Source organism: Gottfriedia acidiceleris, from assembly GCF_023115465.1.
Taxonomy (GTDB): Bacteria; Bacillota; Bacilli; order Bacillales; family Bacillaceae_G; genus Gottfriedia; species Gottfriedia acidiceleris_B.
Map to the genome: position 1 here is coordinate 1,614,070 of NZ_CP096034.1, position 57,671 is coordinate 1,671,740.

Here is a 57,671-nt window from a genome sequence, read left to right on the forward strand (position 1 = left end):
TAATGACGTAATAGCAAAAATGATAGGAGCTACTGAAAAAGAGGTAGCAGATATATTAACAAAATTTGAAAACGATCGCATAATTCTTCAATATATTACGCTTATTGATTGGGGGAAAGTGCCAGTTCAAGAAAGTATAACTGCAATGATTGATGTAAAAGTAGCTCCAAAACGTGGCGTAGGGTTTGATGAGATTGCTGAAAAAATCTATTTATACCCAGAAGTTAAATCAGTTTATTTGATGTCCGGAACATATGACTTATCAGTTGTAGTTGAAGGAAAAACAATGACATCAATTGCTTCATTTGTATCCCAAAAACTATCGACTTTAGAATCTATTTTATCAACGACTACCCATTTTATTTTAAAACGTTATAAACATGATAGTATCGTATACGGTCAAAAACAAAGTGATAAGCGTATGGTGATTACGCCATGAGTAAATTTAACTTATCAAATACAGTAACTACACTACAACCATCAGGGATTCGAAAGTTTTTTGATTTAGCGGCTAGTATGGATAATGTCATTTCACTTGGGGTAGGTGAACCCGATTTTGTCACGCCTTGGAACGTGAGAGAAGCAAGTATTTATTCATTAGAAACAGGACATACGGCATATACTTCAAATGCTGGACTCCTAGAATTACGTCAAGAAGTAAGCCGATATTTTGCTAAGAAGTTTGATGTGCATTATAGTCCAGAAGATGAATTAATTATAACTGTAGGGGCAAGTCAAGGGATTGATATTGCTTTAAGAACAATTTTAAATCCAGGAGACGAAGTAATCGTTATTGATCCATGCTTTGTTTCGTATGCTCCTCTAGTTTCACTAGCAGGCGGTGTTCCAGTTCATTTATCAACGACAGGAGAAGAAGAATTTAAAATCAATCTTCAAGCGTTGAAAAAGAAACTTACACCGAAAACAAAGGCGATTTTACTTTGTAATCCTAATAATCCAACTGGTACTCTACTAGAAAAAGAATTATTAGAAGATTTAGCCGTATTTGTTAAAAAACATAATTTAATAGTCATTTCAGATGAAATTTATGCTGAGCTTGTTTATGATGGTGAATATACAAGCTTTGCAAATATCGATGGTATGCGAGACCATACAATTTTAATTTCTGGATTCTCTAAGACATTTGCAATGACAGGCTGGCGACTTGGAATTGTTGCAGCACCTTCGGACATTATTTCTCATATGCTTAAAGTTCATCAATATGCAATTATGTGTGCACCAACTATGTCACAGCATGCTGCAGTTGAAGCACTTCGAAATGGAGATCATGATGTAGAAGCAATGCGACGTAGTTATATGCAACGTCGTAATTTCCTTGTGCAATCTCTTCAAGAAATTGGATTATCATGTCATCTCCCAGGTGGAGCTTTTTATGTATTCCCATCAATACAGAATACTGGCTTAACATCAGAGGAGTTCGCTGAACAATTATTATTAAAAGAGAGAGTAGCGGTCGTCCCGGGAAATGTTTTTGGAGATTGTGGTGAAGGGTATATTCGATGTTCTTACGCAACTTCATTAAATCAATTAATCGAAGCTACAAAAAGGATTAATCGATTCTTACAGACTCTTCCAACTTACCAACCAACAAATTTTATTAAAGTTGAAAGTAAATAAACGAAAAAAAGCTCTTGTTCTCTATTTAAGGAAACAAGAGCTTTTATTTTATTACAGTGTATAATTCATTTGTTTGAGCTTCAATTATTCTTTCAGTAAAAATTGATGTAATTAAGCAATCGTACCCTAAGGTTTCACATAATATCCAGTTATTTTGCATTTCTAGAGGTAACGATTTTATTCTATCTTTTAATTCATTCATAAGAGTTCCTGAAAAAAATAAATACGGAACGATTATTACTTGATGATTTTTTTCAGTCAATAGTTGATTCCATGCTTCGTTTATCGACGGCTTTGAAACTGCCATAAAAGCGGGGAGTACAGGATGCTTTAAATTTGTTTCAAGATGTTTAACGATTGAATTGAAATCATCTATCGTTAATGGATCACTACTTCCTCGTCCAACTAGCAATATTTTAGTTGGCTTTATTAAATACTTAACCTTTTCATTAATTCGCTTTTGGATTAAATTGATCATATTTTTGTGTATTCCGATTGGAGAGGCAATTTTTATTTTTATATGCGGATATACCTTTTGAAATTTAGCGATTTCAAGAGGTATATCCACCTTTGCATGATTTGCAGAAAGGAGTAAAACCGGCAATACTGTTACCGATTTAGCTCCTTTACGCAAACAATTCTCTAATCCTACTGAAATTGATGGTTCTGCGAGTTCAATAAAACTAATTTCTTGAATAGGGCAATCGATTTGTTTTTGTACTTTTTTAACAAATTGTATGGCTGAATGGACAGCCGATTTTACACGGCTGCCATGACATACATATAAGATTGCATCCATTCTAAAGCACCTCGTTCCATTTTAAGGGAGAATTTATAGACTTGAGTAATTAATGTTTGTATGTTCAGTGATCGCGTTATAGTTTGTCTCAAACCATTGTAATTGATGGTGTAAATTTACTACTTCTCCTACGATAATCATACTAGGATTGGCTATTTTTTCTTTTTCAATGTCAGTTATTACATTTTTTAGTGTACTAATGACAGTTCGCTGTTGTTCAGTCGTACCATAGTGAATCAGGGCAACGGGTGTGTCTTGATGTTTTCCATTTGAAATTAGTTGATGCCGAATATATGGTAAATTATTAACCCCCATATAAATTGCTAGTGTGTCAATGCCTTTTGCTAAAGAGGCCCATTTAACCGTATCCTCTTCTTTGCAATGACCTGTTACAAAAGCAAAGGAACTACTATAATCACGATGGGTGACAGGGATACCAGCATAAGCTGGAGCTGCTATACCTGATGTAATGCCAGGAACGATTTCAAAAGAGACACCACGTTCTACAAGATAAGTTGCTTCTTCACCACCACGACCAAAAATGAAAGGATCTCCACCTTTTAATCGAACTACGTTTTTTCCTTTTTTTGCATACTTCACTAAGAAAGCATTTATTGTTTCTTGTTTTAATGCATGGTAGTTTGGGAGTTTACCAGCGTATATTAACTCGACGGATTCTTTTGCATACTCTAATAGTTCCTTATTAACTAGTCGGTCATAAATAATGACATCTGCATTTTGAATGCACTTTAGTCCTTTTACTGTAATTAGATCAACGTCCCCTGGTCCAGCACCAACTAAATAAACTTTTCCAATCATTCCACACACCTCATCATCATCGTTTACTTAAAACTTCTAAATCTAAAACAAATCCACCACTTTGGCTAACTTTCTTTTTTTCATACATTAGTAATTCTTTAACGTCCGGTTTCTTAACATAAAACTTTTCAAGTTCTGTATCAACTAGTTTAAATGCTTTTTCATCATCATTTGCTAATATAACAATAGGAACGATACGACTTTCGATTGATGCTTCAAATCGATATAAAAACATATGTCACCGACTTTCTTTAAGATGCATTGACAGTTTCAAGAATGGAAGTTAAATAGGTTTGTAATTCTTCAATTCCAACTCTTGATACATAATCTAAAAAGGTTTCTGAAGGTAGTTTATTTTCGCTAAAGTGCTGCAAGAATTTTTCTAATACTAGGTGGAGGGCAGGGGATTCAACCTTCCCTTTTAATTTTTCATTTAATTTACCACCATTGGCTAATGTACCACCTACATAAATTTCAAAAGCCTCTACTAATTCTTTTTTCTCATTACGAGCCTTGATGCCTTGAAGTCCTATATCAGCGATTGCTCTTTGACCACAAGAGTTAGGGCAACCAACCATGTGAATTCTAACTGGTACATCTAAAGTAATTTTTTCATCTAAATAAGATGCTGTATCCTTCATACGAGCCTTCGTTTCAACTAATGCTAAATTGCAGTATTCATTTCCTGTACAAGCAACAGAGTAACCAATAAATTTTGGAGGTATTGGAGTGAATTTTTCAAGTATTGGTTCTTTCAATAATTCCTCAATATTTTCAGCTGGAATATTTGGTAAAATTAAATTTTGTGAATTACAATTACGTATTTCACCATTACCGTATTTTTTAACAATTCTAGCTAATTCAAAAACATCCTTAGAATGCAATCTTCCAACAGGTATACTTAATCCAACATAATTTAATCCTTCTTGCTTTTGTGGATGAACTCCATAAAAATATCCTGCATTCCATGACTCTTCAAAGCCAGTTCCTTTTGGTAATAGCTTACCTGTATATCCTTCTAAAACTTCTTTAAACTTTTCAACGCCCCAATCAGCGACTAAAAACTTTAAACGAGAGTGATGGCGTTTCTCACGGTAGCCATAATCTCTAAAGATTGTAGTAACGGCGATCGCAACTTCTTTCACTTGATGTGGTAACAAGAATACATCAAGTTCTTGAGCTAAATGTGGAGCGGAAGATAGCCCACCACCAACTTTTAAATGGAAACCACAAGTTTCTTTGCCGTCAATTTCTTTAATAGCCGGAATAAATGAAATGCAGTTAATTTCTGCATTTGACGCATTATTTTTATTTGTACTGATCGACATTTTATATTTTCTAGGTAGATTGGAGAACTCTTCATTAAACTGAAAGAATTCATAAACTTCCTTTACGATAGGTGTAGTATCAAATAATTCATTAGGATCAATTCCTGCAAGTGGATTTCCAACGATATTACGTGTAATATCACCGCATGCCCCAGCACTAGATAGACCAACTTTTTCTAAACGTGTGAAAATATCTGGAATTTGATCAATTGTTAACCAATGAAATTGGATCGCTTGACGGGTTGTAATATCATACACATCTCGACCATAATCGCGAGCGATTTCTGCTAATGTTATAAGCTGTTCATGTGTTAGTATGCCAGACGGAACATTAACTCGCATCATAAAATATCCGGCTTCTTTTGGTTTTTGTAAATAGCATCCAGCCCACTTGAATAAATCCCATTGATCTTTTGGAATTGATTCAAACCCATTTTTTGCATAGTAGGGGATGTCATCATAGATTTTAAGTCCATCCTTAACGAGTTTCTTTTTCTCAGTTTCATTTAGCTTAAGATTGTCTTTCCAAATTTTTTCAAATGCCATCGAAAATCACCTTACCCAATATAATTTTTACTCTTTAAAAATTGAAGTATTGTTTCAACACAATCTTGTACAGATTGTTTATCAGTATTTAATATAATTTCTGGATTGATTGGTGCCTCATACGGAGAGCTGATGCCCGTAAAGTTTTGAATTTCACCATTTTTTGCTTTTTTATAAAGTCCTTTCGGATCTCTACTCTCACAAGTTTCAACGGAGCATTCTACGTAAACTTCAATAAACTCGTCTTGTTCGACTAATGACCGAACGATATTTCGATCAGCAATAAAAGGGGAGATAAAAGCCGTTAAGACAATTTGCCCGTTATCTACAAAGAGTTTTGCTACTTCACCAATTCGTCTGATGTTTTCAGTTCTGTCAAAATCAGTGAAACCTAGATCTTTGTTTAAGCCATGACGAATATTATCACCATCTAATACGTATTGTTGAACATTAAGATGGTATAAAGCTTTTGCAATCTCGTTAGCAATCGTCGATTTACCTGAAGCGGATAAACCAGTAAACCATAAAATACAGCTGTGGTGATTGTTTTTTTGTCGGCGATCTTCTTTTGAAATACTAGCTTGATGCCAAACGATATTTTCAGACATTCAACTTTTCTCCTATTCTACAGAAATTGATTCAGGTTCTTTTAAACCTTCAATTAGTACTTCTACAACTTCTTTTCTACTAAAAGCAGAAGGAGGAAGTTCACCTTTTTTTAGCATTTCACGAACCTTCGTACCTGATAAAGTTACGTGATGCTCGCTACCATGCGGGCATGTTTTGGTTGATGCCATATTCTCGCACTTTGTGCAATAGAAACTATTTTCAAAGAATAGTAGAGAGATTCCTAATTCATCTTGTGAAAACTTTTGAAATATTTTTTGTGCATCATAAGTTCCATAGTAGTTGCCGACACCAGCATGATCACGTCCAACAATAAAATGTGTACAGCCATAATTTTTTCGAACAATTGAATGGAAAATAGCTTCTCTTGGTCCCGCATAACGCATTGCGGCAGGGAATACGGCTAAAAATACACGATCTGAAGGATAATAGTTTTGGAGTAAGACCTTATAGCTTTTCATTCGAACTTCTGCAGGAATATCGTCCGATTTTGTCTCACCAACTAATGGGTTTAAGAATAATCCATCTACAATTTCAAGTGCGGTTTTCTGAATATATTCATGGGCACGATGAACAGGATTACGAGTTTGGAACCCAACTATTTTTTTCCAATTTAATGATGCGAATTTTTCTCTCGTTTCTTTTGGACTTAAATAATGTTCAGAGAATTGAGAACGATTAATTTGTCTAATAACAGTTACTTCGCCACCTAAATAAACATCACCACGGGAATACATTTTTGCTACTCCAGGGTGGTTTGTGTCAGTAGTACCAAAAACAAACTGTGCCTCTAGTAATTTGTTAGGTGTATAAATATCATCAATCCTTAACAAGCCATACACATTATTTTCCCAAGTTAGTTTAACTTGTTCGCCTAGTTTTAGATTACTAGCTATCTTTCCACTTACAGGAAGGGTAATTGGAATACTCCATACAGTCCCATCTTTTAATCGCATTGTGCTTACGACTTGCTCATAATCATCTTTTCCTAAATAACCAGTTAGGGGACTATAAGCTCCATTTCCAATTAACTCTAGATCACTTAACGCAATTAAATCTAAAGGAATTTCCTTTATACCATCCTTAACAGTAACTTCTGGATTAAATCGATTAATTAAGACTCCGCCATGTGGAGGTAAACTCATTTCTAAACACTCCTTAAATTTTCCTATTTTAATAGTTAGTAAGAATAAACTTTCATTTTTTGCATTTAATAAAGACAACTAATCATGTAATCCACATTCAGTTTTTTGTGAACCAGACCAACGACCAGAGCGACTATCTGAAGAGTTTGAAGCAGGTAATGTACATACCTCACAACCAATGCTTGGGTACCCTATATCGTGTAATGGATTGTATGGGAGATTTTTGTAATATACATATCGCCAAACTTCCTTCCAAGTCCAGTGGATTAAGGGACAAACTTTAATTGAGCTGAACTTATTATCTAGATTAAGAAATTCTGTTTTTTGTCTTGACGGAGATTGTTCCCTTCTTAAGCCTGACACCCAGGCTGGAGCACTATTTAGAGCTTCTTGAAGTGGTAAGATTTTGCGTATATTACAGCACTTATTTGGTTCACGCTTCCATAACTCATCTCCATGAATACGAGCTTGCTCTTCTAAAGTCAGACTTGGTGTTTTCTTTTCTATTTGTAAGCTTGGATAGTTAGCTTGTACGCGATCTATTAATTCATAAGTTTCCTTAAAATGTAGGCCGGTCTCTAAAAAAACAACCTTTGCATCAGGTTTTACTTTTGAAATTAAATCAATTAGTAAGATTCCCTCAACTCCAAAGCTACAAGCATAAACTAGATCATCACCATAGGTTTTGTAAGCCCACTCGAGTACTTCAAGTGCACCTTTTGTTTCATTATCAATCGAAAAGTCTGGAATACTTTTCTCGTTCCAATTTTCAAATCTCATATTACTTTCCTCCAATTGACTAAAGAAGCCAAGTTATCCTAAAAAGAAAAAGCAGCTCAAATCTACACTCTTCAAACGTAGACTTGAGCTGCCTCTAGTTTTTCTAGTCAGCAGGAACCTATTTACTTTAATCGTATTTTTTCTTGTTTTTCTACTTGAATAATTCTCCCATCTTGAACGACTAATGTGATTGTTCCAAATCTTAAACCATTTAGTAATGATTCCACGACCTCAATGATGGGTGTTAAGTCGTTGGTTTGGCTCATGAGCTTCCTCCTAGAATTTAATTACAACTAAGTCTATCAGAATTATATGGATTGTCAATTTCAAAAATGATAATTTATTTAAAATTTATATATTTCTTAATTTTGAATTATGTCATTAAAGCTCTCCAATATATGTCATAATAATAATTAAAAGTAAAAAACATTATGATAAATAATTCATTGAATTAATAATATTGGTACAATAGTTACAATTTGTTTTTGCATTTTAATATTTAACAAAAATTATTTTGTTCTTATAAGTTATTAATGAATATACAATTATTTAAGAAAGATAATAATGGAATAACAATTAGTTGCATCTAAAGGAGGATCTTTTTGACGATACTTCATAACGAACCATTAATTTCAGCCGTTATAGCGTGGTTTATTGCGCAGTTTTTAAAGGTCATTATCCATTTATTTAAAGAAAAAGAATTTGATATATCTAAGTTTTTTGCTTCTGGTGGTATGCCAAGTTCACATTCCTCAACAGTGACTGGGTTAGCACTAAGTGTTGGATTAACAGAAGGTTTTGAAAGTGTTACCTTCGCAATCTCAGCAATTTTTGCGACGATTATTATGTATGATGCTTCAGGTGTAAGATTGGCAGTTAGTAAACATGCAAAGTTATTAAATGATTTTTTTCATGGAAGAATTAAAAATTATAAAGCTTTAAATGAACTAGTAGGTCATACTTCATATGAAGTTGTTGTTGGAGCATTAATTGGAATCATCATTGCCATCATAGTTTCAAAATTTTAACGCTCTAATATAAATCAATTGATTTATATTATGAGCGTTTTTTTACACATTGAGAAATGATTAATCAATCGTCATTGAGGTAGACTTTACGACAAGGTGACACCTACCTCTGTGTCTTTGCTTTAAGATTTCAATCGGAGAGTTTTCTTTCTCTATTTTCTGACTCAAGATATAAATCAATAGTCGAATTTACATCAGTTTGATAAGATATTGGTAGGATATGTAAGTAAGGAGTGGAAAAATGAAAAGTACAGTAAGTGAAAATAGTGCTTGGAAAAAGGTGGGTCGAACGATTTATCAATTCCGATTTATTGTTATTGCAATTTTAGCTATATTTTCAATTATTCTAGGTATTTATTCGAAGCATTTACCTGGCATTTTAGATGGAGATGGTTTTAGGACACCTGGAGAGTACGAAAAAGCTAAGAATGTACTAGAAAAAGAATTTGAACAATCGCCAGATTCACTCATCATTATTCTCGAGCGGAAAAAGGGTGCCACAAGCGTCGAATTCCAATCTGATATTGAACGGATTGTGAAGGAAGTTCAAAAGGAAAAGAATGTAAAACAATTTCATCACCCTCTAATGAATCCGGGTATGAAAAAAGATAATATTGCCTACTTATCTCTTTTATACAATGAAAAGGATCACGATAAGCTTGTTGATCTAAACAATAAATTTGCAAAAAAATTAGAGTCTTTATCAAATGATACTGTAAAGGTAGGAACAACTGGTTTTACAATCATTAGTGATGTAATGAATAAAACTAGTCAAGAAGACTTAAAGAAAGCAGAAATGATTGGTGTACCGATTGCGTTTATTGTTCTATTTTTTGCATTTGGAAGTTTAGTTGCATCTGCTATTCCAATTATAATCGGTATGATTAGTATTTTAAGTACATTTGGAATATTATTCTTCATAGGTAAACATGTTGATTTATCAATCTTTGTCTTAAATGTTGCACCGATGATTGGATTAGCTTTATCAATCGATTTTGCCTTATTATTCGTAAGCCGTTATAAGACTGAATTACAGAACCATTCATCAGTGAAAGAAGCAATTAGTATAACGTTTGCAACTGCGGGTAGAGCGATTATTTTTTCTGGTATTTGCGTATTTATTGGATTATCAGCTCTGTACTTCATAAATATTGATCTTTTTAGAAGTGTCGCAATAAGTGGCGCAGTTGTTGTATTAGTTAGTTTATTTTTATCATTAACTCTATTACCAGCAGTACTATCAGCTCTTGGTAAAAATATTAATAAAGGTACGTTAAAATCGATTGCGAATCGAAGCCAAGATCAACAACAAGCAGTTTGGAGAAAATTTGCAAATTTCGTTATGAAAAGACCAATCATCATGGCACTAACGTCATTAATCATATTAGGTCTTTTCGTCATTCCAATTAGGGATGTGCACTTAAATATCCCTACAATTGATGCATTACCAAAGGATGCAACATCGAGAATTAATTATGAAAAATATCAAAAAGCTTTTCTTCCAGAAGCTCAAAAACATGGAACGATCTCAATTGTACTAGAATCTAATACGGACTTTTTAAATCAAAATAATGTAAACGCATTAGATAAAATACAGAAAAAGCTTGAAAATGACAAAAATGTTTATGAAGTTAAAAGTGTGTTGAATGCAGTTAATTTAAACGCTCAACAATTTTTACCTGCTTTAAAATCTCCAAACGCATCAAAAATTCAGCCTGCGATTGATGCCTATATTAAAAAGAATAAAACTTATATTCAAGTATTCTTGAATTCTGATCCAAAATCAGAAAAAGGGAAACAATGGGTAAGAGATTTTGAAGATAGATACAATGGTAAAATTGAAGGACTTGATTATACTATCGGTGGTCAAGTGAAATTTGAACAAGAATTATTTGATGAGATTACAGATAATATTGTATACGGTTTACTAGTGATTATGGTTAGTACTTTTATCATATTAATGATTGCATTTAGGTCCATTATCATTCCAATCAAAGCGATCTTAATGAATGTTTTATCTTTAAGTGCAACGTTTGGAATCATTACTTGGTTATTCCAAGGTGGTAATTTTGGCTTACCTCAATCTGATATTATGTTAATTTTGCCAGTGTTTGTTTTTGGATTAGTTTTCGGTTTAAGTATGGACTATGAAGTATTTTTAATGTCGAGAATGCAAGAGCTATACTATGAATCGGGAGATAATACTTATTCAACAAGAGAAGGGTTAGTATCGACGAGCCGAATTATCACATCAGCGGCATCCATTATGATTGTTATTACAGGGGCATTTGCTTTTACGGATATGGTACCTGTTAAACAGATGGGAATCGGGATTGCTATAGCCATTTTCTTAGATGCTACAATTGTTCGTTTAGTTTTAGTTCCTAGCTTAATGCAGTTATTTGGAAAATGGAATTGGTGGTTTCCATTTGCAAAAAATAAAACCGAGGAACCATCTAAACGAGTTGGGTAAATCAATTAAAAGAAACTGTTATTCATTTCATATTTGAGTAGCAGTTTTTTAAATTTAAGTGAATTAAATCGATCTGTGTAAAAATTCCCAATTTTTTGAAACTATAGAAAATGCATGGTCAAATTTGGTAAACTAAAAATGAAAGAGGGGGAGAAGGAAAAATGTTAAAAAAATCGATTAGGGCAATTTTAATAAGCTGTCTTGTGTTAACAATCAGCTTATTAGCAGCATGTGGTAACAATCATGAAAAATCTGCAAATGGTAAAAAACATGTGAAATTACCAATTGCAACAATAAAGGTAAAGGATTACGGTGTCATTAAAGCTGAATTATATCCTAATATTGCACCAAATACAGTAGATAATTTTATTTCACTAGCAAACAAAGGATTTTATAATGGATTAACATTCCATCGAGTTGTTAGAGACTTCGTTATTCAAGGTGGAGATCCTGAGGGAACTGGTGGCGGTGGTCCAGGATATGCAATTAATGGAGAATTTACATCAAATGGCTTTAAAAATAACTTAAAACATACAACAGGTGTACTATCTATGGCAAGAACTGGTGACCCAAATAGTGCTGGAAGTCAATTTTTCATAATGGCAAACGATACACCTGACCTTGATGGGCAATATGCTTCATTTGGTAAGGTGACAGAAGGAATCGATATTGTTAAGAAAATTGACGCAGTTGAAGTGGATTCAATGGAAAAACCTGTTACTCCAGTAATCATCGAGTCCATAAAGGTAGATACTAAAGGCGAGAAATACGCTAAACCAAAAACTCATAAAGAATAAAATCTTCCTGAGCTTGGTTTTAATAACTACTACATAAACCCGAAAAAACTACTTCACAAAAATGAAGTAGTTTTTTCATTTAAATTAAATATGAATTATAAACCTTTTTTAATTTTACCAGACCAAAGCTTGTAGCCGCCTTTAAGTTGGTAAAGTTCTGTTACACCTTGTTTACGTAAAATACGTGCAGCTTGTCCTGGACGAACGCCCATTTGATCATATAAATAGACAGCTTGATCTTTACGAATTTCTTTTGAACGCGTTTTTAATTGTGCGAACGGAATATTACGAGCACCTAATATATGGCCGTTCTTAAAATCTTCTTGATCACGTAAGTCAATTAGCTGAGCTTTACGGTAGCCAGCACGAAATTCTTCCTCAGTTAACGTTTTAATTAAACGTTTTTGGTAGAAATACATAACTGTTGAGTATACAATGATACCTAGTACGACAAAAATTATTGGTAAAAACTGACTCAAATTTTTCAACACCTTTCAATTACCTACTTATCTTATTATAATTCTCTAGTAGGATTGTGCAAGAAACTTTCATTAAAAAAGTAAAAATTTATCGAAAAATGAGGAGATTTTCAACATGACAAAGACAAAGTGGTATTTTATTAATAGCGGAGTAAAATCAGGAAGCTATAATATGGCTCTTGATGAATGCTTAATCAAGTGGCAAAGTGAAGAAGGTTTTCTTCCAACACTGCGTTTCTATGAATGGGAAAATCCTACTGTAACAATTGGATATTTCCAAAAAAACCAAGAAATAAGTTTAGAAGCATTAAAAAAATACAACGGTGATTTCGTAAGACGCCAAACTGGTGGAAGAAGCGTACTTCATCATGATGAATTAACTTATAGCGTAATTGTCCCAGAAAGCTACCCAAATATGCCTGTATCAGTTACAGAAGCATATAGAGTGATTTCAATGGGAATTTTAGAAGGGTACAAGCTACTTGGTTTAGATGCTTCTTTTTCTGTACCAAAAACTGCTGAAGAAAAAAATGAATTAAAAAACCCAGCAAGTGCAGTTTGCTTTGATGCGCCATCATGGTATGAAGTTGTTGTAAATGATAAAAAAATTGCTGGAAGTGCGCAAACAAGACAAAAGGGCTCAATTCTTCAGCATGGTTCAATTCCTTTAAATATTGATGTTGATATGTTATATGACTTATATATTTTCTCTTCAGACGCAGTGAGAGAAAGAATGAAAAAACGATTCTTAGATCGTGCAACTTGGATCAATGCAGAAAGTACTACTCCTAAAACAATGGCTGACTTGTATAAAGCATTTGAAAAAGGCTTCGAAATTGGATTAGATATCGAGTTGATGCCTTATGAATTAACGGAAGCTCAAGAGAAGGAAGTACAGGATTTAGCTGCAACTAAATATGGTACTGAGGAATGGAATTTACGTAAGTAGTTTTTTATTGAAAGCCTTTTTGGCTTTCTTTTTTTTGCATTGTTGGACTAAATGGTAAAAGGAGCGGTCAAATAAAAAGAGGTAAGTGTACAAAAAAACAGATCAATCATGAAAATACCTTCACAATATAGTTCAATTTTAGGCATCGACAATAAATAAAGAAGCATCAAAGAGAACTTCCTACCTTTTCCACTGTTTTAATTCTTATCGGGGTTAATACTAATCAAAAAATGTGGAGAAGGAGTAGATTATATGAAGCCTTTTATACCAAAGCTTGTTTATTTCGAGCCTCAAGCTTTAGAGTATCCGTTAGGAAAGGAACTAAAGGAGAAATTTGAGCAGATGGGTTTAGAAATAAGAGAAACAACATCTCATAATCAAATTCGAAATTTACCTGGTGAAAATGATGTGGAAAAATACCGGATTGCTAAGTCAACTTTAGTAGTGGGGTTGCGTAAGACTTTAAAGTTTGAAACATCTAAACCTTCAGCGGAATATGCAATTCCTCTTGCTACAGGCTGTATGGGGCATTGTCATTATTGCTACTTACAAACTACGCTTGGTTCCAAGCCTTATATTAGGGTGTATGTAAATTTAGAAGATATTTTTGAGCAAGCCCAAAAATATATAAAGGAACGCGAACCTGAGATTACACGGTTTGAAGCTGCGTGTACGTCTGATATAGTTGGTATAGATTATTTAACACATTCTCTTAAGAAAACGATTGAATTTATTGGTGAAACAGAATTTGGTCGTTTACGATTTGTAACGAAATTTCCACATGTAGATCATTTACTTGATGCAAAACATAATGGAAAAACAACATTTAGATTCAGTATTAATTCTAGGTATGTTATCAAAAACTTCGAACCTGGAACTGGTTCATTTGATGAGAGAATAGAAGCCGCGAAAAAAGTTGCATATGCAGGATATCCATTTGGTTTTATTGTTGCACCCATTTATATGCATGAAGATTGGGAAGAGGGCTATGAGGAGCTTTTTATTCGATTAAAGGATGCATTAGGTGAATTAGCTAATGAGAAGATGACTTTTGAACTCATACAGCATCGTTTTACTAAGCCTGCCAAAAAGGTGATTTTAGAGAGGTATCCTAATACTAAACTAGAAATGGATGAAGAGAAAAGGAAATATAAATGGGGCAAATATGGAATTGGAAAATATGTTTATCAAAAGGAAGAGGCTGCTTCAATTGAAGAGACCATTTCTGGTTATATAAAAAAGTATTTTCCTAATGGAGAAATTCAATATTTTACTTAATGAAGTGTATCTAGTTTATCAATAATCGACAGAAGACTCCTACCTAATTACGTGAAGGTGTGATAACACCAGTAATAGGTGGGAGATGAATGTCGGTTAGGCGTTCGTATGTCTAAATGCTTTTTTGTTGTCTGCTTCATAACTCAATGATATGCTCAGTCTTAGGGATAAGAAAGGCTGAAATTAAAGAGAAATTTGATAGCGATAATCATGATCAAACGTGCCTTTCCAAAGCTTTGTTCTGCTAATTTACAAAGTTGGCTCAAAGAAGTTGACAATATAGCTCTTCAATCCTCACTGAAAAACCTCGCAGATTCGTATTCACGATTCTTCAAAAAAGTTGAATAAAGCACCACACTTTAAGTCTAAAAGAATCGAGTTCAATCCTATACAACAAAAGAAACAAACGGAAATATTGCCGTTCTCGGAAACATGTCCTTTTTCCATCAACATCACGATCGAGATATAAATGCCAGTAAAAGTATTCTAGCTCAAGGCAGGCATACGAACATTGGCTTTGGCCTAAATAATCATAGAACCGTAGGGATATCTACGGAGATCGCTTGGTAAATAAGAGAAACCTCTGCTGGCAAAGCTAGCAAGTATGCTCAGCTCCCAAGAATCTCCCACTTCAAACAATCTGTAAGGGTGCTAAGTGGTGAGAAGTTCAATGGTACACTCTTATTATTTTCAACATACTCTTATACAGAATGGAAATCTATTATTATTTAAATGTGTTCATGTTAATTGCACTTTTAGTATATGTGTTGTATCATTTTATTGATGCTTATTGTAACGGAATAAAGTTTGAATGAGTGTATTGGAGGAAGAACATGCCCACACCTAGTATGGAAGATTATATTGAACAAATTTACCTTTTAATTGAAGATAAAGGGTATGCTCGTGTATCTGATATTGCTGAAGCATTATCTGTACACCCATCGTCAGTAACTAAAATGGTGCAAAAACTAGATAAAGACGATTATTTAATTTATGAAAAATATAGAGGATTAATCCTAACGCAAAAAGGTAAAAAAATGGGAAAAAGACTTGTCTACCGCCATGTATTACTTGAGCAATTCTTAAGAATTATTGGTGTAGATGAAAATTTAATTTATCAAGATGTTGAAGGAATGGAACATCATATGAGTTGGGAAGCCATTGATCGAATTGGCGAACTTGTTCAGTTCTTTGAAGAAGATAAAAATCGAATCGAAGCATTAAAAGATATTCAAAAGTCGAATGAAGCCCAATCGAATTCAAATAACTAAAAAGACCGTGCTTAGTAGGAAGCACGGTCTTTCTTTTTGCCCTTTTCACCTTCAATCACAGTTAAGTGACTTGCATCCTTTGAACGTTTTTTTAACAAAGGCGTGGAGGTACTTTTTCTTGAAGTGGGCTTTGATTTGTTAATCGATTTTTTAAACGAGCTAGATTTTTGAGTGTTATATTTTTTTATAGTTTGTTTTGCAGCCTTACGATAGGAGTCTTGATGGCTTCTTTGACTGTTTGAAGATGAAAAAACTCTATAAATAAAATAAATAATTAAAAGGATTAATCCAATAAACAAAAATCGTTGTAATAATTTTGCTGGATCGTTTATCAACTGAGCAATTAAGCCAAAAAGTGCTAATGCTATTATTCCATAAAATATTGATGTGTACACTTTTTGATTCACTTTAAGCACCTCCTATGGTGAAGAGTAAATAATGTATTAGAAAAATATTGTTTCTTATAGTTTATTACATTTTATCCAATAAGTTGATATTTTTTATAAAATTCTGTCAATTAAATGTTGTTATTTTTTTCCACTTCTAAAAGTCGGTTAAATGAAGCGATTGATACTTCAACTTGATCATCAGATGGTTCTTTAGTTGTTAATAATTGTAGCCATAAACCAGGGTAACCTACCCATCTTAAAATAGGAATATTTCGAACTTTATTTGTTAATTGAAGAACTTCGAACGAAACACCTATAACGACTGGAATTAATAAAAGTCGATCGACAATTCTAAGCCATAGTGGGCTTGTTGGAACTAAGAAGTATATGAACATACCAACTATTACAGTAAATAGGATAAAGCTACTTCCACAACGGTAATGAAGTCGAGATTGTGATTGGACTCCTTCAATCGTTAAAGGAATATTGTTTTCATATGCATTAATCACTTTATGCTCGGCACCATGATACATAAACACTCTTTTTATAAATGGAGTCAATGAAACTAAGTAGATATAGATTAATAAAAAACCTAGTTTTAAAATACTTTCTATTACGACTTGTTGAAAATCGGTTTCAAATATTGGTTTCAATGTTGCTGCCAATAGTACCGGAACAAGGGTGAAAATAACTTTTCCAACTAAAAATGATAAAACGGCTAGCAATGAAAGTCCGAGATAAGTTGCAAGCGTACCTTTTTGTTTTTCACGCTCAATTGCAATTTTCTCATCATCCTCTGGATCAATTCCGTATCTTTCAGTTGAGTAATTTAAATGCTTGGACCCATTAATACTTGCTTGTATAATCGCGACTACACCACGGACTAAAGGGATTTTCTTTAATTTTTGCATTGTCCGATTTATATGTATCGGTTCTTCATAATATTGAATTTCTTCATTTGTCCTGCGGATAGCAGAGACTGTATGTGTTTTGCCACCAAACATTACGCCCTCTACGATTGCTTGACCCCCATAAACTGCTTTATTTTTCTCTCTCATGTTGCACCAACCTAAACGTGTTTTTTATCTATTACTATCTATTGTAAATGTAAGCATAATAATGGTGCAAGTAAGAAGTAGGAAAATCTAAATAATAATCATAATATTTTTAATTTTCTAATAAAAAATCGGAATCACATTAAAAATTTCTTTGTTGGACATAATACTCAGAGATATTTAGCAATGTATGGAAAGGGAAATGTTAAATGCAGGAAAAAGATAAAGAACAAGAAAAAAAGCAAGGTCAGGATCAAGAACAAGAAAAAGATATGCAAAGTCAAGAAAATAATCAAAACCAAGATCAAAATCAAAGTAAAAGTCAAAATGAATACCTAGTCCAAGGTGGCGAAGGTGATTCAAAAGGGAATAAGAACTTTAATAAGATTGTTAGTATTGGGTTTTTTGGTGGCATATTTTGGTCTTCTGTTTTGTTAGTTCTTAGTTATTTTGACTTTACTCAAATTGGTCCAAATTTTGTTTTAGAAAGAATCAAACTTGGAAAATGGGCAAATGGTTATGTTGAAAACTTACTATCTATTGTTGGTATAGGCATTATTTCAATCATTATTGCATTTATATTTTATTTTATCGGTAGAAAATTTAACGGAGTTCTGCCAGGTATATTTTTTGGATTACTCCTGTGGGTTATTGTTTTTATTCTTCTTGGTAAAATAGCATTCGATTTAAAAGCAATTAAGGATTACTCATCTGATACGACAGTTACTACAATCTGTTTATTCATTTTATACGGAACTTTTATTGCATATTCTGTTTCTTTTGCTTTTCAAGAGCAAAAGGCATATTTGCGTGGCTATTCAAAATAGTCTGGCCTATGATAAAATAAACCTTGGGTATTCCAAGATATGTGTATTTGGGATAAATATGCCGAAATGATGGGTGGAGACTTTTAAAATGGCTAAGTTTTTATTATTGAATGGACCTAATCTAAATATGCTCGGTCAGAGAGAAGTTTCTATCTATGGTTCAACTACTTTAAAGGATATTGAGGATCATTTATCATCGCTTGCACATGAAGATGGGGATACGATTGATTGCTTTCAATCGAATCATGAAGGTGAATTAATCGATCAACTTCATGCGGCAAATAAAGTCTATGATGGGATTCTGTTTAATCCTGGCGCATTTACTCATTACAGCTATGCAATTCGTGATGCAATTGCAAGTATTACCGTACCAACTATTGAAGTACATATTTCAAATATACATAAAAGAGAAGAGTTCCGACATACTTCAGTTTTAGCTGCAGTAACTGTTGGGCAAATCGTTGGTTTAGGTGTGTATGGATATGACTTAGGTTTAAGTGCGTTAAAAAAGATTAGTAGGGGAGAGAAAAACAATGGAAAAAATTAAAAAGTTACGTGAAGCTTTAGTAGAAAAAGGATTAGACGCATTATTAGTTACTAGTACATACAACAGACGTTACATGACGAACTTCACAGGTTCTGCTGGTGTTGCATTAATTACACAGGACAAAGCTTTATTCATTACTGATTTCCGCTATATTGAACAAGCTACTAGCCAATGTGAAGGTTATGATATTGTTAAACATGAAGGGTCAATTCCAGCTGAAGTTGCAGCTTTAACAGAGAAATTTGGCTTAGCAAAACTTGGATTTGAACAAGATCATATTACGTTTACAGAATTTGGTTCTTACCGCAAAGTGGTAAAAGCAGAATTAGTTCCTGTAAGTGGATTAATTGAAAAATTACGCTTAATTAAAACGGATGCAGAGATTTCAATCATTAAGGAAGCTACTAAAATTGCAGAATCTGCTTTTGATCATATTTTAGGATTTATCCGTCCAGGTGTTACTGAATTAGAAGTATCGAATGAGTTAGAATTTTTTATGCGTAAATTAGGTGCTACTTCATCATCATTTGATACGATCGTTGCTTCTGGTACTCGTTCTGCTCTTCCTCACGGTGTAGCATCAGAAAAAGTAATTGAATCAGGTGATTTTGTAACGTTAGATTTTGGTGCATACTATAAAGGTTATGTATCAGATATGACTAGAACAGTTTCAGTAGGTGAGCCTCATTCTGATTTGAAGAAAATTTATGATATCGTTCTTGAAGCTCAATTACGTGGTGTTAATGGGATTAAAGCAGGTATTACAGGTAAAGAGGCTGATGCTTTAACTCGTGATTATATTACGGAAAAAGGTTACGGAGAGTATTATGGACATGGAACTGGCCATGGTATTGGTCTAGAAGTACATGAGGGACCTGGCGTATCATTCCGTTCTGATACAGTATTAGAGCCAAATATGATCGTGACTTGTGAACCAGGTATTTATATTCCAAATCTAGGTGGAGTTCGTATAGAAGATGATTTAATCGTTAAAACTGGTGGTAACGAAAACTTAATGTCTTCACCAAAGAATCTAATTATTTTATAAGTTTTCATTAGATTAGAAATTAGAACTACACAAAAAGCGTATTTTACTTTATGATATAAAGTTGTAAAAGAAATTCATGGTAAGAGAAATGGTTCTTTTTTTACACAATACATACTTATAGAACCATTTCATTTTTTAGGAGGATATTTAATGATTTCAGTAAACGATTTTCGTACAGGTTTAACAATTGAAACTGACGGTGGACTTTGGCAAGTAATGGATTTCCAACACGTTAAACCGGGTAAAGGTGCTGCATTCGTACGTTCAAAACTTCGTAACCTACGTACAGGTGCTGTACAAGAAAAAACATTCCGTGCTGGTGAGAAAGTAGCAAAAGCACATATTCAAAACCGTAAAATGCAATATTTATACGCTAATGGTAACCAACATGTATTCATGGACAATGAGTCTTATGAGCAAATTGAATTACCAGAAGCAAATATTGAACGTGAATTAAAATTCCTTAAAGAAAATATGGAAGTTTATATCATGACTTTTGAAAGTGAAATTTTAGGTGTTGAATTACCAAACACTGTTGAACTAAAAGTAGTTGAAACTGAGCCAGGTATTAAAGGTGATACTGCTTCTAACGTTACAAAACCAGCTACAATGGAAACTGGTTTAGTAGTACAAGTACCAATCTTCATTAATGAAGGTGAAGTATTAATTATTAACACAACTGAAGCTAGCTACGTTTCACGTGCAAAAGCTTAATTAAATGTAAAAATGGAGGCACTTATTAAAGAGTGTCTCTTTTTTCTTATTAACAAATTTAAAAATAAGTAAGGGTGATTAAATGGTTACTTCAATTGTTCTTTGGACATTGATTATCATTTGTTTTGCATTGGCGTTTATTGCGTTAATCAAACCAATAATTCCAGGTGTACCAGTATTATGGGTAGGATTTTTAATTTATTATTTTGGTATGAATAAGACGAATTTAAATCTGTCGTTTTGGATTATTATGCTGATTTTTACAGCTGTTATATTTCTAGCGGATCTTCTAGCTAATAAATATTTTCTTAAAAAATATGGTAGTACGAAAACTGGTGAAAGAGTAGGTTGTTTGGCTGTAATCGTAGGGTCGTTTGTTTTTCCTCCCTTTGGCTTAATTATTGTTCCATTCATTTCTGTCTTTATTGCTGAGAAATTACAAGGAAAGAATACGAAAGAGTCGATAAAATCTGCATGGGCGACAGTTGTCTCTTTTATTAGTAGCTCATTAGCAAAAGCAGTATTGCAAGTTATTATGGTAATAATCTTTTTTGTTTATATTATATTTTAATTTGATTGAGAATCTAATCATTAAACAAAGAGGTTCTAGTCATGTTGTTTTTCATTACAGCCTAATGTGTGTAAGTGTTAATTTTATTATTTAGTTTTAAATGTTACTTATGAACCTTTTATGTGTAAGTAAGATGTAAAATTCAGCGTTATAGTTACTCATGAACCCTTATGGGTAAGTAGTTAATTGTATATTATTGGTTTCTTGCTTACTTATAGACTAATCGAGAGAATGTTATTTACATATTTTACTAAAGAGAGAAGTCATACGACTTCTCTCTTTTTTTTGTGCCTTCGACTTAATGTTTGTCTTCTGAAATGGACATGTTCAGCATATTAGTAATAAAAAAGAATGAAAAAAGGTGTGTAGCTATGAAGGATTGGATTGATTCAATGGATCGAGCTGTTCTAAGTATGGGAATGCTTAGAGTTTTTGGTGGAAGTGTGGAATTGATTGCTGCTTTTACAATTTTATATTTAAACGATATTAAGAAAGCATTGGCAGTAAATAGTGTTTTGGCAACTGTCGGACCTATTATCCTCATTTCAACAATGGCGATTGGAATTATAGGTGTTGCATCTAAATTGGATCCTATTCGATTAGTTTTAGTTATTTGTGGTGTGTTTTTAATATTGTTGGCAGTTTTTAAATGATAGGATGTGACCTTTTATGGAAGAGGTTTTCAACGTATTGCCTACATTAATTAAAGAAAAGTTACAGCGTTCATATGGAGACTTACATCAAGTCGAGGAATTAAGGTTAAGAATCGGGCGTCCAGTTGAAGTGATTTCGAATAATCAGTCAAATTTTATTCCTTATATCCTAACCGAAGAAGAGGGCGGGCAGATTCTAGGAAAGTTAAGTCAATTTTCGATTTATACGATTGAGGAAGAATTGAAAAAAGGCTATATCACAATTAAAGGTGGGCATCGAGTCGGGTTAGCTGGTCGCGTTGTAACCGAAAACGGAATGGTTAAAATGATTCGAGATATTAGTTCATATAATTTTCGGATTGCAAAAGAAAAAGTAGGAATAGCTAGTCCGTTTGTAAAGTATGTTTATGAAGGAAGATGGAAAAACACTATGCTGATTGGCCCGCCACAAGCAGGGAAAACAACATTACTTAGGGATTTTGCTAGAGTGGTGAGTCAAGGCGATGTTAAAAGGGGAATAAGGCCTGGAAAAGTTGGCATTGTTGACGAACGATCTGAGATAGCAGGTTCAGTTAAAGGGGTTCCTCAATATACATTTGGTGAAAGGATCGATGTATTAGATGCATGTCCAAAGGCTGAAGGAATGATGATGCTTGTAAGGTCGATGAGTCCTCATGTCATTCTTGTAGACGAAATTGGAAAAAAAGAAGATGTTGATGCAATTTTAGAAGCGATCTTTGCCGGTGTTCAATTAATAGTGACCGTCCATGGCTATTCTCTAGAGGAAATTAGAAAACGCCCTTCTCTTTTGCCTTTGTTTCAAAATGGGACATTTGAACGATTTATTGAAATTTCAAATTTTCCGTCACCTGGTACTGTAGCGGATATTAAAAATAAGGATTTCACTAGTTTATTTCATCCGAGGGCGGTGCTTTAGATGAGGTGGATTGGAGCACTTATTATCATTTTTTCAACAAGCTGGCTTGGATTTTATTTTGCCGGTAGATTATCAGAACGAACAAGAGAATTAAGAGGCTGGAAGTTGGCTCTCCAATCCCTTGAGGCAGAGGTTATGTATAGTCAATTGCCACTGCAAGAAGCGTTTAGAAGAATTTCGAGTCAATTGAAAGGACCGATTAATAGTTGTTTAAAGGATTTTTCCATTCAACTTGAAACGAGTGCATTATCAGCGAAAGAAGCCTGGGAAAATTCATTAATGAAATATGCAAAAACTGTCTCGATTAAAGAGTCTGACATACAAGTGTTATTACAATTTGGTGAGACAATTGGTATGCATGATAAATATTCACAACAAAAACAAATCATTTTAGCTTTAAAACATTTGGAAAGAGAAGAGCAAGAAGCAATCGATTCACAGGGGAGTTATGAACGAATGTCTAAAATGCTAGGCGTTTTAAGTGGAATATTAATCGTTATATTACTCTTGTAGGAGGAATTTAAATTGATTACAAATTATGCACTGATGTTTCAAATAGCTGGGATTGGAGTAATTGCTGCAATTATTCATGCGGTCTTAAAAAAAGCCGGACAGGAAGAGTTTGCTACATGGACGATTATTACTGCATTCATTATCGTATTTCTCCAAGTGATCACTAAAGCTGGTGATCTTTTTAATAAAGTTAGGGATGTATTTCTATTTCATTAGATTAGGGGTGAGAGTCTTTGGAAATCATCCAAATTGTTGGCATTGGGTTAGCCGCTACATTTGTCATTCTTCTATTAAATCAATTTAAAATGAATAATTTTACGTTAGCAATAACTGTTTTTATAAGCTGTGTTTTGTTTTTATTTTTACTAGATAAGGTGCAATTCTTATTAGATCAAATTCAAAAGCTAGCAAATCAAGCGAGTATTAAAAATGTGTATGTCGAAACTTTACTAAAAATAATTGGGATCGCATACATAGCTGAATTTGGAGTTCAAATTACGAAAGATGCAGGCCAAGGGGCAATTGCCTCCAAGATTGAACTAGGGGGCAAAGTACTCATATTGGTCCTTGCAGTACCGATTTTAACAGCTTTAATTGAAACAATTTTAAGTTTTTTACCAAAAATTTCTTAGATGTAAGGGAAGGAGGACATTATGTCAAAAAGGATAAAAGTTTTTCTTCTTTTCTTTACTCTCTTTTTTTTAGTACCAAGAATTGTACAAGCTGCTCCTCCACCTGCTGAAATAGTAAATGAACAAATACAGAAGTTAGGAATCGATGAAGTTCAACAATATTGGGATGAAGTTGTTCATCAATATGGTGGTTTTTTGCCCGAAAGTCAAAAAGGGGACTTTATCCAATTTATAAAGGGAGAAAAGAAATTTTCATTGCAAGAATGGTTTATTGCATTTGCTAAATATATATTTTTTGAGTTATTAAGTAATGGAAAAATATTAGGGATCTTAATTATGTTAGTTATTTTTAGCTCTTTACTCCAATCGTTACAAAATGCATTTGAGAAGAGTACGGTTAGTAAGATTGCTGATAATGTGGTTTTTCTAGTTTTAGTAGTATTTGCATTAAATAGTTTCTATGTTGCAACGCAGGCCACCCAAGATGCAATTACAGTCATGATTGATTTTTTACGAGCACTAATACCAATTTTACTAGCATTAATCGCAACATCAGGTGGTGTCATATCTGTTGGCGTTTTCCATCCAATCTTAATTTTTTTAATGCATACAAGTGGATTACTAGTGACGTATTTTGTACTACCTTTAATTCTTGTCTCTACAATTTTAAGTATTGTAAGCATTATTAATGATGAGTTAAAGGTGACAAAACTAGCTACTTTAATAAGAAATGTTGCTGTAGGTGTACTAGGAATCTTTTTAACTATTTTTTTAGGGGTATTAAGTGTACAAGGTTTAACGACTGCAGTCTCGGATGGGGTAGCAGTAAAAACAGCAAAATTTGTAACAAGTAATTTTGTTCCGGTTGTTGGTAAAGTTTTTGCAGATGTTACAGATACAGTTATTAGTGCATCTTTATTATTAAAAAATACAGTTGGGATTGTAGGTTTAGTTACTTTATTAGCAATCGTTGTATTCCCTGCTATTAAAATATTAGTTTTAGCTTTAATTTATAAATTCTCAGCGGCGATTTTACAACCAGTTGGAAGTAAAAATATCATTAGCACGATTGATACGATCGGAAAAAGTGTAACTTATTTATTTGTTTGTTTATCAATTGTTTCATTAATGTTTTTCTTAAGTATGACTTTAATAATAGCGGCAGGAAACATTGTCGTCATGTTTAGGTAGGTGGAATAATGGAATTCTTTATACATTGGGTTTCAAATATTATCGTTTATATATTAGTTGCAACCGTCATTATGATGTTAATTCCAAATACCGGCTTAGCAAAATATGTACGATTTGTAGCCAGTCTTTTATTAATTGTCATGATGCTCCAACCAATTTTTCAATTATTCAGAGTAAATATAAAAGAGGTTCTAGCTGGATACCAGTCTAAAACGTATGAAGCAAATGGTGAAATAAAAAATGAAATAAATAATAAGAAAAATGAAATACAAGAAGCAGAACGTGCATATATATTAAAACAAATGGCTGTCCAAATGAAAAAGGACGTTGAAAAAAGCTTTACGAAAGAATTTGAACAGGTCATTACAAATGTGGATTTACAAGTAAAAGATGGAGTGAATACAGTCAAAACAGCTCAGGATCTTTCTAAAGTAATCGTTTACGTTGGCCCCAAAAAAGATGAGACAAGCAATGTAGAACCTGTTCAAGAAGTGTCAATTAATACCGATCAGCCAGTACAGACAGATGATCAAAAAATTAAACAACAAGAGTTACAAACTTTTTTAGCAAATAAATGGGAGCTTGAGGACAAGCAAATCGAAGTCAAGATGGAAGGAGGGGAGTAATGACAAATGAAGAAAAAGATTCCACCAATAAAATTAGCAGACTTTCTAAAAGGAAATGGCGATGACAAAACCTCTTCTGACAAAGAAAAAAGTCCATTTAAACTGACGAGAAAATATGTACTAGCTCTACTGGGACTCGGGATTTGTTGGATGATTGCAAGCAGTCTATTTGCTAATACAAATCAAAAAACGAATTCAATGCTATCACCTATTTCCACAGAAACGAGTGCAACACCAAAAAATAATGAACAAGCTGTTGAGACTCTTGGAAGTGGTGGTGGAAAATCATCATCGAACAAAATAGAAGAAATTGAAAAAAAATACGAGCAGCAGCTAACCGACACATTAAATAATATGGCTGGTGTAAGTAATGTAAAAGTAGAAGTAAATCTTGAAGGTAGTGAAAAGAAAGTCTATCAAACAAATAAAACAAATCGAACTCAAGAAACTGATGAAACAGATAAACAAGGTGGAACACGAAATATTGATGATCAATCTCAAGAAGAGCAAGTTGTCATTATTGATAACGGGGATAGACAAGAACCAGTAGTAGTCGAGACTGAAATGCCAAGGATTAGAGGAGTTCTAATTGTAGCCAAAGGTGCACAAAACTTAGAAATTAAACAAATGATTCGAGAAGCTGTTACACGATTACTTGATGTTCCAAGCTATCGTGTCTCTGTACAACCAAAAAAATAACAGGAAGAAGGTAAAAGTTAAATGAAAAAACAAACAATTTGGTTATTAACAATGTTAAGTTTAGTAGTTGTATTATCAGTTTATTATGTTACGACACCTGATAATTTAAAAACAACAAGTTTTATGAACATGAATAATAACACAGATACAGATTCATTAGACTCAACTCCTAAAGATACTAAGAAAACAGATTCTAAAACAGAAACTTCTAAACAAAACTCAGATACTTCTAAACAAAACGATAAAGAAACTGCTTCTAAAGAAAATTCTACTAGTGAAGTATTCTTAAAACAACGTATGGAACAAGAAGATCAAAGAAGTCAATTGATTGATGAATATAAAGCTACTGTGGACTCAGCAACTGCATCTGCACAAGAGAAAAGTGAAGCATTCACTAATATGAACGAACTTCAAAAATTAACTGCATTAGAATCTGATGTTGAAACTATGATCAAAGAAGCTGGCTATAAAGATGCACTAGTTCGTTCTGACAAAGATGAAGTAAAAGTAGATGTAACATCTGCAAAACCAAGTAGAAAAGCAGCGAATGACATCATTCAAATGACAAGAAGTGTCTTAGGTGAAAAATTAGTAGTAGTAAAATTCCAAGTTAAATAATTTGAAGAACAAAGCCAGTAGAATTCATTCTACTGGCTATTATTTTGATGAAAACAAGTTGTCAGTTTGACCAAATTTCCACAATATATGAAGCCCGCGTTGGGGGGGGGGGGCAACAAGGAACGGTAATCGAATAAGAACCAATTTAGAAGAACATTATGTACGTAATCGTTAAAATAAAGGGCTGTCCATTGTTGAAATCGCCTGTTGCCAGTGGGATTAACTACTGGCTCTTCATTTTTTTTATAAGCTTATAAATAATTAATGTGAATTTTAGGATTATTCCTAATTCCTATGCACTTTCTGTCTTTGGTTTTCCCTGTTATAATAGGTTAGATTGAATTATTTTTGGTAAGGAATAATATATAAATATTCCTTGTAAAATAGCTAAAAATAATTAGGAATCACTTTGTTTAAAATAATTTGTTGAAAAGTTTAGTATTAGGTTATAAGATTAGACTATATGTCTTAAGGGGTGAACAGAATGAAAATTCATGAAATTAGAGAATTAATTAAGTTAATCGATCAATCAACAATAAATGAATTCGAATTTGAGGATAACGGTGCTATCGTTAAAATTAAAAAAGGTGGACAAACAACTGTCGTTACATCTGCTCCAGTTGTACACCAAGAGGTAGCTCCTGTTGTTACATCTGCTCCAGTTGCAACTTTAGAAAGACCAGTTGCTGCAGAAGTTGCTGCACCTGTAGTGGAAAAAGAAGATACAAGTAACTTACATAAGATTACATCACCGATGGTAGGTACTTTCTACGCATCTCCATCTCCTGATGCAAAAGAATACGTATCAATAGGTGATCGTATTAAAAACGATTCAATCGTTTGTATCGTTGAGGCAATGAAGCTATTTAATGAAATTGAAGCTGAAATTGAAGGCGAAATTGTTGAAGTACTTGCTAAAAATGGTCAATTAGTAGAATACGGTCAACCATTATTCTTGGTAAAGGCCTAATATCTACAAAATTAACAGTACTTTACTAGAGAAGGTGAAGAAATGAAAAAGGTTTTAATAGCGAATCGAGGAGAAATCGCCATTCGTATTATTCGAGCATGTAAAGAATTAAATATTGAAACAGTTGCTATTTACTCTGAAGGAGATAAAGAAGCATTACATGTTCAAATGGCTGATGAAGCTTATTGTGTCGGTCCTAAATTATCAAAAGATAGTTATTTAAATATGACTAATATCATTAGTATTGCAAAATTAACTGGTTGTGATGGAATCCATCCTGGTTATGGTTTCTTATCAGAAAATGCTAGTTTTGCAGAATTATGTACAGAGTGCAATGTGAAATTTATTGGACCAACGGCTGATTCTATTTCTAAAATGGGTACAAAAGACGTTGCTCGTGAAACAATGAAAGAAGCAGGAGTACCAGTAGTACCTGGTTCACAAGGTATTATTCAAAGTGTTGAAGATGGTAAAAAGATTGCTGCAGAAATCGGCTATCCAGTTATTATCAAAGCTACAGCTGGTGGCGGAGGTAAAGGGATCCGTGTAGCAAAAGATGAAATCGAACTTGAAAAAGGTATACAAATTACTCAACAAGAAGCTCAAACAGCTTTCGGTAATCCGGGTGTATATCTTGAAAGATATATTACAGATTTTAGACATGTTGAAATTCAAATTTTAGCAGATGAACATGGAAATACAATTCATCTTGGAGAACGTGATTGTACAATTCAACGTCGTCTTCAAAAATTAGTAGAAGAAGCTCCATCTCCTGTTTTAGACGAAGAAACTCGTCAAAAAATGGGTCAAGCAGCTGTTCGTGCAGCTGAAGCAGTAAATTACTGGGGTGCAGGTACTGTTGAGTTTATTTATGAACCACATACTAAAAACTTCTTCTTTATGGAGATGAACACACGTATTCAAGTTGAGCATCCTGTAACTGAATATATTTCTGGTATTGACCTTATTAAGCAACAATTATTAATTGCTAAAGGTCATCCATTAAAAATAACTCAATCAGAAGTATCATTAAAAGGATGGTCAATTGAGTGTCGTATTAATGCTGAAAATCCAGATAAGAACTTTATGCCGTCTCCTGGTAAAATCATTACGTATTTACCACCAGGTGGTCCGAATGTTCGTGTTGATTCTGCTGTATATAGCGGGTACACAATTCCGCCATATTATGATTCAATGATTGCGAAAGTTATCGTGCATGGCAAGACAAGAGAAGAAGCAATTGCTATAATGATAAGAGCACTTGAAGAATTTGTGGTAGAAGGAATTTACACAACAATTCCATTCCATTTAAATTTATTGCAAAATGAAATCTTCGTAAAAGGGAAGTATAATACTAAATTCCTTGAGGAGCATGCGCTTGTTAAAGGATAAAGTGGAGGGATCTGTATGAACGAAAATCAAATTTTAGAAATGGGTACTGCGACATTAGGTCGAGTAGAAATCGCACCTGAAGTAATCGAAGTAATTGCTGGTATTGCAGCTGCTGAAGTTGAAGGTGTTTCAAGCATGCGTGGAAACCTAGCATCTGGTATTTCTGAAATTATCGGTAAGAAATATCACGGTAAAGGTGTCCGAGTTGATTTATCAGAAGATCGAATTACAATCGATGTATACATTCTAGTTAAATTTGGTAAGTCAATCCCAACTGTAGCAGGTAATGTACAAGACAATATTCGTCAAGCATTATTAACGATGACAGGTCTTGAATTATCTGAAGTAAATGTTCACGTAGTAGGAGTTCAATTCGATACGAAACCTGAGCAAGAAGCTCCAATTGAACTTTAATATTAATAAAAAGAGTCTCTATCTTATAGAGGCTCTTTTTTTTGTTTTGTTATATAAGAGTAAGGACAGTCTTTGCAGTTCTTTCATTTTAGTGAATCCTTTTGTCCGGTTTATATGTAACTGATTAACTATTTTGAAATGTGTTAAAATTTATTTAGAAATGAAATAGAAAAAGGTGATAATATGAACTTAAATTTAAGCACAAATCGAACAAACTTACGTGAATTTGTTGAAAGCGATTGGCAGCAAGTACATAAATATGCATCACAATCAGTTGTATGTCAATTTCAGCCGTGGGGACCGAATACAGAGATTGAGACAAAGGAATTCATTCAAAACATACTAAGAGACATGAAACAAATAAATAGGACTAGATTTGCATTTGCAATAATAGAAAAGAAATCCGATCAATTAATAGGATCAATCGAGTTTAATATTAGGGATGAAATTAATCAAATTGGTGAAATAGGGTATATAATTCACCCGAACTTTTGGGGCATGGGATTTGCTAGTGAAGCCACTAAAGAAGTAATTTCATTTGGGTTTAAAAATTTTAAACTTCATCGACTATTTGCGACATGTGATGTTAGAAATATTGCATCAGCAAAAGTACTTGAAAAATGCGGATTAACTTTAGAGGGTAAAATGCGTGAAGATCTATTATTAAGAGACGGCTGGAGAGACACCTATTTATACAGCATACTGGAACATGAATGGCTCGTGATTCAGGAAGGAAAGGAAAGATAATAAAATCTGGTATTAGTTGGAAATTTTTTTTATTTCTTAAAAATCTTTTGTTCCCCCTTTAATACCACATTTTCTTAATCTATCTATTCGAATGTTCGTGTTTTGGTATGTAAATATTATTTTAAAGTAAAAAAAAGGAATTTTTTTTAAAAAAACACAAACATTGTTCTGTTATTTTATTTGATTTTAAGTTAAAATGTAGAAAACAGTTTAAAGTATTGAGTTTGCTTAGAAACGTTAATAATAATAAAAATTAGAGTTAATACAGACAGTCGTTGGAACTTATTAAAAAAAATGGTAAAATAACGTGTTACTATACAAAATTAGAATTCGTTATTACCTATGCAACGAATGATGAATTTAGCTTAAAGGAGTTTATTATTTTGATGAAACGTAGAAAAGCAAGGGAACTTGCATTACAAACATTATTCCAAATGGATTTAGGTGAAGCGAATGCTTCAGATGCATTAGAGCATGTATTAGAAGAAGCTGAAGAAAAACAAGATGCATTTTTAGAGGCAATTGTAACAAATTTTGTTAGTCATAAAGAAGTGATTGACGAACAATTAGCTTCAAATATCGAAAGCTGGACGATTGATCGTTTAGGAAACGTTGATCGCAATATCCTTAGAATCGCTGTAGTAGAAATTAATTACTTAGAGGATGTTCCAAAAAGTGTAGCAATCAATGAAGCGATTGAAATTGCTAAAGTTTACGGTGATGATGATTCTAGTAAATTTATCAATGCGGTATTATCAAAATTCTAAATAGATAGATTGTTTATATGCATAGGGGGAAACTAAAATGGTAGCAACATTAATTAATGGTAAAGAAGTTTCAGTATCAATTCGTGAGGAATTAAAGAATGGTGTTTCAGAATTAAAAAATCAAGGTGTTACACCAGGTTTAGCAGTTGTTTTAGTTGGGAATAATTCTGCTTCAAGAACATATGTTAATTCGAAGCATAAAGCATGTAATGAATTAGGGATGTATTCTGAAGTAATTGAATTACCTGAAACAGTAACTGAGGATGAGTTATTATCCGTTGTAAACAAATTAAACGATGACCAGTCAATTCATGGTATTTTAGTTCAATTGCCATTACCTGCTCATATCTCAGAAAAGAAAGTAATTGAAACAATTTCTCCATTAAAAGATGTTGATGGATTTCATCCAATTAATATTGGAAGAATGATGACGAATCAAGATTCATTACTACCTTGTACTCCTTTTGGTATATTAAAATTAATAGAAAATACAAATATTCCGATTAGTGGCAAACATGTGGTTGTTATTGGACGTAGTAATATTGTTGGGAAACCAGTTGGACAACTATTCTTAAACGAAAATGCAACGGTTACTTATACACATTCACGTACAACTAATCTAAAAAATATTACAAAGCAAGCTGATATTTTAATTGTTGCTATTGGTGTAGCAAAATTAATTACAGCTGATTATGTTAAAGAGGGAGCAATTGTAATTGACGTCGGCATGAATAGAGACGAAAATGGCAAATTATGCGGAGACGTAAATTTTGAAGATGTAAAAAATGTTGCTGGTTATATTACTCCTGTACCTGGTGGAGTGGGTCCAATGACAATTACAATGCTACTTCATAATACGTTAAAAGCAGCATCTCAAATTGATAGTAAATTAATTTTGAGTACTAAACTTTAATCTTATTGCTTTGTAAGAATGAAAGAAGGGCTATGCATGACGGAAAAGCTTCCAGTTACTGTTACCGCATTAACCAAATATTTAAAAGCAAAATTTCAAGCGGATCGTAATTTGCAAAATATACTTCTCCGTGGCGAAATCTCAAATTTTAAACGTCATTCATCAAGCGGTCATTATTATTTTACGTTAAAAGATGATGGTGCTAGAATTGCAGCGGTCATGTTTCAATCCCATAATGCAAATATCGCATTTCAACCAACTGATGGTATGCAGGTTATTGTACAAGGTGAAATAAATGTATACCCAGGATCTGGTAGCTATCAAATCTACATAAGAGACATGCAACCTGATGGGGTTGGCGGTCTCTTTGTAGCTTATGAACAATTGAAGAAAAAACTATTAGAAGAAGGACTCTTTGATCAGAAATTAAAGAAAAAGATTCCTTCTTTTCCTAGTGTAATCGGGGTTGTTACTTCACCAACTGGTGCCGCAGTTCGCGATATAATTACAACGATTCAACGCAGATACCCGATTGGGAAAATAGTTGTAATTCCGACTCTTGTACAAGGTGAAGGGGCGAAAACTTCGATTGTAAAATCGATTGAAACAGCGGGTAAAATGAAAGAAATAGATGTGTTAATAGTCGGACGAGGCGGAGGGTCAATTGAGGAACTCTGGGCCTTTAACGAAGAAATAGTAGCAAGAGCGATCTTTGAATCAAAAATCCCAATCATTTCCGCAGTGGGTCATGAGACGGATACGACAATTGCTGATTATGTCGCTGATCTAAGGGCACCTACACCAACAGCTGCAGCAGAATTAGTTTCGCTAAGTCAAAGAGAAATACTAGAGCAATTTACAGTTCGAAAATCAAGACTAATCAAAGCGATGGATACGATTATAGAACGAAAACAAGCGCAATTAAAGGCTGTTCAAGATGCTTATGTTTTTAGATATCCAAATTCACTTTTCCATCCAAAACAAGAGCAATTTGATCGTATTAATGAACGTTTACATACATCAATAAATGAAATTATTAAGTCTAAAATAAACAAGCATAAAGAACTAAATTCTTCCCTACTTATTCATCATCCAAGTAATCGAGTTCAGCTTGAAAAGCAAAAGCACCAGCAATTACATATGGCTTTACAAAAAGAATTTAATCGCCTAATTACCCAGAAGAAATTTGAAATGGAAAGAGTAGTTCATACACTTGATGCACTTAGCCCATTAAAAGTTATGGCAAGAGGTTATTCATTAGCATATAAAAATGATAATGAATTAATGAAATCGGTTAAACAAGCAAAAAGCGGAGACCGATTCCAATTACAAATGACAGATGGGAAATTAAATTGTGAAGTACTTGAAGTAAAAGGAGAGTGAATCAATTGTCACAAAATGAGCGTTCTTTTGAAGAAGCAATAAAAGAAATTGAAATGATCGTACAAAAATTAGAGCAAGGTGACGTACCACTTGAAAAAGCGATCGAATACTTTCAAGAAGGTATAAAACTATCTCAAATTTGTCAAGAGAAGCTTACTAAAGTTGAAAAACAAATGACTTCTATATTAAATGAACAGGGTGAACAAACTCCTTTTACTGTTGAGGAGGAATAATATGAACACTTTCAAGGATTTTATGGAGTATTCCAGTAGACTAGTAAATGATGAAATGATTAAATCGGTTGAAAGATTAAAAGCACCAGAAAAATTAAAAGAATCTATGTCCTATTCATTACAAGGTGGAGGGAAAAGAATTAGACCTCTTTTACTTTTCGCAACTTTAGATGCTTTTGGTAATGACCCATTAATAGGGATAAAACCTGCATGTGCTTTAGAAATGATTCATACTTATTCATTAATTCATGATGATTTACCATGTATGGATGATGATGATTTTCGAAGAGGAAAACCGACAAATCATAAAGTATTTGGCGAAGATCTTGCGGTATTAGCAGGTGATGGCTTATTGACATACGCATTTAAATTAATTACGGAAATGAATGTTTTTCATGTATCTGACCAAGTGAAGCTACAATTAATTAGTGAATTGGCGATTGCTGCAGGTCCTGAAGGTATGGTTGCCGGTCAGGTAGCAGATATGGAGGGTGAAAGTAAAGAGCTTAGTGGAGAAGAATTGCAATATATCCATGAAAGAAAAACGGGTAAAATGCTAATGTATCCAGTTATTGCAGGTGCAATTATTTCAAAAGCAACAGCGGAACAATTATCCCATCTAACGCAATTTGCTTATAAACTCGGTATCGCATTTCAAATACAAGATGATATTTTAGACGTAATAGGTGATGAAGAAGTACTTGGTAAGCCAGTTGGTAGTGATGTAGAAAATGATAAAACTACTTATGTAAAGTTATATTCGGTCGAGGGTGCTAAAGAAAGGCTTCATACATTTATTACGGAAGCTAAACAACATGTTCGAGCATGTGGGATTAAAGATGACTACTTAATCTCAATTTGTGATTTTGTTGAAAATCGCAGCTTTTAAACTTTGATTATGTAATTAATTCCATGTCCATTGAATAGATTTATTCATTTATGTATAATGTAACTACTTTATAACCGTTAATGTTGTTAATAAAATATACAGAAATGTAGGCCGTTAACACATATGTGCTAGCGGCTTTCTTTTCATTTTGCAAAAAATATTTATTATTTTTGTTCTATAAAAATAAAAAACATTAAACAGATTTTAATAAAAATGGTATTATGATACATGGTGTTAAGAGTTAGTCATTTAAGAAACTAGCGTTTAACTACAAGTATGGTAAAATCATTTTATAGATAAAATTACATAATAATGAATTATTTATATAGATTTAACATCTAGGAAGGTGAGTGATCCAAGATGGATCTTACGACAATTGAAAATCCGAGCTTTTTAAAAAATAAAACGAACGGTGAATTAGAAGTATTAAGTGAAGAAATTCGTAAATTTCTTATTCAACAGCTTTCTGAAACAGGTGGTCATATTGCGCCAAATTTAGGAGTTGTTGAATTAACGATTGCATTACATAAAGTCTTTAATTCGCCTAAAGACAAATTTTTATGGGATGTAGGACATCAATCGTATGTTCATAAAATATTAACTGGTCGCGCAAAAGAATTTACAACACTAAGACAATTTAAAGGATTATGTGGCTTTCCTAAGCGAAATGAAAGTGAGCATGATGTATGGGAAACCGGACACAGTTCTACTTCTCTATCTGCGGCAATGGGGATGGCTATTGCTAGAGATATTAAAAAAACTGGTGAATACATTATTCCGATTATTGGAGATGGTGCATTAACTGGTGGGATGGCTCTTGAAGCTATGAATCATATTGGACATGAGCAAAAAGATGTCATCGTAATTTTAAATGATAATGAAATGTCTATAGCTCCGAACGTAGGTGCTTTACATAGCATTTTAGGAAGACTAAGAACAACTGGTAAATACCGATGGGCTAAAGGTGAACTTGAAGGTGTGATCAAAAAAATTCCTGGAATCGGAGACAAACTATCAAGTACATCAAAAAAATTAAAAGATAGCCTTAAATACTTAGTTACACAAGGTATGTTTTTTGAGGAAATGGGATTTACTTATTTTGGACCAGTTGATGGACATAATTTTGAAGACTTATTTGAATCACTTGAATATGCTAAGAAAACTAAAGGACCGGTATTAGTACATGTACTAACGAAAAAAGGAAAAGGATATAAGCCAGCAGAAAGTGATGATATTGGAACTTGGCATGGTACAGGTCCTTATAAAGTAGAATCTGGGAAGTTAATTAAGCCGGATAAAGCACCACCAGCATGGAGTAAACTTGTTAGTGATACTGTATTAAAATTAGCATTAAAAGATGAGCGAATCGTAGCGATTACTCCTGCAATGCCAGTCGGTTCAAAATTGGAAAATTTCCAAGCTCAATTACCTAACCGAATTTTTGATGTCGGTATTGCAGAGCAACATGCGGCTACAGTTGCAGCTGGTTTAGCAACACAAGGAATGAAACCATTTTTAGCAATTTATTCCACATTCCTTCAAAGAGCATATGACCAAGTATTACATGATATTTGCAGACAAAATTTAAATGTATTCATCGGAATCGACCGTGCAGGATTAGTAGGTGCTGATGGTGAAACTCATCAAGGTGTGTTTGATATTGCCTTTCTACGTCACATACCAAACTTAGTTTTAATGATGCCTAAAGATGAGAATGAAGGCCAACATATGGTAAACACTGCAATTCAATACGAAGATGGTCCAATTGCTCTGCGTTTCCCTAGGGGAAATGGTATCGGCGTACCAATGGATGAGCAATTAAAAGAAATTCCGATTGGATCATGGGAAGTATTAAGAGAAGGTTCTGATGCAGTTATTTTAACATTTGGTACAACAATTCAAATGGCAATGGATGCAGCGGATGATTTAGAGAAAGATAATATTTCTGTTAAAGTAGTAAACGCAAGATTTATTAAACCAATGGATACTGCAATGTTAAATGATATCTTCAAGGACGGCAAACCGATTTTAACAATTGAAGAAGCAGTATTACAAGGTGGTTTTGGAAGTGCTGTATTAGAATTTGCAAGTTCAAATAATTTTCAAAACGTCCGTGTAGAACGTATGGGTATACCGGATTTATTTGTTGAACACGGTGATGTTGATAAATTACTTGATGAAATTCATTTAACAAAAGATGAATCGGTTAAGAAAATCCGTGAAATGGTTTGTAATAAATAAGAGGATGACATTTAAATGGCAAAAAAGGAACGAGTAGACGTACTTTTAGTAGATCGTGGTTTAATCGAGACACGAGAAAAAGCTAAACGAGCAATTATGGCAGGACTTGTCTATACAAACGAACAAAGATTAGATAAGCCTGGAGAAAAAATAGATATCGAACTCCCTTTACAAATTAAAGGGGAAGTTATGCCTTATGTAAGCCGTGGAGGGTATAAATTAGAAAAAGCTATAAACACATTCGATCTATCAGTCAAAGATAAAATTATGATTGATATTGGATCTTCGACAGGTGGATTTACGGATTGTGCTCTTCAAAATGGGGCGAAAAAATCATATGCACTTGATGTTGGATACAATCAGCTTGCTTGGAAATTAAGACAAGATGAACGCGTTATTGTAATGGAACGAACAAATTTTCGTTATGTTAAACCAGAAGATTTAATTGAAGGGTTACCTCAATTTGCTTCAATTGACGTATCCTTTATTTCGTTACGTTTGATTTTACCAGTCTTAAAAACATTATTAGTACCTTCAAGTGATGTTGTCGCATTAATTAAACCACAATTTGAAGCTGGTAGACAGCAAGTTGGTAAAAAAGGTATTGTACGCGATCCAAAAGTGCATGAACAAGTTATCGAAATGATGATCGATTTTGCCCTTCGCCAAGGATATGATATAAAAGCATTAACTTTTTCTCCTATAACCGGTGGAGACGGTAATATTGAATTTTTAATTCATCTTCATTGGGAAGGTTCAAAGGAAATTGGAAATAGCGAGTTAAATCGATTACCAATGGAAATTGTAAATGAAGCACATAGTGAATTAAAGAAGGTAAAATAATAAAAAGGAAACCAAATAGGTTTCCTTTTTCTCCTTTTTTCAAATTAAGGTAAAACAGAAAAAAATTCATGCTAAAAAATGCATTTTATGAAAACGTTTAAAAAAATATATACAATAACGAGTAGATTAGATAAGATATTCTTTAAGTAAGATATTTGTCGGAATTTGCAAAGAGGTGTATTATGAATAAAGGTCAACGTCATATAAAAATACGAGAAATTATCGCAAAAAATGAAGTCGAAACACAAGATGAATTAGTACAATCACTAAGAGACTTAGGGTTTAAAGTAACCCAAGCAACGATTTCACGTGATATAAAAGAACTACATTTAGTAAAAGTTCCGTTATCTGACGGGCGATATAAATATAGCTTACCAGCAGATCAACGATTTAATCCGTTACAAAAATTAAAAAGACTTTTAATTGATTCATTCATTAAAATTGATAGTTCAAGTCATTTAATTGTAATGAAAACTTTGCCAGGTAATGCAAATGCAGTTGGTGCATTAATTGATCATTTAGATTGGTCAGAAATTATGGGTACAATCTGTGGTGATGATACAATCTTAATCATTTGTCGTACACCTGTAGATGCTGAGGATTTAAAAGAAAAATTTATTGACATGCTTCAATAGGAGAATGGTTTTAAAAAGAGGAGAGAAACTCATTGTTATCTGAAATTATCATTAAAAATTTTGCAATCATTGAGGAAGTTTCCATTTCATTTGAAAAGGGTTTAACTGTACTAAGTGGTGAAACAGGAGCTGGGAAATCGATTATTATTGACGCTATCGGTCTGTTACTTGGTGGTCGTGGTTCTGCAGAATTCGTAAGATATGATACTGAAAAAGCAGAAATTGAAGGCTTATTTCATATCGAAAATGAGAATCATCTAATTTATTCAAGATGCAGAGAATTAGGCTTTGACATTGAAGATGAAATGATTATTTTAAAAAGAGATATTACTTCATCTGGTAAAAGTGTATGCCGTATCAATGGGAAATTAGTGACAACTTCTATACTTAAGGAAATTGGTGGTTTACTTGTTGATATTCATGGGCAACATGAAAGCCAAGATTTAATGGACCAAGAACATCATTTACCGATGTTACAACAATACGATGAAAAAGCAATTGCTCCTTTGTATACTGAATATCAAAAAATATTTACTAACTATACAGACTTAAAAAAACAGTTAAAGCAATTAACTGAAAATGAACAACAAATGGCCCATAGATTGGATTTAATACAATTTCAGCTAACAGAAATACAAAATGCGAATTTGCAAGAAAATGAAGACGATCAGTTGATGGAAGAAAGACTTAAAATTTCTAATTTTGAACGCATTTATAAGTCTTTAGTTGAAGCGTATCAAAGTTTATCGCAGGATGGATCAGGTTTGGATTCGGTTAGAGCGAGTATGTATTCTTTAGAGTCAGTAACAAATATTGATAATGACATTAAAGAAATGCATGAAGGAATCAGTAGTAGCTATTACTTATTAGAGGATATATCGTATCGATTACGTGATTCCATTGAACAAATGGAATATGATCCAAATAGATTAAACGAAATTGAAACTCGTTTAAGCGAGATTTCCATGCTAAAGAAGAAATATGGGCACAGTGTTGCTGATATCTTAAAATATGCAGAAGATATTGAACAAGAGTTAGATACTATTCAACATAAAGATCTGCATATCGAGAAGTTACAAAAAGACTTAGATAATGTAACAATCAAGCTAATTAGTGCTGGTAAGACTCTTTCAAATAAAAGAAAAGAATTGGCAATCAAACTGACTGCTGATATACATAAAGAATTAAAAGAGCTCTATATGGATAAAACAACCTTTGAAATTATGTTTGATGTTGAAGAAGGACAAGAATCAGATCCAATTTTAGATGATCAACATATAAAGTTTAAAAAAGATGGCTTTGATTTTGTTGAGTTTTATATTTCAACAAATCCAGGTGAGCCTTTAAAGCCATTAGCAAAGGTGGCTTCTGGTGGAGAACTTTCAAGGATGTTCCTAGCATTAAAGAGCATTTTCACGAAGCATCAGGGGATTACATCAATCATATTTGACGAAGTTGATACAGGGGTTAGTGGAAGAGTAGCACAAGCAATAGCAGAAAAAATACACAAGGTGTCTATAGATTCTCAAGTTCTATGTATAACTCATCTACCACAAGTTGCTTCTATGGCAGATACGCATTTATTTATTGCCAAATTAATTGATGGAAATCGAACGAAAACTTCTGTTACACCATTACGAAATGATCAAAAAATTACTGAAATTGCAAGGATGATCGCTGGAGTTGAAATTACAGATGTGACGATTCAACACGCTAAAGAATTGATCGACCAGGCAGCTTCTGCAAAATACCAATCTCAATGATCTAAAAAGAGAATGTTTAATGATGGGAATTTTTTTCTATACATTAAATATTCTCTTTTTTTTATGGGAATTATTGATAAATTAGTAATTGGAAAATGCTAAATGAAACATACTAATACAACATTATACGTTAAAGAATCTATCATATTTTTACAATCATATTTTGCTTTTGCTAAGCTAACATTAACTACATAGCCACGAATTAAAAAAATGAAATTTGGCGCTAAGGAGAGTGATTCGCTTGTGAAAAATATAAATGTTCATCGAATAATAAAAATTCTTCTCCTTTTATTTATTGTTGGTATTGGCGTGTTTAATATAAATCAAAATAATGTGTTTTCATCTACCATAAAAAATAAGGATCAACAAGAAATTGTTAATGTAGCACTTGGTATGAATGAATTACCAAGTAAAAAGGTAGATGTTAAAGTATTAAACAGTTTAAGAATAATACCAGGGGGACAGTCAATAGGAGTAAAACTTAACTCAGTAGGTGTCTTAGTCGTTGGACATCATTTAGTAAATACCAGTTCAGGACAAAAGTCTCCAGGCGAAATTGCCGGTATTAAAGTAGGAGACATGATAATAAAAATGAATGGTAAACAAATTGAAAAAATGTCAGATGTATTACCTTTTATTCAAAAAGCAGGGAAATATGGAAAACCTATAAAAATCACGGTAAAACGTGAGGGTAAGTATTATACAAAAATGTTACAACCTATTCGGGACCAAGGTCATAATAGCTATCGAATTGGATTATATATTAGAGATTCAGCTTCTGGTATTGGTACGATGACATTCATTGAACCTAATTCATTAAAATATGGTGCACTAGGACATGTTATCTCTGATAGCGATACGAGAAAAGCCATAGAAGTAGAAGATGGACATATCGTCTATTCAACAGTGACTGCAATTGAAAAAGGTGCAGATGGCTCACCAGGAGAAAAAATAGCGCATTTTGCCTTAGATCGTGGAACGATTGGTAATATCACTTCAAATAGTCCATTTGGCATATTTGGTAAAGTTAACAATAAAATAGACAATGGAATCATGTCACAACCATTACCAATTGCATTATCAAATGAAGTGAAAAAAGGCCCTGCTAAAATACTTACCGTAATTCATGATAATAAAGTAGAAGCATTTGACATTGAAATAGTAAGCAGTATTCAACAAAAATTCCCTTCAACTAAAGGAATTATTTTAAAGGTTACAGATAAACGTTTACTTAAAGAAACTGGCGGAATTGTTCAAGGAATGAGCGGCTCACCAATCATTCAAAATGGAAAATTAATCGGAGCAGTTACACATGTTTTTGTAAATGATTCGACTAGTGGGTATGGGGTTCATATTGAGTGGATGCTTGATGAGGCTAAAGTCCCGATTTATGATTATCAAAATAAAAAGGCTTCTTGATTTAAAAAATACACCTATCAAATAATGTAGGTGTATTTTTTATGTTTATATATACTTCAGAATGCTCGTATTTTTTGTAAAGCGATATCTTCCTACTCGTCTCTTCTTGGAAGTGCTCAAAGGGCTACACTGCATCTTTCAAGTGTTAAGTATTCTATTAAAGTAACTCTTAATAAATGTATAACAAAAAATAAAATACCCTTTCTCTTTATGAATTATTACAATACTGAAAAATACACTTATAAAAATTTTGTAGTTAAAAATAAGTCAAAATAGGAAAAAAATGGTAATATACTAATAGCAACATCAAAAGATTAAAAAAAATTTAATGTAAAGGATGGTTGATATGACTGGTAATGTTACAGAATTGTAAATTTATATTAAAAATTATAAATTTACATACTATTTAATTTTTTATATAATGAATTATATGTATAATTCGACTTAATACATAGTAGTTTTTAATGCAATAGTCGAATGCTAGAAGAAATTGAAGAAAACTATCTATATTAATAAAAATATTCAGAATTTATAATAAAAACAGGAAATAAATTTTTATTGTCGAAATTATCGGTAATAAGTAATGAAAATTCACTATAGAGGATGTAGGGAGGAACGGGCGTGGAGAAAATTAAAGTATTATTAGTTGATGATAATAAAGAACTTGTTATTATGTTAGAAAACTACATTAACGCACAAACAGATATGGAAGTGGTTGGGGTTGCGTTTAATGGACAAGACTGCTTACCTCTAGTGAAAGATAAAAAGCCAGATGTACTAGTCCTAGATATTATTATGCCACATTTAGATGGATTAGCGGTTTTAGATCGTTTACGCACTGGCTTAGTTGAAAAAATTCCAAACGTAATTATGCTAACAGCATTTGGTCAAGAAGATGTTACTAAAAAAGCTGTTGACCTTGGTGCATCATATTTTATCTTAAAACCATTTGATATGGAGCATTTAATCTCAAATATCCGTCAAGTAGTTGGAAAAGGTAGTGCGGTAACTAAACGTAATGCACCTTCTTTAGTTTCAAATTACGAAAGCAAGCCACGTAACTTAGATGCTAGTATCACAAGTATCATCCATGAAATTGGGGTACCTGCACATATTAAAGGATATATGTACTTACGTGAAGCGATTTCGATGGTATATAACGATATTGAGCTTCTAGGTTCAATTACAAAAGTTTTATATCCAGATATCGCTAAAAAGTTTAATACTACAGCTAGCCGAGTTGAACGTGCAATTCGACATGCAATTGAAGTAGCATGGAGCCGTGGCAATATCGATAGTATTTCTACATTATTTGGTTATACAATTTCAATGTCAAAGGCAAAACCAACAAATTCAGAATTTATTGCAATGGTAGCTGATAAATTACGTTTAGAACATAAAGCTTCTTAATTTATTTTTATTATTCATTACTCAAGAAAATTCAATCCCGATTAACTTCTAATAGTGATTCCACAGACATTTCTCTTAGCGAATAACTTCTTATGAGATCTTCGGTACTTTTTCGCATTAGCAATTATATTATTTGTAAAAAGAAAACGTTGTCTATCGTAGACAACGTTTTCTTTTGCTGTTGAAGTACTACCTTGTCAATTAATTATCAAATTCTCGGAGTAGAGTGATGTTGATTTCCATTACAGAATGCTCGCTTTCCCTGGGGCGCCACCTGAGCCTCCTTGGCGAGACCTGAGAATCCTCGGCAAGCCTGCGGGGTCTTTAGCCTTCCCGCATATCCCAAAGGAGTCGAGCATCTCCATTCCAATCAACTAATTCATCTAAAAAAAGTTTGCGATATAAACTTATTTTAATATCCTTTACTTTGTGTAAAATAACAGATAGTAACCGTTGAATTTACACTTTATAAAAATTAGTTTGCGTAATAATTTTTAGTATGCTATAATAATTAATGCGCCACTGAAACATTTAGCAAATCGATATTATTACTACGAAATTTGGGAGAAAATTGGACGTACTCCATGACACGTTAGCTATTTCAACCTTATTTCAAAACTAGTAATAGTGTGTGTTAGTGAAGATTGTTGTGAAACAAGCTGCCTAATGGAACGGCCCTGGAGCCGAATTGCGAAAGAGAGGTAGGGCTTTCGCCAATAAACAACAATTTTTATATTTAAATAACTAACATATATAATATAACAAAGGCTATTCGTATACGTTGTACGAATAGCCTTTTTCCATTTATAAAATAAACCGATAAATTATATAAAGAAATAAAAAAATAGGACATACCAATATGGTTGTCCTATCTCTTTGAAGTTTTTAATTATGAATTAGAATATAAATACAATCGTGAAAACAATCGCTACAATAAAACGATAAACTGCAAAACCTGTTAGTTTTACTTTCTCTAATAATTTTAGGAAGGAAACGATCGCAAGTAATGCAACAATGAATGCAGTGATGAATCCAGTTGCGAATAATGGTAGATCTGAAGCACTTAAAATATCGATATTTTTAATAAAATCTAATCCACTTGCAGCAATCATCATTGGTACTGCTAAAATAAAAGTAAATTCTGCAGAAGTTTTTCGATCTAATCCAAATAATAATCCCCCAGCTATTGTAGAGCCTGATCGTGAAAATCCTGGCCATAAAGCTAGCATTTGGAAGCATCCAACAATAAAAGCTTGTTTATATGAGATGTGATCTAAATCAGATGATTTAGGATGTTTAGAGACTTTTTCAGCAACAATTAATAAAATACCGCCTGCTACTAATCCGATTACAACAGTTTTAGGTGAGAATAAAACATCCTTAATGAAATCATGGAATATAAGCCCTACAATCCCGGCTGGAATAGCACCGATAATAATATGAATTAAGTTAAGGTTCGTTTGTCTGTAACCATCTGATTTTACTCCTAGTACTGACCAGAGTCGTTTCCAAAAAACAACAACTACGGCTAGAATTGAACCAAGTTGAACTATTACTTCAAAAAATGAAGCCTTCTCACCTGTGAAATTTAATAAATCAGCAACTAATATCATATGACCAGTAGAAGAAACAGGTAAAAATTCTGTTAATCCTTCTACCATCCCCATGATCAAACCAATTAACCAATCAGGTAACATTTAAAAATACCTCCATAAATACTTTTCGTTATAAAATATACACAATACATTACATTTTACTTGAAAACTAATTAATATGAAAGGAAGTTTAAATTAAAATTAGCTCATAATTGTTAATTATTTGTACAATTTTACATAAAAATGAAATTTAAGGTTAGAATAAATAAAAAAAGAAGTAGAAAAACTACTTCTGCCATTTTTATTGACGCTATTTTGACTATTTAGATTCTTTATCCTCAGAAGCTTCTTCGCTTTTAGACAAATCCAATTCCATCAACTTTTTCATTAATATATGCTGTGGCATATGCATAATTTGTTCTAAAGGAACGTTTAATTTCTTAGAAAGTAAAATTGCCGTTTCAGGCGAAATTTGCAATGGTCGCATAATAATCCTCCTTAGTTTCGTAAAAATAGTATACAATAAGAAAAAGAAGAAAGTACATATTTTCTCATGTGGGGGGAATTTGAGTGGTCGATATTATAGGTCATAGAGGTGCTGCAGGAACCTACCCAGAAAATACAATGGTTTCTTTTATGGCATGCGAAGATTTAGGTGCAGACGGTATAGAATTAGATGTACACTTATCAAAAGATGGTGAAATCGTTGTTATTCATGATGAAACAATAAATCGCACAACTAACGGAAAAGGTTTCGTGAAAGATTATACTTTAGATGAATTAAAGCAATTTGATGCTAGTTATCGATTTAAACGCCAATTTAAGGGTTGCACGATCCCGACCTTAATAGAAGTATTTCAATGGGCAAAAGGAAATAACTTTAGTATCAATGTTGAATTAAAGAATGATAAAATCGAATACCATGGACTTGAGGAACGTGTAATAAATTTAATCCGTTCATATGAATATGAAAAAAGAATCGTTTTATCATCCTTTAACCATAAAAGTATGCTTAAATTTCACTTAATGGCACCGGATATTGAAACAGCAGTCCTATTTAATAGAAGAAGTAAAGAACCGTGGAAGATTGCTGAAGACTATAAAGCAAATGCAATTCATCCGAATTATCGTATTATTACTGATGAACAGATAGAAGAAACTATGGAACATCACATTGCCGTAAGACCGTATACAATCAATGAACCAGCTGTTATGAAACGATTATTTGAAGTCAATTGTACAGCGATTATTACTGACTATCCAGAGATAGCTTTCCAAGTCAGAAGTCAATTTCTTAGTAAATAAAAAAGTGCTCTCATCAGCACTTTTTTTGTTTTGTTATTTATCTTTAATGAGACCCTAAGTTATACTTTGACAAAAATTATCTTTTTAAAAATCTGCCTTGTACTTTGTTTCGTTTACGATCTCTAAATAATACAAAGCTTCCGACTAAATAAAAACCGACTCCTAATGAAACAAGTCCGATTAATAATTGCAATGGAAGATTTGGAATGCCAAAAGAATGGATTAGAAAAACCGTATCACGAAGTAATTTAATTCCGATAACTGCTAAAGCTATTGGTACAACAATCACAACGAATGCTAACATACGTGTAAATGATTCTTTCATTTTTATTAATTCCTCCGATAAAAGTAACAATAAATTTACGTAATTCTCTTTCTTCATAATCTTATACAAGGATAGTGTTGTCAAGACTTATAAAACATTTGAAATAGACGAATGAATGACTTTATATATATAATAGTCTAATGTGTTCAATAATTTGTTGAAATTAGTAGGTGAACTAAGATGAAACAAAACGTAATGATTGTTGGAATGGGAACTGGAGGTACAGCTGTATTAAAACTTCTATCACATTCTGATTTATTTCATGTTGTTGCAGTAGTAGATATGATAAAAGAGGCTAAAGGCGTAGAACTTGCTAAAAGCTTACATATTCCAATACTAAAGGATTGGAAGTCTAATTTAAACGAAGAGATTGATGTTGTCATAAATACTACTGGAGATGAAACCATATACCAGGAATTAATCGAGTATAAACCTAAGAATACTTTAGTGATCCCAGGTTCTGTTGCAAAAATGATATCTGATCTTGTTCAAGAAAAAGAATCACTTTTTAATTTAATCAATAATAAAAAAAGGCAACAGGAACTCATTTTGGACAACACTCATGATGGGATGATTGTGGTTGATAAATGGGGAAAAATTCTTTTATTTAATCGCTCAGCAGAAAGAATGTTACATACTGATAAAGATGCTGCGATTGGTAGGTATATATTGGATGTTGTCCCAACTAGTAAATTACCTCGGGTTCTTCAAACAAAAAAGAAGGAAATTAATCAAGAACATATTTTAATTAACGGAAGTAAGATTTTTACGACCCGAATTCCAATCTTTCGAGATGATGGTGAACTTGAAGGGGCAATTTCTGTTTTTAAAGATGATACTGAGGTTATCGATTTAGCAGAAGAGGTTACAAATTTAAAAGAAGTTTATAGCATGCTTGAAGCAGTCATTCAAAGTTCGGATGAAGCAATTTCAGTTGTAGATGAAAAAGGTAATGGAATTATTATTAATCCTGCATACACAAGATTGACTGGATTATCCAGTGAACAAGTTCTTGGTAAACATGCAACAATTGATATTACTGAAGGTGAAAGTGTTCATTTAAAAGTCTTGAAAACAAAACAAGCAGTTCGTGGAGTACGCATGAAAGTCGGAAAGCAAAATCGTGATGTACTAGTGAATGTAGCTCCAGTAATCGTAGACGGAAAATTAAAAGGCAGTGTTGGAGTAATCCATGATGTTTCTGAAATTTCACAGTTAACGAATGAACTACATAGAGCACGTCAAATTATTAGAACATTAGAGGCAAAATATTCTTTCGAGGATATAGCTGGTGAATCTGAAGGAATCAGTTTAGCGATCATGCAGGCTAAATTAGCAGCGAGCACTCCTGCTACCGTATTACTACGTGGGGAATCAGGAACAGGTAAAGAATTGTTTGCTCACGCGATTCATAATGAAAGCGATCGCAAATATAATAAATTCGTTCGAGTGAATTGTGCTGCTATTTCTGAGTCTTTATTGGAAAGTGAATTATTTGGTTATGAAGAAGGTGCTTTTTCTGGCGCAAAACGTGGTGGGAAAAGAGGGCTTTTTGAGGAAGCTAATAATGGTAGTATTTTCTTAGATGAAATTGGAGAATTATCACCTGCGATGCAAGCCAAACTATTAAGGGTCCTACAAGAGAAAGAAATAAGACGTGTTGGTGGAACAAAGTCTATTCCTATAAATGTGCGAGTGATTGCTGCTACGAATGTCCATCTGGAGGAAGCAATCATTGAAGGAAAGTTTCGTGAAGATCTATATTATCGATTAAATAAACTTCCTATTATTATTCCTGCGCTAAAGGATCGAATTGAAGATATTTTACCGATTGGCGAAAGATTATTAGCAAAAATCAATCAAGACTACGGTCGAAATGTTGAGGGAATCTCATTATCAGCATTAAATAAATTAAAAAGTTACAATTGGCCTGGTAATGTTAGGGAGTTGGAAAATGTGCTAGGAAGAGCTGTTATATTTATGAAATTTAATGAAAAACAAATCCTACCTGAACATTTATCAGCGATTGTACAAGTTAAGCAAGAACAATCTGTTCATCATAACGAAGTTCATACTGAAGAAATAAGCTCCCTTGATGAAATGGTTATAAATTATGAAGGTGAAATTATTGAAAAGATATTAATGAAAAATAATGGCAATAAAACAAGGTCCGCAAAAGAGCTTGGAATATCAGTAAGGAATTTGTATTATAAATTGGAAAAATACCACACTGCAAAAAATAGCACGCAATAATTTGCGTGCTATGAATATTTTTGCATACAATTACTGTCATTTTTCAAAATATTGTTGTAGAATAGATTTACTGGTGTTACTAGTACCTGGTACTAGAATGTTAGTAATGTAAGGCTTTTCAACTATTTTTGAAATAGTTTTATCCTTTTTGAAAAGTTGGCACGCAAATTGCTTTATATAGTGCAGGGGGATGAAAGGAAGGGCTTTCAATGAATTTAACAGATATAATGTTACGCGCGAAGAATTATTCTAGGCAAACTGTTGCTGTAGCTGTTGCTGAAGACTTCGAAGTAAAAGAAGCAGTTTCAATTGCGTTAGATAATGATTTAGCAAACTTTTTACTTTTCGGAAACGAGCAAGCGATCTATGAAATGTATGATGAATTATTAAAAAACGAACAATTTGCAGAAAGACTAAAAATTGTTCATTCTCATTCAAACAAAGAGGCTGCTAAAAATGCAGTTGTAGCTGTTCGCTCTGGTGAAGCTTCAATTGTAATGAAAGGTAATCTTTCATCTTCAGTTCTTCTAAAAGAAGTATTGAACAAAGAATATGGTTTAAGAGATAAAAGTGTTTTATCGCATGTTGCAATATTCGACGTACCAGGTAGAGAAAATGCAGTAATCGTAACAGATGCTGCGATGAACATAGCACCTACGTTAGATCAAAAGGTGAAAATTATTGAAAATAGTGTTGAAATTGCAAGGAAAGTAGGAATAGAAACCCCTAAAGTTGCTGTACTGGCAGCTGTTGAAGTAGTAAATCCTGCAATGCAAGTAACACTAGATGCAGCAACACTAACTGTCATGAATACAAGAGGACAAATTAAAAATTGTATTGTTGATGGACCATTAGCGCTTGATAATGCCATTTCTGTTGAAGCAGCTGAACATAAAGGATTAACAGGTGAAGTTGCTGGGCGAGCTGATATTTTATTAGTACCTACAATAGAAACTGGAAATATTTTATATAAATCATTAGTCTTTATGGCTAACTCAGAAGTGGCTGCACTTATTGCTGGAGCAAAGGCACCGATTGTTTTAACTTCGCGTTCTGACTCTGCAATGACAAAATTATATTCATTAGCGTTAGCTATATGTAATTCTAAAAACTAAACTTACACATTTTAAGGGAGCTGTTATTACATGGAAATCTTCAAATACTTAGAAACTTATGATTATGAGCAAGTTGTTTTCTGCCAAGATAAGGAATCTGGATTAAAAGCAATTATTGCGATCCACGATACAACATTAGGCCCAGCATTAGGTGGAACAAGAATGTGGACTTACGAAACAGAAGAAGCTGCAATTGAAGATGCTCTACGTTTAGCAAAAGGTATGACTTATAAAAATGCTGCTGCTGGCTTAAACTTAGGTGGAGGAAAAACTGTAATCATCGGTGATCCACGTAAAGATAAAAACGAAGCTATGTTCCGTGCATTTGGTCGATATATCCAAGGTTTAAATGGACGTTATATTACTGCTGAGGATGTAGGTACTACTGTAGCAGATATGGACTTAATTCGTGAAGAAACTGATTTCGTAACTGGTATTTCACCATCATTTGGTTCTTCAGGTAATCCATCTCCAGTAACTGCATATGGTGTATATCGTGGTATGAAAGCTGCTGCTAAAGAAGCATTCGGAACAGATAGCTTAGAAGGTAAAGTTATTGCAGTTCAAGGTGTAGGTAATGTTGCCTTTAACTTATGCAGATACTTACACGAAGAAGGTGCAAAATTAATCGTAACTGATATTAATAAAGAATCAGTTCAACGTGCTGTTGAAGAATTTGGTGCTACGGCTGTTGATCCAGACGATATCTACAGTGTTGAATGTGATATTTACGCGCCATGTGCTTTAGGTGCAACGATCAATGATAAAACGATTCCACAAATTAAAGCGAGAGTTATCGCTGGTGCGGCAAATAACCAATTAAAAGAAACACGTCACGGTGATTTAATTCACGAATTAGGTATTGTTTACGCTCCTGACTACGTAATTAATGCTGGTGGAGTTATCAACGTTGCCGACGAGTTATACGGATATAACCGTGAACGTGCAATGAAAAAAGTTGAAGGTGTATACGATAACATCGCAAAAGTTATTGAAATTTCAAAACGTGATGGAATTCCAACATATTTAGCTGCAGACCGTTTAGCAGAAGAGCGTATTGCTCGTATGGCAAAATCTCGTAGCCAATTCTTATCAAATAGTCACAGCATCATTAGTAGAAGATAATTGATCTAGTTAAAAATTATGAGTAATTCCTTTATTTTTTAGATAGAAAGAAAGAGTGAAGCTCTTTCTTTCTAGTTATAAAAGTAAGGTAAACATTTAGGAGGAGAGTGTTGACAATGCATCGTATTTTAGTAATTAATCCTGGCAGCACATCCACAAAGGTTGGTGTATTTGATGATGAAAAACCAATTTTTGAACAAACAATACGCCATGACGATGAAGAATTAAATAAATACAAAACAATAATTGATCAATATGAATTTAGAAAAAATGTTATTTTAGAGGTACTACACAAAGAAGGCATTAACATTTCTAAATTAAGTGCTGTATGTGGTCGAGGTGGACTACTTAGACCAATCGAAGGTGGAACTTATGCAGTAAATGAAATCATGTTAGAAGATTTGAAAATAGGTTATAGTGGTCAGCATGCTTCAAATCTTGGTGGAATCATTGCTAATGAGATTGCACAAGGATTAAACATCCCAGCATTTATCGTTGATCCAGTAGTTGTTGATGAATTAGATCCGGTTGCAAGAATTAGCGGACAATCACTTATGGAAAGAAGAAGTGTTTTCCATGCCTTAAATCAAAAAGCTGTAGCACGTAAAGTGTCAAAACAGTTAGATCAGTCATATAACGATTTAAACCTTATTATCGCCCATATGGGTGGAGGTGTGAGTGTTGGTGCTCATAAAAAAGGACGCGTAATTGACGTAAATAACGGTTTAGATGGTGAAGGACCTTTCAGTCCAGAGCGAGCTGGAACTGTACCAATTGGTGATTTAATAAAACTTTGTTACTCTGGTGACTACTATATTAACGAAGTTCAAAAAATGATGGTTGGTCAAGGTGGATTAGTTAGCTATCTTGGAACAGCAGATGCAATTAAAGTCGAAAGCATGATTGAAAATGGTGACGAAAAAGCTGCATTAGTATATGAAGCAATGGCTTACCAAGTCGCAAAAGAAATTGGAAGTGCGGCAGCTGTTCTTGAAGGCCATATTGATGCAATTATATTAACAGGTGGAATTGCTTATAGTGATTTTATTGTTAATGAAATAACTAAAAGAGTTAAATGGATGGCACGTGTAATTGTTTTACCAGGTGAAAATGAACTTCAAGCTCTTTGTGAAGGTGCACTTCGCGTACTTCGAGAAGAAGAAGAAGCAAAAATCTATCCTGGAGAATTTGCAGTTAAATCTTTAGTATAAATGTGAGGAGAATTTCATCATGGCAACAGAATATGATTTAGTCGTACTCGGTGGCGGTACAGGTGGCTATGTAGCTGCTATTCGTGCTTCTCAATTAGGATTAAAAGTAGCGGTAGTAGAAAAAAATAAACTAGGTGGAACTTGCTTACATGCAGGCTGTATCCCAAGTAAAGCATTTTTACGTAGTGCTGAAGTTTTTTCAACTGCTAAGAAAAGTGAAGAGTTTGGTGTTGAAACATCAGACGTAACATTAAACTTTAGCAAAGTACAACAAAGAAAAGAAAATATTGTTGCCGGGCTTCATAAAGGTGTTGAACACTTAATGAAACAAGGGAAAATTGATGTATACAATGGTTTAGGACGTATTTTAGGACCTTCAATCTTCTCACCAATGCCAGGAACAATTTCAGTAGAAATGAACGATGGTAGCGAGAACGAAATGCTAATTCCTAAGAACGTATTAGTCGCAACTGGTTCAAGACCAAAGTCTTTACCTGGATTAACAATTGATGGTGAGCACGTAATGTCATCTGATGAGGCGTTAAAAATGGAGTCACTTCCAGCGTCAATTATTATCGTTGGTGGCGGTGTAATCGGTATTGAGTGGGCTTCAATGTTAGCAGATTTTGGTGTTGAGGTAACAGTAATCGAGTATAGTAAAACAATTTTACCTTTAGAAGACGAAGAAATTTCTAAAGAAATGACTAGATTATTAAAGAAAAAAGGAATTAAATTAGTTACTGATGCAAAAGTTTTAGCTGAAACATTAGTAATCGACAATGGTGTTAGAATTAATGCACTTCATAAAGATACTGAGAAATCTTTCACTGCTGAAAAAATGTTAGTATCTGTTGGCCGTCAAGCGAATGTTGAAGGAATTGGATTAGAAAATACTGACATCGTAGTTGAAAATGGTTTTATCCAAACAAATGCCAATTACCAAACTAAAGAATCACATATTTACGCAATTGGAGATGTTATTGGTGGCTTACAATTAGCACATGTTGCTTCAAGAGAAGGTACAATTGCAGTTGAGCATATTGTAGGTAATACTCCACTTCCATTAGATCCAACAATGGTTAGTAAGTGTGTTTATAGTAATCCAGAAGTTGCATCTGTTGGTTTAACTGAGCGTGAAGCAAAAGAAAAAGGTTATACAGTTAAAAAAGGAAAATTTTCATTCCGTGCAATCGGTAAAGCTTTAGTTTATGGTGAGCATGATGGATTTGTTAAAATAATTGTTGATGAAGAGACGAATGATCTTCTTGGTGTCCATATGATAGGACCTCATGTAACTGATATGATCTCTGAAGCAGGTTTAGCACGAGTTTTAGATGCAACTGCTTGGGAAATTTCTCATACAATTCATCCACATCCTTCATTATCTGAAGCGATTGGTGAAGCAGCACTTGCAGTAGAAGGATTAGCAATTCACTCTTAATTTAAAAAATTGAAATGTAGAGATCAAATCTCTACATTTCATCACTATAATGATTTAAAACGCTTCCACACATGTATGTGGTAAAAGGGGGATATTTATGGAAAAGGTTACAACTTCAAACCGTCATGAACAGCTGGGTCTATCAAATGATGACGTTCTTAGTATGTATGAAACAATGCTAATGGCACGTCGTATTGATGAGCGTATGTGGTTATTAAATCGTGCTGGTAAAATTCCGTTCGTTATTTCTTGTCAAGGTCAAGAAGCAGCTCAAGTTGGATCAGCATATGCGTTAGATAATACAAAAGATTACGTATTACCATATTACCGTGATATGGGTGTTGTTTTACAATTTGGAATGACAGCAAAAGAATTAATGCTTTCTGGTTTTGCAAAAGCAGAAGATCCAAACTCTGGTGGACGTCAAATGCCAGGTCATTTTGGACAAAAGAAAAATCGTATTGTTACAGGATCATCTCCAGTTACAACTCAAGTACCTCACGCTGTAGGTGTATCTCTAGCTGCAAAAATGGAAGGTAAAGATATTGTCTCTTGGGTTTCATTTGGTGAAGGTTCTTCTAACCAAGGTGATTTCCATGAAGGCGCAAACTTTGCTGGTGTACATAAGTTACCAGTAATTTTCATGTGTGAAAATAACAAATATGCTATCTCAGTACCAATTGAGAAGCAATTAGCATGTGAAAAAGTATCTGATCGTGCAATTGGATACGGTATGCCTGGTTTCACTGTTGATGGAAATGATCCTTTAGAGGTTTATCGTGTAACAAAAGAAGCGGTTGATCGTGCTCGTCGTGGAGAAGGCCCAACATTAATTGAAGCTGTATCTTATCGATTAACTGCACACTCTAGTGATGATGATGATCGTATTTACCGTTCTCGTGAAGAAGTAGAAGAAGCAAAAAGCAAAGATTGCTTATTTACATTTGCTAAATACCTTCATGAAGTTGGTGTGTTAACAGAAGAATTAGAAAAAGAAATAGATACAAAAATTCGTGCGATCGTTGATGAAGCAACTGACTACGCAGAAAACGCTCCATATGCAGCACCTGAGCATGCATTGAAGTTTGTTTACGAAGAATAAGAGGGGGTAGGACAATATGGCAGTAATTTCTTATATAGATGCAGTAACTTTAGCGTTAAAAGAGGAAATGGAACGCGACCCAAAAGTATTTGTATTAGGGGAAGACGTTGGATTAAAAGGTGGAGTATTTAAAGCGACTCATGGTCTATATGATCAATTTGGTGAGGATCGTGTATTAGATACACCACTTGCAGAATCTGCAATTGCGGGTGTTGGTATTGGTGCTGCAATGTACGGACTTAGACCAGTAGCTGAAATGCAATTTGCTGATTTCATTATGCCTGCAGTAAACCAAATTATTTCTGAGGCATCAAGAATTCGTTATCGTTCAAACAATGACTGGACTTGTCCTATTACGATTCGTGCTCCTTATGGAGGCGGTGTACACGGTGCACTTTACCACTCTCAATCTGTTGAGAAGGTATTTGCAGGTCAACCAGGATTAAAAATTGTAATGCCTTCTACACCTTATGATGTGAAAGGTTTATTAAAAGCAGCAATTCGTGATAACGACCCAGTAATTTTCTTTGAGCATAAACGTGCTTATCGTTTAATTAAAGGTGAAGTACCTGAAACTGATTATGTACTTCCAATTGGAAAAGCTGACGTAAAACGTGAAGGTGAAGATATCACAATCATCACTTACGGATTATGTGTACATTTTGCTCTTCAAGCTGCTGAAAAATTAGCTCAAGATGGTATTTCTGTACATGTTTTAGACTTACGTACAATTTATCCATTAGATAAAGAATCTATTATCGAAGCTGCTTCTAAAACAGGAAAAGTTTTATTAGTAACTGAAGATAATAAAGAAGGAAGTATAATGAGCGAAGTTGCAGCAATTATTGCTGAAAATTGTTTATTTGAATTAGATGCGCCAATCGCACGCCTTGCTGGCCCTGATGTTCCGGCAATGCCTTATTCTCCAACAATGGAAAAATTCTTTATGGTTAATCCAGATAAAGTAGAAAAAGCGGCTAGAGAACTTGCAGCATTTTAATGGCACTGTTTGAAAAAGGGGGACATAATGATGATCGAAAATATTAAAATGCCTCAATTAGGTGAAAGTGTAACAGAAGGTACAATCAGTACTTGGTTAGTAAAAGTAGGAGATCGTGTAAATAAATACGATCCACTTGCTGAAGTTATGACAGATAAAGTTAATGCTGAAGTACCATCTTCATTTTCTGGTGTGATTAAAGAATTAATCGCAAATGAAGGTGAAACTTTAGCAGTTGGTGAAATCATTTGTACGATTGAAGTTGAAGGTGCTTCTGGTGAAGTAGCTGCTACAACTATTGAAGAAACTAAACCAGTTGAAAAAGCTGCACCTGTAGCACCAGCACAAGCTCCTGTAGCTGCTGCACCGGTTCAAACTATTGCTAAAACTGATGAGTCTGGTAAAGTTCGTTATTCTCCAGCTGTACTTCGATTAGCACAAGAAAATAATCTTGATCTTTCATTAATTCCTGGTACAGGAAATAATGGTCGAGTTACTCGAAAAGATGTTTTAAATGCAATCGCAAATGGTGTACCTCAAGCGGCACCAGCACCTGTTGCAGTTGAAGCTCCTGCTCAACCAGTTGTAGCACAAACTGCTCCTACAGCTCAAGTAGCAGCACCTAATACAGCACCTGCACCTGTTATTCCAACAGCAGTTGGCGATATTGAAATTCCAGTTACAGGTGTACGTAAAGCAATTGCTTCAAATATGTTACGTAGTAAACATGAAGCTCCACACGCTTGGATGATGATCGAAGTAGATGTTACTAACTTAGTTAATTACAGAAACAGCATTAAAGACTCTTTCAAGAAAAAAGAAGGTTTCTCTTTAACATTCTTTGCATTCTTTGTTAAAGCTGTAGCGCAAGCACTTAAAGAATATCCAATGATTAATTCAATGTGGGCTGGAGACAAAATCATCCAAAAGAAAGATATTAACTTATCGATCGCTGTTGCAACAGACGATGCATTATTTGTTCCAGTAATTAAAAATGCTGATGAGAAAACAATCAAAGGTATCGCACGTGAAATTACTGAATTAGCTACAAAAGTTCGTACTGGTAAGTTAAAATCAGACGAAATGCAAGGTGGCACATTCACAGTAAATAACACTGGATCATTTGGTAGTATTCAAAGCGCGGGTATCATTAATTACCCACAAGCTGCAATTTTACAAATTGAAAGCATCGTAAAACGCCCAGCTGTTGTTAACGGAATGATTGGTGTTCGCGATATGGTTAACCTATGCTTATCACTTGATCACCGTGTACTTGACGGCTTCATTTGTGGTAAATTCTTAGGAAGAGTAAAAGAAATCCTAGAAAATACAACAAAAGAAAATACGAACGTATATTAATTTTATAAACAAAAGAGGTTGTCTTAAGGGCAATCTCTTTTTTATGTTAGTTTGTGAAATGAGAAAATTAAAATCGTTTTGAGAGGTGCAAATAAAGATAGAGGTTCTGCAATTAAATTCTTCATAAACAAAAATAGAAATGAATTACGCTAATGATCTTAAAATGGCCACATAATTCATTCAAAATGAAAAAACCATAGGAATTACCACTCTATAGAAATAAAATCAGTATTTTATCAATATAAAAAGGATTATATGTGTGTCCTTTATCCAGAAATAGAAATAGCCCTTTTTTAGTGACTTATGATAAAATTAATAAATATAAAATTCTCCGATATTATAAAAAGGAGTGGAATTTATGCTAGTTGAACAAAATGGCTATTACATATCAACAAATAAAGAATTATTAAACAGAGACGTTATTTATAACTTTTTAGACAAAGATTCATATTGGGCAAATGAAATTCCTTATGAATATATTGATCGATTTATCAAAGGTTCTTACTGCTTTGGCGTATACAAGGGGAATCCAGGAGAAAGTGACCCAACCCAAGTAGGCTTCGCAAGAGTCGTATCAGATGGCGTCACATTTGCTTATTTAGCTGATGTATTTATTCTCCCAGAATATCGTAAACAAGGCTTATCAAAATGGCTAATGGAAGAAATCATGTGTTATGAAAAACTATCAACAGTACGGACATTCATGCTTGGCACAAGAGATGCTCACAACTTATATCGCAAATATGGCTTCGAAGTGATTGATAATAGTAAAAACCGATTCATGGCTATTTTAAAAGACAATCTTTATCACAATATGAAAAACAATAGAGAATAGGATGCCACA

Annotated in this window: 60 protein-coding genes and 2 pseudogenes (1 of these 62 running past the window's edge); 48 read left to right on the forward strand and 14 right to left on the reverse strand. The window is 33.5% G+C overall.

Going from position 1 to position 57,671, the window contains the following annotated elements:
• Both MY490_RS07650 and MY490_RS07655 read left to right on the forward strand, forming a co-directional pair.
• On the forward strand, window positions 1-439 hold the 3' portion of the coding sequence (locus MY490_RS07650; RefSeq protein ID WP_248268683.1) for an Lrp/AsnC family transcriptional regulator. 62 nt of this gene lie to the left of the window's left edge; 439 of the gene's 501 nt are visible here — the last part of the coding sequence; the start codon falls outside the window, past its left edge; its stop codon occupies window positions 437-439.
• Window positions 436-1,638, forward strand: a complete 1,203-nt coding sequence (locus tag MY490_RS07655; protein ID WP_098428821.1) for an aminotransferase — start codon at window positions 436-438, stop codon at window positions 1,636-1,638. Before MY490_RS07650 ends, MY490_RS07655 begins: the two co-directional genes overlap by 4 nt.
• Window positions 1,639-1,681: 43 nt before the next feature.
• Here MY490_RS07655 and MY490_RS07660 read toward each other — a convergent pair whose 3' ends face one another.
• The 8 genes from MY490_RS07660 to MY490_RS07695 all read right to left on the reverse strand — a co-directional run bounded on the left by MY490_RS07660 (window position 1,682) and on the right by MY490_RS07695 (window position 7,948).
• Window positions 1,682-2,437 (reverse strand): sirohydrochlorin chelatase, encoded by a 756-nt coding sequence (locus MY490_RS07660; RefSeq protein WP_248268684.1) that lies wholly within the window; start codon window positions 2,435-2,437, stop codon window positions 1,682-1,684.
• A gap of 33 nt (window positions 2,438-2,470) precedes the next feature.
• A complete protein-coding gene (gene cobA, locus MY490_RS07665; RefSeq protein ID WP_248268685.1) occupies window positions 2,471-3,256 on the reverse strand; it encodes a uroporphyrinogen-III C-methyltransferase in 786 nt (261 codons plus the stop codon).
• 16 nt (window positions 3,257-3,272) lie between these two features.
• Window positions 3,273-3,491, reverse strand: a complete 219-nt coding sequence (locus tag MY490_RS07670; protein ID WP_114346287.1) for a DUF3906 family protein — start codon at window positions 3,489-3,491, stop codon at window positions 3,273-3,275.
• A gap of 16 nt (window positions 3,492-3,507) precedes the next feature.
• Entirely contained in the window at window positions 3,508-5,130 is a 1,623-nt protein-coding gene (locus MY490_RS07675; RefSeq protein WP_248268686.1) for a nitrite/sulfite reductase, read from the reverse strand.
• 11 nt (window positions 5,131-5,141) lie between these two features.
• Window positions 5,142-5,738: an adenylyl-sulfate kinase gene (gene cysC, locus MY490_RS07680; protein ID WP_248268687.1), complete on the reverse strand. Its 597-nt coding sequence runs from the start codon at window positions 5,736-5,738 to the stop codon at window positions 5,142-5,144.
• 12 nt (window positions 5,739-5,750) lie between these two features.
• Complete coding sequence (gene sat, locus MY490_RS07685) at window positions 5,751-6,902, reverse strand: sulfate adenylyltransferase (RefSeq protein WP_248268688.1); 1,152 nt, start codon at window positions 6,900-6,902, stop codon at window positions 5,751-5,753.
• A gap of 78 nt (window positions 6,903-6,980) precedes the next feature.
• Window positions 6,981-7,682, reverse strand: coding sequence for a phosphoadenylyl-sulfate reductase (locus tag MY490_RS07690; protein WP_248268689.1), 702 nt, complete (start codon window positions 7,680-7,682; stop codon window positions 6,981-6,983).
• A gap of 122 nt (window positions 7,683-7,804) precedes the next feature.
• Window positions 7,805-7,948: a YezD family protein gene (locus MY490_RS07695; RefSeq protein ID WP_097978548.1), complete on the reverse strand. Its 144-nt coding sequence runs from the start codon at window positions 7,946-7,948 to the stop codon at window positions 7,805-7,807.
• 336 nt (window positions 7,949-8,284) lie between these two features.
• Between MY490_RS07695 and MY490_RS07700 the strand changes: the two genes are divergently transcribed.
• The 3 genes from MY490_RS07700 to MY490_RS07710 all read left to right on the forward strand — a co-directional run bounded on the left by MY490_RS07700 (window position 8,285) and on the right by MY490_RS07710 (window position 11,980).
• Window positions 8,285-8,710: a divergent PAP2 family protein gene (locus MY490_RS07700; RefSeq protein ID WP_248268690.1), complete on the forward strand. Its 426-nt coding sequence runs from the start codon at window positions 8,285-8,287 to the stop codon at window positions 8,708-8,710.
• Window positions 8,711-8,951: 241 nt separating this feature from the next.
• The gene (locus MY490_RS07705; RefSeq protein ID WP_248268691.1) at window positions 8,952-11,183 is read left to right on the forward strand and encodes an MMPL family transporter; all 2,232 of its coding nucleotides are present in this window, start codon (window positions 8,952-8,954) and stop codon (window positions 11,181-11,183) included.
• Window positions 11,184-11,344: 161 nt separating this feature from the next.
• Complete coding sequence (locus tag MY490_RS07710) at window positions 11,345-11,980, forward strand: peptidylprolyl isomerase (protein WP_248268692.1); 636 nt, start codon at window positions 11,345-11,347, stop codon at window positions 11,978-11,980.
• A 95-nt stretch (window positions 11,981-12,075) separates the two neighbouring features.
• Here MY490_RS07710 and MY490_RS07715 read toward each other — a convergent pair whose 3' ends face one another.
• Window positions 12,076-12,399, reverse strand: a complete 324-nt coding sequence (locus MY490_RS07715) for a rhodanese-like domain-containing protein (RefSeq protein ID WP_084006937.1) — start codon at window positions 12,397-12,399, stop codon at window positions 12,076-12,078.
• A gap of 175 nt (window positions 12,400-12,574) precedes the next feature.
• On the opposite strand from MY490_RS07715, the gene MY490_RS07720 reads away from it, so the two are divergent.
• From MY490_RS07720 to mntR, 4 genes and pseudogenes are all read left to right on the forward strand, one after another.
• Entirely contained in the window at window positions 12,575-13,408 is an 834-nt protein-coding gene (locus MY490_RS07720; protein ID WP_248268693.1) for a lipoate--protein ligase family protein, read from the forward strand.
• 252 nt (window positions 13,409-13,660) lie between these two features.
• The gene (gene splB, locus MY490_RS07725; protein WP_248268694.1) at window positions 13,661-14,686 is read left to right on the forward strand and encodes a spore photoproduct lyase; all 1,026 of its coding nucleotides are present in this window, start codon (window positions 13,661-13,663) and stop codon (window positions 14,684-14,686) included.
• Window positions 14,687-14,941: 255 nt separating this feature from the next.
• Window positions 14,942-15,118, forward strand: a pseudogene (locus tag MY490_RS22300) (IS200/IS605 family element RNA-guided endonuclease TnpB); the annotation flags it as partial.
• 401 nt (window positions 15,119-15,519) lie between these two features.
• A complete protein-coding gene (mntR, locus tag MY490_RS07735; protein WP_069034089.1) occupies window positions 15,520-15,957 on the forward strand; it encodes a transcriptional regulator MntR in 438 nt (145 codons plus the stop codon).
• Window positions 15,958-15,968: 11 nt separating this feature from the next.
• On the opposite strand, the gene MY490_RS07740 is transcribed toward mntR, so the two are convergent.
• Together MY490_RS07740 and MY490_RS07745 are read right to left on the reverse strand one after the other, a co-directional pair.
• A complete protein-coding gene (locus MY490_RS07740) occupies window positions 15,969-16,364 on the reverse strand; it encodes an SA1362 family protein (RefSeq protein WP_097978554.1) in 396 nt (131 codons plus the stop codon).
• 110 nt (window positions 16,365-16,474) lie between these two features.
• On the reverse strand, window positions 16,475-17,404 hold the full coding sequence (locus MY490_RS07745) for a DUF1385 domain-containing protein (protein ID WP_248268695.1): 930 nt from the start codon (window positions 17,402-17,404) through the stop codon (window positions 16,475-16,477).
• A 206-nt stretch (window positions 17,405-17,610) separates the two neighbouring features.
• On the opposite strand from MY490_RS07745, the gene MY490_RS07750 reads away from it, so the two are divergent.
• The 29 genes and pseudogenes from MY490_RS07750 to spo0A all read left to right on the forward strand — a co-directional run bounded on the left by MY490_RS07750 (window position 17,611) and on the right by spo0A (window position 42,996).
• The gene (locus MY490_RS07750) at window positions 17,611-18,228 is read left to right on the forward strand and encodes a YqhR family membrane protein (protein ID WP_248268696.1); all 618 of its coding nucleotides are present in this window, start codon (window positions 17,611-17,613) and stop codon (window positions 18,226-18,228) included.
• A gap of 88 nt (window positions 18,229-18,316) precedes the next feature.
• Entirely contained in the window at window positions 18,317-18,775 is a 459-nt protein-coding gene (gene aroQ, locus MY490_RS07755; RefSeq protein WP_248268697.1) for a type II 3-dehydroquinate dehydratase, read from the forward strand.
• Window positions 18,762-19,823: a M24 family metallopeptidase gene (locus tag MY490_RS07760; RefSeq protein WP_248268698.1), complete on the forward strand. Its 1,062-nt coding sequence runs from the start codon at window positions 18,762-18,764 to the stop codon at window positions 19,821-19,823. Before aroQ ends, MY490_RS07760 begins: the two co-directional genes overlap by 14 nt.
• Before the next feature lie 150 nt (window positions 19,824-19,973).
• A complete protein-coding gene (gene efp / locus MY490_RS07765) occupies window positions 19,974-20,537 on the forward strand; it encodes an elongation factor P (RefSeq protein WP_248268699.1) in 564 nt (187 codons plus the stop codon).
• A gap of 82 nt (window positions 20,538-20,619) precedes the next feature.
• Window positions 20,620-21,108 (forward strand): DUF456 domain-containing protein, encoded by a 489-nt coding sequence (locus MY490_RS07770; RefSeq protein ID WP_248268700.1) that lies wholly within the window; start codon window positions 20,620-20,622, stop codon window positions 21,106-21,108.
• A gap of 371 nt (window positions 21,109-21,479) precedes the next feature.
• On the forward strand, window positions 21,480-21,761 hold the full coding sequence (locus MY490_RS07775; RefSeq protein WP_248268701.1) for a YqhV family protein: 282 nt from the start codon (window positions 21,480-21,482) through the stop codon (window positions 21,759-21,761).
• Between the two features lie 16 nt (window positions 21,762-21,777).
• Window positions 21,778-22,698, forward strand: coding sequence for a stage III sporulation protein AA (gene spoIIIAA / locus MY490_RS07780; RefSeq protein WP_248268702.1), 921 nt, complete (start codon window positions 21,778-21,780; stop codon window positions 22,696-22,698).
• Complete coding sequence (gene spoIIIAB / locus MY490_RS07785; RefSeq protein WP_248268703.1) at window positions 22,699-23,211, forward strand: stage III sporulation protein SpoIIIAB; 513 nt, start codon at window positions 22,699-22,701, stop codon at window positions 23,209-23,211.
• Window positions 23,212-23,223: 12 nt separating this feature from the next.
• Window positions 23,224-23,427 carry a stage III sporulation protein AC gene (spoIIIAC, locus tag MY490_RS07790; RefSeq protein ID WP_088072847.1) on the forward strand — a complete coding sequence of 68 codons (204 nt, stop codon included), beginning with the start codon at window positions 23,224-23,226 and terminating at the stop codon, window positions 23,425-23,427.
• 26 nt (window positions 23,428-23,453) lie between these two features.
• A complete protein-coding gene (gene spoIIIAD, locus MY490_RS07795) occupies window positions 23,454-23,843 on the forward strand; it encodes a stage III sporulation protein AD (RefSeq protein ID WP_069034314.1) in 390 nt (129 codons plus the stop codon).
• Window positions 23,844-23,864: 21 nt separating this feature from the next.
• Window positions 23,865-25,034, forward strand: a complete 1,170-nt coding sequence (gene spoIIIAE / locus MY490_RS07800) for a stage III sporulation protein AE (RefSeq protein ID WP_248268704.1) — start codon at window positions 23,865-23,867, stop codon at window positions 25,032-25,034.
• 8 nt (window positions 25,035-25,042) lie between these two features.
• Window positions 25,043-25,660 (forward strand): stage III sporulation protein AF, encoded by a 618-nt coding sequence (gene spoIIIAF, locus MY490_RS07805; RefSeq protein WP_248268705.1) that lies wholly within the window; start codon window positions 25,043-25,045, stop codon window positions 25,658-25,660.
• Between the two features lie 6 nt (window positions 25,661-25,666).
• Window positions 25,667-26,359 (forward strand): stage III sporulation protein AG, encoded by a 693-nt coding sequence (gene spoIIIAG / locus MY490_RS07810; protein ID WP_248268706.1) that lies wholly within the window; start codon window positions 25,667-25,669, stop codon window positions 26,357-26,359.
• Between the two features lie 21 nt (window positions 26,360-26,380).
• The gene (locus MY490_RS07815; RefSeq protein ID WP_248268707.1) at window positions 26,381-26,977 is read left to right on the forward strand and encodes a SpoIIIAH-like family protein; all 597 of its coding nucleotides are present in this window, start codon (window positions 26,381-26,383) and stop codon (window positions 26,975-26,977) included.
• Between the two features lie 484 nt (window positions 26,978-27,461).
• Entirely contained in the window at window positions 27,462-27,947 is a 486-nt protein-coding gene (gene accB, locus MY490_RS07820) for an acetyl-CoA carboxylase biotin carboxyl carrier protein (RefSeq protein WP_097978565.1), read from the forward strand.
• Between the two features lie 42 nt (window positions 27,948-27,989).
• A complete protein-coding gene (accC, locus tag MY490_RS07825; RefSeq protein WP_248268708.1) occupies window positions 27,990-29,339 on the forward strand; it encodes an acetyl-CoA carboxylase biotin carboxylase subunit in 1,350 nt (449 codons plus the stop codon).
• 15 nt (window positions 29,340-29,354) lie between these two features.
• Window positions 29,355-29,753 carry an Asp23/Gls24 family envelope stress response protein gene (locus MY490_RS07830; protein WP_056475162.1) on the forward strand — a complete coding sequence of 133 codons (399 nt, stop codon included), beginning with the start codon at window positions 29,355-29,357 and terminating at the stop codon, window positions 29,751-29,753.
• A gap of 183 nt (window positions 29,754-29,936) precedes the next feature.
• Window positions 29,937-30,500 (forward strand): GNAT family N-acetyltransferase, encoded by a 564-nt coding sequence (locus MY490_RS07835; RefSeq protein WP_248268709.1) that lies wholly within the window; start codon window positions 29,937-29,939, stop codon window positions 30,498-30,500.
• 386 nt (window positions 30,501-30,886) lie between these two features.
• On the forward strand, window positions 30,887-31,267 hold the full coding sequence (gene nusB, locus MY490_RS07840; protein ID WP_248268710.1) for a transcription antitermination factor NusB: 381 nt from the start codon (window positions 30,887-30,889) through the stop codon (window positions 31,265-31,267).
• A gap of 37 nt (window positions 31,268-31,304) precedes the next feature.
• Window positions 31,305-32,180, forward strand: a complete 876-nt coding sequence (gene folD / locus MY490_RS07845; RefSeq protein ID WP_248268711.1) for a bifunctional methylenetetrahydrofolate dehydrogenase/methenyltetrahydrofolate cyclohydrolase FolD — start codon at window positions 31,305-31,307, stop codon at window positions 32,178-32,180.
• Between the two features lie 36 nt (window positions 32,181-32,216).
• Window positions 32,217-33,563, forward strand: a complete 1,347-nt coding sequence (gene xseA / locus MY490_RS07850; protein ID WP_248268712.1) for an exodeoxyribonuclease VII large subunit — start codon at window positions 32,217-32,219, stop codon at window positions 33,561-33,563.
• Between the two features lie 53 nt (window positions 33,564-33,616).
• On the forward strand, window positions 33,617-33,796 hold the full coding sequence (gene xseB / locus MY490_RS07855) for an exodeoxyribonuclease VII small subunit (RefSeq protein ID WP_069034312.1): 180 nt from the start codon (window positions 33,617-33,619) through the stop codon (window positions 33,794-33,796).
• 1 nt (window position 33,797) lies between these two features.
• Window positions 33,798-34,685: a polyprenyl synthetase family protein gene (locus MY490_RS07860; RefSeq protein ID WP_432707041.1), complete on the forward strand. Its 888-nt coding sequence runs from the start codon at window positions 33,798-33,800 to the stop codon at window positions 34,683-34,685.
• A 360-nt stretch (window positions 34,686-35,045) separates the two neighbouring features.
• The gene (gene dxs / locus MY490_RS07865) at window positions 35,046-36,926 is read left to right on the forward strand and encodes a 1-deoxy-D-xylulose-5-phosphate synthase (RefSeq protein ID WP_248268713.1); all 1,881 of its coding nucleotides are present in this window, start codon (window positions 35,046-35,048) and stop codon (window positions 36,924-36,926) included.
• A gap of 15 nt (window positions 36,927-36,941) precedes the next feature.
• Window positions 36,942-37,769 (forward strand): TlyA family RNA methyltransferase, encoded by an 828-nt coding sequence (locus MY490_RS07870; RefSeq protein ID WP_248268714.1) that lies wholly within the window; start codon window positions 36,942-36,944, stop codon window positions 37,767-37,769.
• A 182-nt stretch (window positions 37,770-37,951) separates the two neighbouring features.
• A complete protein-coding gene (ahrC, locus tag MY490_RS07875) occupies window positions 37,952-38,404 on the forward strand; it encodes a transcriptional regulator AhrC/ArgR (protein ID WP_069034068.1) in 453 nt (150 codons plus the stop codon).
• 32 nt (window positions 38,405-38,436) lie between these two features.
• On the forward strand, window positions 38,437-40,167 hold the full coding sequence (gene recN / locus MY490_RS07880) for a DNA repair protein RecN (protein WP_248268715.1): 1,731 nt from the start codon (window positions 38,437-38,439) through the stop codon (window positions 40,165-40,167).
• A 309-nt stretch (window positions 40,168-40,476) separates the two neighbouring features.
• A pseudogene (gene spoIVB, locus MY490_RS07885) lies at window positions 40,477-41,586 on the forward strand (SpoIVB peptidase); the annotation flags it as partial.
• 621 nt (window positions 41,587-42,207) lie between these two features.
• On the forward strand, window positions 42,208-42,996 hold the full coding sequence (gene spo0A / locus MY490_RS07890) for a sporulation transcription factor Spo0A (protein ID WP_248268716.1): 789 nt from the start codon (window positions 42,208-42,210) through the stop codon (window positions 42,994-42,996).
• A gap of 896 nt (window positions 42,997-43,892) precedes the next feature.
• On the opposite strand, the gene bacA is transcribed toward spo0A, so the two are convergent.
• Both bacA and MY490_RS07900 read right to left on the reverse strand, forming a co-directional pair.
• Entirely contained in the window at window positions 43,893-44,693 is an 801-nt protein-coding gene (bacA, locus tag MY490_RS07895) for an undecaprenyl-diphosphate phosphatase (RefSeq protein WP_248268717.1), read from the reverse strand.
• Between the two features lie 217 nt (window positions 44,694-44,910).
• Window positions 44,911-45,078 (reverse strand): YycC family protein, encoded by a 168-nt coding sequence (locus MY490_RS07900; protein WP_248268718.1) that lies wholly within the window; start codon window positions 45,076-45,078, stop codon window positions 44,911-44,913.
• A gap of 83 nt (window positions 45,079-45,161) precedes the next feature.
• On the opposite strand from MY490_RS07900, the gene MY490_RS07905 reads away from it, so the two are divergent.
• Window positions 45,162-45,896: a glycerophosphodiester phosphodiesterase gene (locus MY490_RS07905; protein ID WP_432707042.1), complete on the forward strand. Its 735-nt coding sequence runs from the start codon at window positions 45,162-45,164 to the stop codon at window positions 45,894-45,896.
• Window positions 45,897-45,972: 76 nt separating this feature from the next.
• On the opposite strand, the gene MY490_RS07910 is transcribed toward MY490_RS07905, so the two are convergent.
• Window positions 45,973-46,221, reverse strand: coding sequence for a DUF2627 domain-containing protein (locus MY490_RS07910; RefSeq protein WP_069034062.1), 249 nt, complete (start codon window positions 46,219-46,221; stop codon window positions 45,973-45,975).
• 180 nt (window positions 46,222-46,401) lie between these two features.
• Between MY490_RS07910 and MY490_RS07915 the strand changes: the two genes are divergently transcribed.
• The 9 genes from MY490_RS07915 to MY490_RS07955 all read left to right on the forward strand — a co-directional run bounded on the left by MY490_RS07915 (window position 46,402) and on the right by MY490_RS07955 (window position 57,662).
• A complete protein-coding gene (locus MY490_RS07915; RefSeq protein WP_248268719.1) occupies window positions 46,402-48,474 on the forward strand; it encodes a sigma-54 interaction domain-containing protein in 2,073 nt (690 codons plus the stop codon).
• 209 nt (window positions 48,475-48,683) lie between these two features.
• Window positions 48,684-49,589: a phosphate butyryltransferase gene (yqiS, locus tag MY490_RS07920; protein WP_248268720.1), complete on the forward strand. Its 906-nt coding sequence runs from the start codon at window positions 48,684-48,686 to the stop codon at window positions 49,587-49,589.
• A gap of 30 nt (window positions 49,590-49,619) precedes the next feature.
• Window positions 49,620-50,714 (forward strand): Leu/Phe/Val dehydrogenase, encoded by a 1,095-nt coding sequence (bcd, locus tag MY490_RS07925; protein WP_248268721.1) that lies wholly within the window; start codon window positions 49,620-49,622, stop codon window positions 50,712-50,714.
• A 110-nt stretch (window positions 50,715-50,824) separates the two neighbouring features.
• Window positions 50,825-51,925, forward strand: a complete 1,101-nt coding sequence (gene buk / locus MY490_RS07930; protein WP_248268722.1) for a butyrate kinase — start codon at window positions 50,825-50,827, stop codon at window positions 51,923-51,925.
• A 19-nt stretch (window positions 51,926-51,944) separates the two neighbouring features.
• Window positions 51,945-53,366 carry a dihydrolipoyl dehydrogenase gene (gene lpdA / locus MY490_RS07935; protein ID WP_248268723.1) on the forward strand — a complete coding sequence of 474 codons (1,422 nt, stop codon included), beginning with the start codon at window positions 51,945-51,947 and terminating at the stop codon, window positions 53,364-53,366.
• Between the two features lie 97 nt (window positions 53,367-53,463).
• Window positions 53,464-54,468 (forward strand): thiamine pyrophosphate-dependent dehydrogenase E1 component subunit alpha, encoded by a 1,005-nt coding sequence (locus MY490_RS07940; RefSeq protein WP_248268724.1) that lies wholly within the window; start codon window positions 53,464-53,466, stop codon window positions 54,466-54,468.
• Between the two features lie 16 nt (window positions 54,469-54,484).
• The gene (locus MY490_RS07945) at window positions 54,485-55,468 is read left to right on the forward strand and encodes an alpha-ketoacid dehydrogenase subunit beta (protein WP_098844809.1); all 984 of its coding nucleotides are present in this window, start codon (window positions 54,485-54,487) and stop codon (window positions 55,466-55,468) included.
• A gap of 27 nt (window positions 55,469-55,495) precedes the next feature.
• Window positions 55,496-56,827 carry a dihydrolipoamide acetyltransferase family protein gene (locus tag MY490_RS07950; protein ID WP_248268725.1) on the forward strand — a complete coding sequence of 444 codons (1,332 nt, stop codon included), beginning with the start codon at window positions 55,496-55,498 and terminating at the stop codon, window positions 56,825-56,827.
• Window positions 56,828-57,185: 358 nt separating this feature from the next.
• Entirely contained in the window at window positions 57,186-57,662 is a 477-nt protein-coding gene (locus tag MY490_RS07955) for a GNAT family N-acetyltransferase (RefSeq protein WP_248268726.1), read from the forward strand.
• Window positions 57,663-57,671: the final 9 nt, after the last annotated feature.

Bases quoted from the DNA above. Each gene is read 5' to 3' on its own strand.
- MY490_RS07655 (WP_098428821.1), top strand. From the start codon at position 436: ATGAGTAAATTTAACTTATCAAATACAGTAACTACACTACAACCATCA.
- MY490_RS07660 (WP_248268684.1), bottom strand. From the start codon at position 2,437: ATGGATGCAATCTTATATGTATGTCATGGCAGCCGTGTAAAATCGGCT.
- cobA (WP_248268685.1), bottom strand. From the start codon at position 3,256: ATGATTGGAAAAGTTTATTTAGTTGGTGCTGGACCAGGGGACGTTGAT.
- MY490_RS07670 (WP_114346287.1), bottom strand. From the start codon at position 3,491: ATGTTTTTATATCGATTTGAAGCATCAATCGAAAGTCGTATCGTTCCT.
- MY490_RS07675 (WP_248268686.1), bottom strand. From the start codon at position 5,130: ATGGCATTTGAAAAAATTTGGAAAGACAATCTTAAGCTAAATGAAACT.
- cysC (WP_248268687.1), bottom strand. From the start codon at position 5,738: ATGTCTGAAAATATCGTTTGGCATCAAGCTAGTATTTCAAAAGAAGAT.
- sat (WP_248268688.1), bottom strand. From the start codon at position 6,902: ATGAGTTTACCTCCACATGGCGGAGTCTTAATTAATCGATTTAATCCA.
- MY490_RS07690 (WP_248268689.1), bottom strand. From the start codon at position 7,682: ATGAGATTTGAAAATTGGAACGAGAAAAGTATTCCAGACTTTTCGATT.
- MY490_RS07695 (WP_097978548.1), bottom strand. From the start codon at position 7,948: ATGAGCCAAACCAACGACTTAACACCCATCATTGAGGTCGTGGAATCA.
- MY490_RS07705 (WP_248268691.1), top strand. From the start codon at position 8,952: ATGAAAAGTACAGTAAGTGAAAATAGTGCTTGGAAAAAGGTGGGTCGA.
- MY490_RS07710 (WP_248268692.1), top strand. From the start codon at position 11,345: ATGTTAAAAAAATCGATTAGGGCAATTTTAATAAGCTGTCTTGTGTTA.
- MY490_RS07715 (WP_084006937.1), bottom strand. From the start codon at position 12,399: ATGTATTTCTACCAAAAACGTTTAATTAAAACGTTAACTGAGGAAGAA.
- MY490_RS07720 (WP_248268693.1), top strand. From the start codon at position 12,575: ATGACAAAGACAAAGTGGTATTTTATTAATAGCGGAGTAAAATCAGGA.
- splB (WP_248268694.1), top strand. From the start codon at position 13,661: ATGAAGCCTTTTATACCAAAGCTTGTTTATTTCGAGCCTCAAGCTTTA.
- mntR (WP_069034089.1), top strand. From the start codon at position 15,520: ATGCCCACACCTAGTATGGAAGATTATATTGAACAAATTTACCTTTTA.
- MY490_RS07745 (WP_248268695.1), bottom strand. From the start codon at position 17,404: ATGAGAGAGAAAAATAAAGCAGTTTATGGGGGTCAAGCAATCGTAGAG.
- MY490_RS07750 (WP_248268696.1), top strand. From the start codon at position 17,611: ATGCAGGAAAAAGATAAAGAACAAGAAAAAAAGCAAGGTCAGGATCAA.
- aroQ (WP_248268697.1), top strand. From the start codon at position 18,317: ATGGCTAAGTTTTTATTATTGAATGGACCTAATCTAAATATGCTCGGT.
- MY490_RS07760 (WP_248268698.1), top strand. From the start codon at position 18,762: ATGGAAAAAATTAAAAAGTTACGTGAAGCTTTAGTAGAAAAAGGATTA.
- efp (WP_248268699.1), top strand. From the start codon at position 19,974: ATGATTTCAGTAAACGATTTTCGTACAGGTTTAACAATTGAAACTGAC.
- MY490_RS07770 (WP_248268700.1), top strand. From the start codon at position 20,620: ATGGTTACTTCAATTGTTCTTTGGACATTGATTATCATTTGTTTTGCA.
- MY490_RS07775 (WP_248268701.1), top strand. From the start codon at position 21,480: ATGAAGGATTGGATTGATTCAATGGATCGAGCTGTTCTAAGTATGGGA.
- spoIIIAA (WP_248268702.1), top strand. From the start codon at position 21,778: ATGGAAGAGGTTTTCAACGTATTGCCTACATTAATTAAAGAAAAGTTA.
- spoIIIAB (WP_248268703.1), top strand. From the start codon at position 22,699: ATGAGGTGGATTGGAGCACTTATTATCATTTTTTCAACAAGCTGGCTT.
- spoIIIAE (WP_248268704.1), top strand. From the start codon at position 23,865: ATGTCAAAAAGGATAAAAGTTTTTCTTCTTTTCTTTACTCTCTTTTTT.
- spoIIIAF (WP_248268705.1), top strand. From the start codon at position 25,043: ATGGAATTCTTTATACATTGGGTTTCAAATATTATCGTTTATATATTA.
- spoIIIAG (WP_248268706.1), top strand. From the start codon at position 25,667: ATGAAGAAAAAGATTCCACCAATAAAATTAGCAGACTTTCTAAAAGGA.
- MY490_RS07815 (WP_248268707.1), top strand. From the start codon at position 26,381: ATGAAAAAACAAACAATTTGGTTATTAACAATGTTAAGTTTAGTAGTT.
- accB (WP_097978565.1), top strand. From the start codon at position 27,462: ATGAAAATTCATGAAATTAGAGAATTAATTAAGTTAATCGATCAATCA.
- accC (WP_248268708.1), top strand. From the start codon at position 27,990: ATGAAAAAGGTTTTAATAGCGAATCGAGGAGAAATCGCCATTCGTATT.
- MY490_RS07830 (WP_056475162.1), top strand. From the start codon at position 29,355: ATGAACGAAAATCAAATTTTAGAAATGGGTACTGCGACATTAGGTCGA.
- MY490_RS07835 (WP_248268709.1), top strand. From the start codon at position 29,937: ATGAACTTAAATTTAAGCACAAATCGAACAAACTTACGTGAATTTGTT.
- nusB (WP_248268710.1), top strand. From the start codon at position 30,887: ATGAAACGTAGAAAAGCAAGGGAACTTGCATTACAAACATTATTCCAA.
- folD (WP_248268711.1), top strand. From the start codon at position 31,305: ATGGTAGCAACATTAATTAATGGTAAAGAAGTTTCAGTATCAATTCGT.
- xseA (WP_248268712.1), top strand. From the start codon at position 32,217: ATGACGGAAAAGCTTCCAGTTACTGTTACCGCATTAACCAAATATTTA.
- xseB (WP_069034312.1), top strand. From the start codon at position 33,617: ATGATCGTACAAAAATTAGAGCAAGGTGACGTACCACTTGAAAAAGCG.
- MY490_RS07860 (WP_432707041.1), top strand. From the start codon at position 33,798: ATGAACACTTTCAAGGATTTTATGGAGTATTCCAGTAGACTAGTAAAT.
- dxs (WP_248268713.1), top strand. From the start codon at position 35,046: ATGGATCTTACGACAATTGAAAATCCGAGCTTTTTAAAAAATAAAACG.
- MY490_RS07870 (WP_248268714.1), top strand. From the start codon at position 36,942: ATGGCAAAAAAGGAACGAGTAGACGTACTTTTAGTAGATCGTGGTTTA.
- ahrC (WP_069034068.1), top strand. From the start codon at position 37,952: ATGAATAAAGGTCAACGTCATATAAAAATACGAGAAATTATCGCAAAA.
- bacA (WP_248268717.1), bottom strand. From the start codon at position 44,693: ATGTTACCTGATTGGTTAATTGGTTTGATCATGGGGATGGTAGAAGGA.
- MY490_RS07900 (WP_248268718.1), bottom strand. From the start codon at position 45,078: ATGCGACCATTGCAAATTTCGCCTGAAACGGCAATTTTACTTTCTAAG.
- MY490_RS07910 (WP_069034062.1), bottom strand. From the start codon at position 46,221: ATGAAAGAATCATTTACACGTATGTTAGCATTCGTTGTGATTGTTGTA.
- MY490_RS07915 (WP_248268719.1), top strand. From the start codon at position 46,402: ATGAAACAAAACGTAATGATTGTTGGAATGGGAACTGGAGGTACAGCT.
- yqiS (WP_248268720.1), top strand. From the start codon at position 48,684: ATGAATTTAACAGATATAATGTTACGCGCGAAGAATTATTCTAGGCAA.
- bcd (WP_248268721.1), top strand. From the start codon at position 49,620: ATGGAAATCTTCAAATACTTAGAAACTTATGATTATGAGCAAGTTGTT.
- lpdA (WP_248268723.1), top strand. From the start codon at position 51,945: ATGGCAACAGAATATGATTTAGTCGTACTCGGTGGCGGTACAGGTGGC.
- MY490_RS07940 (WP_248268724.1), top strand. From the start codon at position 53,464: ATGGAAAAGGTTACAACTTCAAACCGTCATGAACAGCTGGGTCTATCA.
- MY490_RS07945 (WP_098844809.1), top strand. From the start codon at position 54,485: ATGGCAGTAATTTCTTATATAGATGCAGTAACTTTAGCGTTAAAAGAG.
- MY490_RS07950 (WP_248268725.1), top strand. From the start codon at position 55,496: ATGATGATCGAAAATATTAAAATGCCTCAATTAGGTGAAAGTGTAACA.
- MY490_RS07955 (WP_248268726.1), top strand. From the start codon at position 57,186: ATGCTAGTTGAACAAAATGGCTATTACATATCAACAAATAAAGAATTA.